Origin of the sequence: Streptomyces sp. NPDC015125 (assembly GCF_043080045.1) — a bacterium.
Lineage (GTDB): Bacteria > Actinomycetota > Actinomycetes > Streptomycetales > Streptomycetaceae > Streptomyces.
The window spans coordinates 17,321-73,758 of sequence record NZ_JBIBVF010000034.1; the positions used below are offsets into that span (position 1 = coordinate 17,321).

The 56,438-nt window shown below is 70.7% G+C and carries 52 protein-coding genes and 1 pseudogene (1 of these 53 cut by a window edge); 19 read left to right on the forward strand and 34 right to left on the reverse strand.

All coding sequences use genetic code 11. The features are described 5' to 3' along the window. A partial coding sequence (locus ACF088_RS39910; RefSeq protein ID WP_392380894.1) for an ice-binding family protein occupies positions 1 to 1,077 on the reverse strand: 1,077 nt, incomplete at its 3' end. A 1,267-nt stretch (positions 1,078 to 2,344) separates the two neighbouring features. Between ACF088_RS39910 and ACF088_RS39915 the strand changes: the two genes are divergently transcribed. The 4 genes from ACF088_RS39915 to ACF088_RS39930 all read left to right on the forward strand — a co-directional run bounded on the left by ACF088_RS39915 (position 2,345) and on the right by ACF088_RS39930 (position 5,727). Further along, the gene (locus tag ACF088_RS39915) at positions 2,345 to 2,935 is read left to right on the forward strand and encodes a DUF5994 family protein (RefSeq protein ID WP_392380895.1); all 591 of its coding nucleotides are present in this window, start codon (positions 2,345 to 2,347) and stop codon (positions 2,933 to 2,935) included. A 190-nt stretch (positions 2,936 to 3,125) separates the two neighbouring features. Beyond that, positions 3,126 to 3,773, forward strand: coding sequence for a DUF4291 domain-containing protein (locus tag ACF088_RS39920; protein WP_392380896.1), 648 nt, complete (start codon positions 3,126 to 3,128; stop codon positions 3,771 to 3,773). Between the two features lie 214 nt (positions 3,774 to 3,987). Further along, on the forward strand, positions 3,988 to 5,415 hold the full coding sequence (locus tag ACF088_RS39925; RefSeq protein WP_392380897.1) for an alkaline phosphatase family protein: 1,428 nt from the start codon (positions 3,988 to 3,990) through the stop codon (positions 5,413 to 5,415). Between the two features lie 12 nt (positions 5,416 to 5,427). Beyond that, positions 5,428 to 5,727 carry a hypothetical protein gene (locus tag ACF088_RS39930; RefSeq protein WP_392380898.1) on the forward strand — a complete coding sequence of 100 codons (300 nt, stop codon included), beginning with the start codon at positions 5,428 to 5,430 and terminating at the stop codon, positions 5,725 to 5,727. Between the two features lie 231 nt (positions 5,728 to 5,958). Here the strand turns inward: ACF088_RS39930 and ccsB are convergent, their stop codons facing one another. From ccsB to hemL, 7 genes are all read right to left on the reverse strand, one after another. Further along, a complete protein-coding gene (gene ccsB, locus ACF088_RS39935; protein WP_392380899.1) occupies positions 5,959 to 7,047 on the reverse strand; it encodes a c-type cytochrome biogenesis protein CcsB in 1,089 nt (362 codons plus the stop codon). Continuing rightward, positions 7,044 to 8,855 (reverse strand): cytochrome c biogenesis protein ResB, encoded by a 1,812-nt coding sequence (locus tag ACF088_RS39940; RefSeq protein WP_392380900.1) that lies wholly within the window; start codon positions 8,853 to 8,855, stop codon positions 7,044 to 7,046. Before ACF088_RS39940 ends, ccsB begins: the two co-directional genes overlap by 4 nt. Positions 8,856 to 8,858: 3 nt before the next feature. Then, positions 8,859 to 9,620, reverse strand: coding sequence for a cytochrome c biogenesis CcdA family protein (locus tag ACF088_RS39945; RefSeq protein ID WP_392380901.1), 762 nt, complete (start codon positions 9,618 to 9,620; stop codon positions 8,859 to 8,861). Between the two features lie 4 nt (positions 9,621 to 9,624). After that, on the reverse strand, positions 9,625 to 10,239 hold the full coding sequence (locus ACF088_RS39950; RefSeq protein ID WP_392380902.1) for a TlpA family protein disulfide reductase: 615 nt from the start codon (positions 10,237 to 10,239) through the stop codon (positions 9,625 to 9,627). 77 nt (positions 10,240 to 10,316) lie between these two features. Next, positions 10,317 to 11,546 (reverse strand): hypothetical protein, encoded by a 1,230-nt coding sequence (locus tag ACF088_RS39955; protein ID WP_392380903.1) that lies wholly within the window; start codon positions 11,544 to 11,546, stop codon positions 10,317 to 10,319. Positions 11,547 to 11,692: 146 nt separating this feature from the next. Continuing rightward, positions 11,693 to 12,373: a histidine phosphatase family protein gene (locus ACF088_RS39960; protein WP_392380904.1), complete on the reverse strand. Its 681-nt coding sequence runs from the start codon at positions 12,371 to 12,373 to the stop codon at positions 11,693 to 11,695. A gap of 58 nt (positions 12,374 to 12,431) precedes the next feature. Next, positions 12,432 to 13,757 carry a glutamate-1-semialdehyde 2,1-aminomutase gene (hemL, locus tag ACF088_RS39965; protein WP_392380905.1) on the reverse strand — a complete coding sequence of 442 codons (1,326 nt, stop codon included), beginning with the start codon at positions 13,755 to 13,757 and terminating at the stop codon, positions 12,432 to 12,434. Positions 13,758 to 14,063: 306 nt separating this feature from the next. On the opposite strand from hemL, the gene ACF088_RS39970 reads away from it, so the two are divergent. Further along, a complete protein-coding gene (locus ACF088_RS39970; protein WP_392380906.1) occupies positions 14,064 to 14,654 on the forward strand; it encodes a hypothetical protein in 591 nt (196 codons plus the stop codon). 243 nt (positions 14,655 to 14,897) lie between these two features. Here the strand turns inward: ACF088_RS39970 and ACF088_RS39975 are convergent, their stop codons facing one another. The 3 genes from ACF088_RS39975 to ACF088_RS39985 all read right to left on the reverse strand — a co-directional run bounded on the left by ACF088_RS39975 (position 14,898) and on the right by ACF088_RS39985 (position 17,131). Further along, positions 14,898 to 15,740, reverse strand: coding sequence for an SDR family NAD(P)-dependent oxidoreductase (locus tag ACF088_RS39975; protein WP_392380907.1), 843 nt, complete (start codon positions 15,738 to 15,740; stop codon positions 14,898 to 14,900). Beyond that, on the reverse strand, positions 15,737 to 16,342 hold the full coding sequence (locus ACF088_RS39980) for a cupin domain-containing protein (RefSeq protein ID WP_392380908.1): 606 nt from the start codon (positions 16,340 to 16,342) through the stop codon (positions 15,737 to 15,739). Before ACF088_RS39980 ends, ACF088_RS39975 begins: the two co-directional genes overlap by 4 nt. A 204-nt stretch (positions 16,343 to 16,546) precedes the next feature. Then, positions 16,547 to 17,131, reverse strand: coding sequence for a TIGR03086 family metal-binding protein (locus tag ACF088_RS39985; protein WP_392380909.1), 585 nt, complete (start codon positions 17,129 to 17,131; stop codon positions 16,547 to 16,549). A gap of 265 nt (positions 17,132 to 17,396) precedes the next feature. Here ACF088_RS39985 and ACF088_RS39990 point away from each other — a divergent pair, with 265 nt between their 5' ends. Next, a complete protein-coding gene (locus ACF088_RS39990; protein WP_392380910.1) occupies positions 17,397 to 18,278 on the forward strand; it encodes a DUF6597 domain-containing transcriptional factor in 882 nt (293 codons plus the stop codon). A 107-nt stretch (positions 18,279 to 18,385) separates the two neighbouring features. On the opposite strand, the gene ACF088_RS39995 is transcribed toward ACF088_RS39990, so the two are convergent. Continuing rightward, positions 18,386 to 19,099, reverse strand: a complete 714-nt coding sequence (locus ACF088_RS39995) for a TetR family transcriptional regulator (protein ID WP_392380911.1) — start codon at positions 19,097 to 19,099, stop codon at positions 18,386 to 18,388. A 236-nt stretch (positions 19,100 to 19,335) separates the two neighbouring features. On the opposite strand from ACF088_RS39995, the gene ACF088_RS40000 reads away from it, so the two are divergent. Continuing rightward, a complete protein-coding gene (locus ACF088_RS40000; protein ID WP_392380912.1) occupies positions 19,336 to 21,042 on the forward strand; it encodes an FAD-dependent monooxygenase in 1,707 nt (568 codons plus the stop codon). Here the strand turns inward: ACF088_RS40000 and ACF088_RS40005 are convergent. Further along, on the reverse strand, positions 20,999 to 21,739 hold the full coding sequence (locus tag ACF088_RS40005; protein ID WP_392380913.1) for an AAA family ATPase: 741 nt from the start codon (positions 21,737 to 21,739) through the stop codon (positions 20,999 to 21,001). The two genes, ACF088_RS40000 and ACF088_RS40005, sit on opposite strands and share 44 nt — an antisense overlap. Before the next feature lie 234 nt (positions 21,740 to 21,973). Between ACF088_RS40005 and ACF088_RS40010 the strand changes: the two genes are divergently transcribed. Together ACF088_RS40010 and ACF088_RS40015 are read left to right on the forward strand one after the other, a co-directional pair. Then, positions 21,974 to 22,309: a YnfA family protein gene (locus ACF088_RS40010; RefSeq protein WP_392380914.1), complete on the forward strand. Its 336-nt coding sequence runs from the start codon at positions 21,974 to 21,976 to the stop codon at positions 22,307 to 22,309. Positions 22,310 to 22,402: 93 nt separating this feature from the next. Beyond that, positions 22,403 to 23,161 carry an SDR family oxidoreductase gene (locus tag ACF088_RS40015; RefSeq protein WP_392380915.1) on the forward strand — a complete coding sequence of 253 codons (759 nt, stop codon included), beginning with the start codon at positions 22,403 to 22,405 and terminating at the stop codon, positions 23,159 to 23,161. Between the two features lie 210 nt (positions 23,162 to 23,371). On the opposite strand, the pseudogene ACF088_RS40020 reads toward ACF088_RS40015, so the two are convergent. Continuing rightward, a pseudogene (locus ACF088_RS40020) lies at positions 23,372 to 23,812 on the reverse strand (RtcB family protein); the annotation flags it as partial. 326 nt (positions 23,813 to 24,138) lie between these two features. On the opposite strand from ACF088_RS40020, the gene ACF088_RS40025 reads away from it, so the two are divergent. After that, on the forward strand, positions 24,139 to 25,506 hold the full coding sequence (locus ACF088_RS40025; protein ID WP_392380916.1) for a serine hydrolase domain-containing protein: 1,368 nt from the start codon (positions 24,139 to 24,141) through the stop codon (positions 25,504 to 25,506). A gap of 366 nt (positions 25,507 to 25,872) precedes the next feature. Here the strand turns inward: ACF088_RS40025 and ACF088_RS40030 are convergent, their stop codons facing one another. Beyond that, positions 25,873 to 27,066, reverse strand: a complete 1,194-nt coding sequence (locus tag ACF088_RS40030) for an RtcB family protein (protein WP_392380917.1) — start codon at positions 27,064 to 27,066, stop codon at positions 25,873 to 25,875. A 162-nt stretch (positions 27,067 to 27,228) separates the two neighbouring features. Here ACF088_RS40030 and ACF088_RS40035 point away from each other — a divergent pair, with 162 nt between their 5' ends. Then, positions 27,229 to 28,161 (forward strand): hypothetical protein, encoded by a 933-nt coding sequence (locus ACF088_RS40035; RefSeq protein WP_392380918.1) that lies wholly within the window; start codon positions 27,229 to 27,231, stop codon positions 28,159 to 28,161. A 116-nt stretch (positions 28,162 to 28,277) separates the two neighbouring features. Here the strand turns inward: ACF088_RS40035 and ACF088_RS40040 are convergent, their stop codons facing one another. Further along, entirely contained in the window at positions 28,278 to 28,412 is a 135-nt protein-coding gene (locus tag ACF088_RS40040) for a hypothetical protein (RefSeq protein WP_392380919.1), read from the reverse strand. On the opposite strand from ACF088_RS40040, the gene ACF088_RS40045 reads away from it, so the two are divergent. Both ACF088_RS40045 and ACF088_RS40050 read left to right on the forward strand, forming a co-directional pair. Further along, a complete protein-coding gene (locus tag ACF088_RS40045) occupies positions 28,411 to 29,118 on the forward strand; it encodes a DUF3558 domain-containing protein (RefSeq protein ID WP_392380920.1) in 708 nt (235 codons plus the stop codon). The two genes, ACF088_RS40040 and ACF088_RS40045, sit on opposite strands and share 2 nt — an antisense overlap. 165 nt (positions 29,119 to 29,283) lie before the next feature. Beyond that, the gene (locus tag ACF088_RS40050) at positions 29,284 to 30,624 is read left to right on the forward strand and encodes a DUF2637 domain-containing protein (protein ID WP_392380921.1); all 1,341 of its coding nucleotides are present in this window, start codon (positions 29,284 to 29,286) and stop codon (positions 30,622 to 30,624) included. A gap of 32 nt (positions 30,625 to 30,656) precedes the next feature. Here ACF088_RS40050 and ACF088_RS40055 read toward each other — a convergent pair whose 3' ends face one another. Both ACF088_RS40055 and lysS read right to left on the reverse strand, forming a co-directional pair. Continuing rightward, the gene (locus tag ACF088_RS40055) at positions 30,657 to 30,884 is read right to left on the reverse strand and encodes a hypothetical protein (RefSeq protein ID WP_392380922.1); all 228 of its coding nucleotides are present in this window, start codon (positions 30,882 to 30,884) and stop codon (positions 30,657 to 30,659) included. Positions 30,885 to 31,007: 123 nt separating this feature from the next. Further along, on the reverse strand, positions 31,008 to 32,732 hold the full coding sequence (lysS, locus tag ACF088_RS40060) for a lysine--tRNA ligase (protein ID WP_392380923.1): 1,725 nt from the start codon (positions 32,730 to 32,732) through the stop codon (positions 31,008 to 31,010). Positions 32,733 to 32,916: 184 nt separating this feature from the next. On the opposite strand from lysS, the gene argS reads away from it, so the two are divergent. After that, positions 32,917 to 34,680, forward strand: a complete 1,764-nt coding sequence (gene argS, locus ACF088_RS40065) for an arginine--tRNA ligase (RefSeq protein WP_392380924.1) — start codon at positions 32,917 to 32,919, stop codon at positions 34,678 to 34,680. A 172-nt stretch (positions 34,681 to 34,852) separates the two neighbouring features. Here argS and ACF088_RS40070 read toward each other — a convergent pair whose 3' ends face one another. The 4 genes from ACF088_RS40070 to ACF088_RS40085 all read right to left on the reverse strand — a co-directional run bounded on the left by ACF088_RS40070 (position 34,853) and on the right by ACF088_RS40085 (position 38,056). Beyond that, positions 34,853 to 35,038, reverse strand: a complete 186-nt coding sequence (locus tag ACF088_RS40070) for a CsbD family protein (RefSeq protein WP_392380925.1) — start codon at positions 35,036 to 35,038, stop codon at positions 34,853 to 34,855. Between the two features lie 161 nt (positions 35,039 to 35,199). After that, on the reverse strand, positions 35,200 to 36,189 hold the full coding sequence (hemB, locus tag ACF088_RS40075) for a porphobilinogen synthase (RefSeq protein WP_392380926.1): 990 nt from the start codon (positions 36,187 to 36,189) through the stop codon (positions 35,200 to 35,202). A 71-nt stretch (positions 36,190 to 36,260) separates the two neighbouring features. Next, complete coding sequence (locus tag ACF088_RS40080; RefSeq protein WP_392380927.1) at positions 36,261 to 37,157, reverse strand: serine hydrolase; 897 nt, start codon at positions 37,155 to 37,157, stop codon at positions 36,261 to 36,263. Then, the gene (locus ACF088_RS40085) at positions 37,154 to 38,056 is read right to left on the reverse strand and encodes a LysR family transcriptional regulator (RefSeq protein WP_392380942.1); all 903 of its coding nucleotides are present in this window, start codon (positions 38,054 to 38,056) and stop codon (positions 37,154 to 37,156) included. The genes ACF088_RS40080 and ACF088_RS40085 overlap by 4 nt, the downstream gene beginning before the upstream one ends. A 212-nt stretch (positions 38,057 to 38,268) precedes the next feature. Here ACF088_RS40085 and bla point away from each other — a divergent pair, with 212 nt between their 5' ends. After that, positions 38,269 to 39,198, forward strand: a complete 930-nt coding sequence (gene bla, locus ACF088_RS40090) for a class A beta-lactamase (RefSeq protein WP_392380928.1) — start codon at positions 38,269 to 38,271, stop codon at positions 39,196 to 39,198. Between the two features lie 78 nt (positions 39,199 to 39,276). Here bla and ACF088_RS40095 read toward each other — a convergent pair whose 3' ends face one another. The 5 genes from ACF088_RS40095 to ACF088_RS40115 all read right to left on the reverse strand — a co-directional run bounded on the left by ACF088_RS40095 (position 39,277) and on the right by ACF088_RS40115 (position 45,443). Next, positions 39,277 to 40,188, reverse strand: a complete 912-nt coding sequence (locus tag ACF088_RS40095; RefSeq protein ID WP_392380929.1) for a helix-turn-helix domain-containing protein — start codon at positions 40,186 to 40,188, stop codon at positions 39,277 to 39,279. A 437-nt stretch (positions 40,189 to 40,625) separates the two neighbouring features. Beyond that, a complete protein-coding gene (locus ACF088_RS40100; protein WP_392380930.1) occupies positions 40,626 to 42,284 on the reverse strand; it encodes a uroporphyrinogen-III synthase in 1,659 nt (552 codons plus the stop codon). Continuing rightward, positions 42,281 to 43,309, reverse strand: a complete 1,029-nt coding sequence (gene hemC, locus ACF088_RS40105; RefSeq protein ID WP_392380931.1) for a hydroxymethylbilane synthase — start codon at positions 43,307 to 43,309, stop codon at positions 42,281 to 42,283. The genes ACF088_RS40100 and hemC overlap by 4 nt, the downstream gene beginning before the upstream one ends. Beyond that, positions 43,306 to 44,673, reverse strand: coding sequence for a glutamyl-tRNA reductase (locus ACF088_RS40110; RefSeq protein WP_392380932.1), 1,368 nt, complete (start codon positions 44,671 to 44,673; stop codon positions 43,306 to 43,308). Before ACF088_RS40110 ends, hemC begins: the two co-directional genes overlap by 4 nt. Next, a complete protein-coding gene (locus ACF088_RS40115; RefSeq protein WP_392380933.1) occupies positions 44,670 to 45,443 on the reverse strand; it encodes a redox-sensing transcriptional repressor Rex in 774 nt (257 codons plus the stop codon). Before ACF088_RS40115 ends, ACF088_RS40110 begins: the two co-directional genes overlap by 4 nt. Positions 45,444 to 45,968: 525 nt before the next feature. Between ACF088_RS40115 and ACF088_RS40120 the strand changes: the two genes are divergently transcribed. The 4 genes from ACF088_RS40120 (at position 45,969) to ACF088_RS40135 (ending at position 50,280) form a co-directional block, all read left to right on the forward strand. Beyond that, a complete protein-coding gene (locus tag ACF088_RS40120) occupies positions 45,969 to 46,256 on the forward strand; it encodes a glutaredoxin family protein (protein ID WP_350251742.1) in 288 nt (95 codons plus the stop codon). Positions 46,257 to 46,693: 437 nt separating this feature from the next. Next, positions 46,694 to 47,677, forward strand: coding sequence for an HAD family phosphatase (locus ACF088_RS40125; RefSeq protein WP_129295616.1), 984 nt, complete (start codon positions 46,694 to 46,696; stop codon positions 47,675 to 47,677). A gap of 330 nt (positions 47,678 to 48,007) precedes the next feature. Further along, positions 48,008 to 48,793: an ECF subfamily RNA polymerase sigma factor, BldN family gene (locus ACF088_RS40130; RefSeq protein WP_088798525.1), complete on the forward strand. Its 786-nt coding sequence runs from the start codon at positions 48,008 to 48,010 to the stop codon at positions 48,791 to 48,793. A gap of 275 nt (positions 48,794 to 49,068) precedes the next feature. Continuing rightward, positions 49,069 to 50,280 carry a DUF5667 domain-containing protein gene (locus tag ACF088_RS40135; protein WP_392380934.1) on the forward strand — a complete coding sequence of 404 codons (1,212 nt, stop codon included), beginning with the start codon at positions 49,069 to 49,071 and terminating at the stop codon, positions 50,278 to 50,280. A 51-nt stretch (positions 50,281 to 50,331) separates the two neighbouring features. Here the strand turns inward: ACF088_RS40135 and ACF088_RS40140 are convergent, their stop codons facing one another. The 7 genes from ACF088_RS40140 to ACF088_RS40170 all read right to left on the reverse strand — a co-directional run. Beyond that, positions 50,332 to 51,327 carry a lysophospholipid acyltransferase family protein gene (locus tag ACF088_RS40140; RefSeq protein ID WP_392380935.1) on the reverse strand — a complete coding sequence of 332 codons (996 nt, stop codon included), beginning with the start codon at positions 51,325 to 51,327 and terminating at the stop codon, positions 50,332 to 50,334. 14 nt (positions 51,328 to 51,341) lie between these two features. After that, positions 51,342 to 52,391: an NAD-dependent epimerase/dehydratase family protein gene (locus ACF088_RS40145; RefSeq protein WP_392380943.1), complete on the reverse strand. Its 1,050-nt coding sequence runs from the start codon at positions 52,389 to 52,391 to the stop codon at positions 51,342 to 51,344. Positions 52,392 to 52,588: 197 nt separating this feature from the next. Beyond that, on the reverse strand, positions 52,589 to 52,687 hold the full coding sequence (locus ACF088_RS40150) for a 30S ribosomal protein bS22 (protein WP_003948845.1): 99 nt from the start codon (positions 52,685 to 52,687) through the stop codon (positions 52,589 to 52,591). Positions 52,688 to 52,806: 119 nt separating this feature from the next. Next, complete coding sequence (locus ACF088_RS40155; protein WP_006604741.1) at positions 52,807 to 53,016, reverse strand: helix-turn-helix domain-containing protein; 210 nt, start codon at positions 53,014 to 53,016, stop codon at positions 52,807 to 52,809. A gap of 128 nt (positions 53,017 to 53,144) precedes the next feature. Continuing rightward, a complete protein-coding gene (locus tag ACF088_RS40160; protein ID WP_392380936.1) occupies positions 53,145 to 53,960 on the reverse strand; it encodes a phosphatase in 816 nt (271 codons plus the stop codon). Positions 53,961 to 54,197: 237 nt separating this feature from the next. Next, positions 54,198 to 55,373 (reverse strand): acetoin utilization protein AcuC, encoded by a 1,176-nt coding sequence (locus ACF088_RS40165; protein ID WP_392380937.1) that lies wholly within the window; start codon positions 55,371 to 55,373, stop codon positions 54,198 to 54,200. Further along, a protein-coding gene (locus ACF088_RS40170; protein WP_392380938.1) for an MFS transporter crosses the window boundary here: on the reverse strand, positions 55,342 to 56,438 show its 3' portion. 142 nt of this gene lie beyond the right edge of the window; only the last 1,097 of its 1,239 coding nucleotides appear in the window; its start codon lies beyond the right edge, outside the window; it ends in the stop codon at positions 55,342 to 55,344. The genes ACF088_RS40165 and ACF088_RS40170 overlap by 32 nt, the downstream gene beginning before the upstream one ends.

The following is a 56,438-nucleotide window of genomic DNA, read 5'->3' on the forward strand; positions in this document are numbered from 1 at the left end:
ACCGGCCGCGTTGGTGGTGGCGGTCACCGGGACCGCACCACCGGTGAAGGTCACCGACCCCCCGACGACCGGCAGACCGTTGCAGGTCACCACAGCGGACACGGGCTTCGGCTGCCCGACGACCACCGGCCCGGCCACCGGCTGGACCACCACCAGGCAGGACGGCTGCGGAGTGACGGTGATGGGGAGGGGCGCGGAGACGACGCCGGTGCACGCGCACCCGCTGTCGGCCGCGGTGACGGTGGCAGTGATCGTGGCGGGCCCGGCGGTGTTGAAGGTCAGTGTTCCGGTGGCGACACCGGCCGCGTTGGTGGTGGCGGTCACCGGGACCGCACCACCGGTGAAGGTCACCGACCCCCCGACGACCGGCAGACCGTTGCAGGTCACCACAGCGCTCACGGGGGTCGGTTGCCCGGCGACCACCGGCCCGGCCACCGGCTGGACCACCACCAGGCAGGTGGACAGGGCCGGCACGGTGACCGCGTTCGAGTCCAGCGTGACGGCGGCGCCGATGGCCAGCAGCCGGCCGTCCACGATGGCCCCCGTCGTGGCGGTGATCGAGGTGAAGGCGAGGATGCTGCCCCTGATGGTGGAGCCGGCGCCGAGTGTCGCGGAGCTGCCGACCTGCCAGAAGACGTTGGCGGACTGCGCCTGGTTGACGAGGGTGACGTTGCCGGTGGCTCCCGTGATGAGCGTGGTGATCGTCTTGAAGACGAAGACGGCGTTCGGGTCACCCTGAGCGTCCAGGGTCAGTGTCCCGTTGAGGGAGAACGTGCCGGACAGGGAGTTGTACACGCCGGGGGTCAGGGTGGTCCCGCCGAGTTCCGTCGGAACCGTGGCCGTGACCGGGCGTACCAGCGCGTTGGCGTACCCGGTCAGCAGGTCGGCCTGGGCCTGCGCCGCGGCGGCGTCGTTCAGGTGGATGGTTCCGGTGACCGTTCCGGGAGGGAAGCCGGTCACCGCACCGGCGGGGCTCACTCCGAGGTCGCCGGCGACCACGGTGGGGCCGGTGTTGGTGACCGCCGTGTTGGCGAGCACCCCATAGGTGGAGGCGGTGCCCAGAGGTACGGTTGCCATCGTGGCTTTTCCTTTCCTAAGGCTTCCGGGGCAGCCCTGATGCCGCCCTGGAACGGTGGGAGAGCGGCGCGCTTGCACCGCTGCGACCGGCGCCTCGGGCACGGGGGAGCTGTGCCGTCCGCTGCGCGCCGGGTTGCATGTGAGGGCTTCGGCCGAGCGTGCTTTTCGCACTCGCCACAGCTGCCTGACCAACGCAGTCAGGCGTCAGTGGTGGCGCCGCGTGCTCGTGGGGGATGTCGCACCACAGGACGCGTGGCGCAGGACCGTCGCCGGTGGCGGATGCCGGGGGAGTCCGGCCTCAGGGCCGGAGGGAAACCGCAAAGTCGCCTGGGAAGGCGGGGTGGTCGCCCGAATCGGTCACGTGGGTGTGACGGCGGCCCGGGGAGGCCGATTGCACATGGGATCCGCCCTTAGCGGGCCGATCGGATTCAGCGGAGTCGGCACCATGAGCCGAATTCGGCTCACCCCGACTCAAAGCAGTTGATGCCTGTTCGGCTGCATACCCTTGCCCATGCCGAGCCCTCGCGATCTAGGTCTGTGTGGATCTAGGCCGGCACTCCAAGAGACTGACTGACGGTCAGTCAACAACCGGTAGGGGCAACTGACCGGCCGTCCATGGAGCACCCATCACGCACTGCCGCTGACCGTTACCGGTCGATCGGCACAAGACGAGTCACCGGGAGGGATGGGCGGCCTCCGGACTCATCATCGCCATTAAGGCGCCACCGGCGGGCCTTGGGTAGAGGGAGGACCGCATCTCACTCGAATGGCCCAGCGTGGGCTGTGGCCTCGTGACTGTCCGCTGTGCGCGGGCGCCCGCGGCCCGCGGCGTCCGGCCCCTGCCACCGCTGCCTTTCCGCAGAGCGCGTGCCACGGGAAATGAGGCGCCGGCGGCGGTAAAATGGGGCGTGGGTCGGTGCACTCTCACGTGCCACCGCCCGAAAGGGCGGCCCCGGTGTTGTCTACGCCGGGGCCGTTGGCCGGTTGCCGCTGCCGCATCCGTGGGGCGGCCACACCACAGGCTCCAGGCTTCAGGCCCCGGGGCTGGTGTCCGGGGAAAGCTCGGGAGGGATGAGCCGCGGGCCGGTCTCTCACCGCGTCACCCGGGCCGTTTCAACCGCTCGCTCCGCATCGGTCCGCCGGGCTCTTACCAGGAGTAAGCTCGAATTACCGAGAGCATTTCGCACACCGGCCTTCGAGCTCGTGTCGTTTTCGGCGATTCACGACACCGGGCCGGCTTCCTGCGGCCCGGGGCAAGGTCCGCGTCATGACCGCGACCGTTCCGTACACACCTGCCACCGAGGGCCGGACCTCTTCGCTGCCCCTCCGGGTCCAGCTGGCGCCGGCCGGCACCTCTCCGGCCCTGCTCGACGGGGCGTGGTGGCCCCGCTCCCGCGACCTCACGGCGGAACTTCCCGCGCTGACGGCCGTCCTCGACCCGTTGTGGGGACGGATCACCCATGTCACCGTGAACCCCACGTTCTGGCCGGTCATCCCACGGAAGGTGCCCGTCGAGGGGCATGTGGTGGGTGTCGGCTGGTTCGAGGAGGAGCAGGACCCGCACAAGCTGCTGCTGCTCTCCTACAACACCGGCCGTTGGGATCTGCTGGTGATCCCCCCGGAGACCGGTCCCGCCACGGCCGCCCGGCTCATGGCCGAGGCCGCCGATCCGCTGGGCACCCTTACCGCGAGCGGCCTGATGGAGGCAGCGGAGCGACGCCGGATCGCAGCGGCTGCCGACCTGGCCCTGATTGCGGCGTGGGACTCCGAAGGCGGCCATGGAGCATCCCTGCCGACCTCACGTTCCCCTGCCCGGGCGGTCGTTGCTCAGGTACCGGATCCGCCGGAAGGCAACTGAGCACCCGTATCCGAGCACCGCCGAGCGCCGGGAGCGCCGGTCCCTGTCCCTTCCACCGCTCCATGCGAAAGCCCCAGGTCGGCGGCCTGGGGCTCGGCCGTTGTCCGGCTCGTTTGGGGCCCCGGGGCCCGCTCACCCAGCCCCGCAATTCGCTGGCCCCGGGCCGCGCCCTCCACCAGAATGACCAGCCATGAGCACCACCCCCGCCACCCCCGCAGAGGCCGCGCACGCCCCCGCCCACGCCACCGAACCACCCCGCCGTATCCGCGCCCTGCACACCGAACGGACCGTCACCGTCTATCAGGCGTACTCCCCCGCGCTGGGCCTCCCGGCTGCGCGGGACGGGCGCTTCCCTGCGGCCTGGAAGCGGGAGCGGATGACATGGATCAAGCCGTCGTTCCTGTGGATGATGTACCGCTGCGGCTGGGGCGCCAAGGCCGATCAGGAGACCGTGCTCGCCGTCGAGATCGACCGGGGCGGGTTCGACTGGGCGCTGCGGCATGCCTGTCTGTCGCACTACGTGCCGGACGAGCACGCTGACCGCGCGGCCTGGCAGCGGCAGTTGAAGGGGGCGCCGGCGCGGGTGCAGTGGGATCCGGAGCGGGATCTGCGGCTGCAGGCGCTGCCGTACCGGTCGCTGCAGCTGGGGCTGGCGGGGGAGGCGTCGCGCCGGTATGCCGATGAGTGGACGGTGGCGATCACGGATGTCACGCCGCTGGCCCGGGAGGTCCATGCGCTGGTGCGTGCCGGGGAGATGGCGGCGGCCACCGCGCTGCTGCCCGAGGAGCGCCCCTACCCGGCACCCGGGGGAACTCCGGGCCTCGGCCGCGTGTCCTGATACACCTTCACAAACGCGTAATTCGGGCCGCCGCACGGTCCGCCGGGCACTGGTTCGTGTGACGTACGGAGCGTAGCGGTCCCCGGCCAACTCTCGATCGTTCACAGCCAATTGATGCGTCGTTCAGCAACCTCCCCCTGCCCGGGAAACTCGGCCGCCGCCACAGTCATGTCGGCCCACTGAGGGCTCACGCGACTCAGGGAGAGTGGCACATATGCCCGACATGACCCGACGCAGACTCCTCGGCTCGGCGGCCGGCGCGGTCGGCGGCGCCGCCGCGCTGTCGCTGCTGCCGCCCAGCGTGCAGAAGGCCGTCGCCGCCGGACCGGCACGTCACGGCTCACTGCACGACGTCGAGCACGTCGTGATGCTGATGCAGGAGAACCGTTCGTTCGACCACTACTTCGGCACCCTGCGCGGCGTCCGTGGCTTCGCCGACCCGGACGCGCTGACGCTGCCCGACGGCCGGTCGGTCTTCCATCAGCCGGATGCGGGGAACCCGGACGGCTATCTGCTGCCGTTCCGCCTCAACACGCACACCACCAGCGCCCAGGCCATTCCCTCCACCAGCCATGCCTGGTCCGTGCAGCACGAGGCGTGGAACGGCGGCAAGATGGACCGCTGGCTGCCCGCGCACCGCAAGGCCGACGGTGTCAACGGGCCGTATGTGATGGGCTATCACACGCGTGCGGACATCCCCTTCCAGTTCGCCCTGGCCGAGGCGTTCACGCTGTGCGACAACTACTTCTGCTCGGTCTTCGGGCCGACCTGGCCCAACCGGCTGTACTGGATGACCGGCACCCTCGACCCGGGCGGCACGCTGGGCGGTCCGGTGCTGAACAACACCGCGCCCAAGCCGTACCGCTGGACGACCTATGCCGAGCGGCTGCAGGCGGCCGGGATCAGCTGGAAGGTGTACCAGGAGGAGGACGACTACGGCTGCAACCTGCTGGAGCAGTTCCAGACGTTCCGGGACGCCAAGCCCGGGGAGCCGCTCTACGAGCGCGGGATGCGGGCGCAGCCGGCCGGCACCTTCGAGGACGACGCCCGGGCCGACCGGCTGCCGGCCGTCTCCTGGCTGATCCCCACGAGCCACCAGTCCGAGCATCCGGACTACCTGCCGGCCGCCGGCGCCGACTACGTCGCCCGGAAGATCGAGGCGATCGCGTCCAACCCGAGGCTGTGGGCCAAGACCGTCTTCATCCTGAACTACGACGAGAACGACGGTCTCTTCGATCATGTGCCGCCGCCGGTGCCGCCGGCCGGGACCAAGGACGAGTTCGTCCGGGGCCTGCCGATCGGCGGCGGGTTCCGGGTGCCGTGTCTGATCATCTCGCCGTGGACGGTGGGCGGCTGGGCCGCCGGCGACCCCTTCGACCACACCTCGGTGCTGCAGTTCCTGGAGCGCTGGACGGGTGTGGCAGAGCCCAACATCAGCGACTGGCGACGGGCTGCTTTCGGCGATCTGACCTCCGCGTTCGGCTTCCGCCACCGGGCGCACCGCCCGCCGCGGCTGCCCCGTGACACCGCCGAGCAGCTGGTCGAGGCGCAGTGGGAGGTGGCGAATCTGCCGAAGCCGACGCTGCCGGGCGCGGGACAGCAGCCGCCGCGCCAGGAGCGCGGCCGGCGCAGGCGGCGCTAGTACCTTGGGCGCATGTCGATATCCATTGGCCTCAGCCTCGGTGTGTCCGGTGTGCAGTCGGGAGAGGAGACCGCGCGTGTCGCCGAGGCACTGACCGCGTTCCTCACCAAGCACGATCTTGAGAAAGACGTGGCGGTGTCCGAGGACACATCGACGGGTGAGGTCTTCGCGGAGAGCGACTACCCGATCATCGTGTCCCGCTTCGGCCCCTGGTCCGACGAGATCGAGCAGGGGTCTCGCGACACCGTGCGGGCGGTTGCTCCCGCCGCACACGTGGACGTCCGGTGGAGTTTCGAGGACGAGGACGACTAGGGCGCGGGCCGGGCGTCTCTCTGGTCGCCCGGTCACCGGGCGTCTCTCTTCCCGCCCCCTGACCGGGCGGTTCCATCCGCCGTGAAACGACAGTGCCGTACGGGCCGGCCTCGCAAGAGGGCGCCCCGTACGGCACTGCGGAGTGTGCGGGTCCGAGTCTCGCGTGGCGGGTCCGAGTCTCGCGTGGCGGATCGGACTTCCGCGGGGCGGATCGGAATCCCGTGTAGCGGGTCAGACTCCCGCGTAGGAGTGCAGGCCCGTCACGAAGATGTTCACGCCGTAGTAGTTGAACAGGTAGCAGGCGAAGCCGATCAGGCCCAGGTAGGCGGCCTTGCGGCCCTTCCAGCCGGCCGTGGCGCGGGCGTGCAGGTAGCAGGCGTAGGCGACCCAGGTGATGAAGGCCCAGACCTCCTTGGGGTCCCAGCCCCAGTAGCGGCCCCACGCGGCCTCGGCCCAGATGGCGCCCGCGATGATGGTGAACGTCCACAGCGGGAAGACGGTGGCGTTGACGCGGTAGGCGAACTTGTCGAGCGAGGCGGCCGAGGGCAGCCGCTCCAGTACGGACGAGGCGAAGGCGCCGGGCTGCTTGCCCGCCGGGTCGGCGAGCTTGGACTCGTAGGCGTCGCGGAACAGGAAGAGCAGGGTGGAGACGGCGCCGAGGTAGAGCGCCGCGCCGGAGATGATCGCGCAGCTGACGTGGATCCACAGCCAGTACGAGTGCAGCGCGGGCACCAGCTGGTCACTGGCGGTGTAGAGCACCGAGACGGCCAGCCCGAGGTCGAGCAGGACGGTGGTGACCAGGGGCAGCCCGATCCAGCGGACCTTCTTCCCGAGCGCGAGCAGCAGGAGGTAGAGGCCCACGGCGACCGCGGCGAAGGTCGTGGAGAATTCGTACATGTTGCCCCAGGGGGCACGCTCCACGGACAGGGCGCGGGTGACGACGCCGCCCACGTGCAGCGCCCAGGCAAGGACGGTCAGCGAGATGGCGATCCGCCCGTAGAGGTCGCCCTTCTCGGTGTCGCCCGCGGCGCCCGGGCCGTCGGGGACGTCGCGGCTGCCGGCGACGGACTTGGTGACGACCTCGGGCCGTTCCAGTACGGCCGTTCCGCCCCCCTGCTGGGCCTTCCGGGCGGCGACCGTCACGGGTGCCGTGGACCGTGCGGTGAGGGCGGCGGCGGTGCGGCCGACCTTGCTGCGGCTGCCGAACACCCACTCGGCCATGTGCGCGAGGAAGGCGAGCGTATAGACCGCCATCGCGGAATAGACCAGCAGGTTGCTGTTGTGCGCCAGTGTCTCGTTGGCTGCGGCAGCGATGTTCACGCGCGCGCTCCTTCGGAGGGGTCAGCAGGTCCGTCAGAGTCAGTGGGCTCCGCGGGGTCTTCGGTGTCGGTGTCGGTGTCGGGGGCGTCGGCAGCGGGCGGGGCGTCGGGCCACAGTTCCCCGGCAAGCTGGGCGAGTTCCTCCGGCAGCCGGGCCGATTCGCTGCGGCCCAGGGCGGCCATCTCGACCACGGTGACGCCGTCGGCGCCCTGCTCCGCCCGGACCCACATCCGGCGCCGCTGGATGAACAGCGACCCGGCCAGGCCCAGCAGGGCGGCGACCGCGCCGGTCAGTGCCAGGCCGTTGCCGGGCTGGTGGGAGACCTTGAAGCTGGCCCAGCTCTTGACGCCCTCGAAGGTGATCGAGCCCTCGCCGTTCGGCAGCTTCATCGTGGTCTGTGCTTCGGCGGCGCGTACGGCCGCCTTGTTCTTGGAGCCCGCGTGCTGCTCCACACGGTCCTTGGGCAGCAGCATCTTCTTCAGGATGCCGCCCTTGCCGTCCTGGTACTTCTTGAGGCGCTTGGTGTCCAGCTTGTAGACGCTCTGCGGCAGGCCGGAGTCCAGGCCCAGATCACCGTGGTACGCGTTGACCGAGAGCACGGGGAAGTCCAGCGCCGGGAACTGCGAGAACATCGAGCCGGTGCCGCGGCCGCCGAACGTCGGGACGAACATGGCCTGGAAGCCGAGCTGGTTGCGCTTGCCATTCTTGGTCTGTGCGCCGGGCACCTTCACCACCCCGGTCGAGGTGAGGTTCTTCGGGTCCGCGGGCAGGAAGGCCGTGGCACCGTGGAAGACGGTCTTGCCGCGGCCGTCCTTGACGGTGACGACGGGCGAGTAGCCGTGCGAGAGCAGGTAGACCCGGTTGCCCGCGATGTCGAGGGGCTTGTTGACCTCGATGGCGGTGTGGTGCTGCTTGCCGTCCGCGCCCAGGAAGTAGGAGATCTGCGCCCGGTAGGTGCGCGGGGTGCCCCGCTGGGGTCCGGTCCGCTCGTACGTCGCGTCGAAGTGGTTGAGCTTGAAGCCGAACGGGTCCATGTCGTCGGTGTCGTAGAACGGTCCCGACTTGAACTCGTCGTACTGCGTGAGGCTGTTGGCGAAGCCGTCGCCCTCGGTGACCAGCTTGTTGCCCTCGGACTTCCACAGGCCGCCGACGGCGAACGCCACCAGCATCACGATCAGCGCGACGTGGAAGACGAGGTTGCCGACCTCGCGCAGGTAGCCCTTCTCGGCGGCGATCGCGGTGGTGTCCCGGTGGGCGCGGAAGCGCCGCTTCTTCAGCAGCCGCTGCGCCGCGCCGAGGACCTCTTCGGGGGCCGCCTCGGTGCGCCAGGTGGTGTACGCGGGCAGCCGGGTCAGCCGGCGCGGGGCGGCCGGCGGGCGGCCGCGGAGCTGTCCGACGAACTGCCAGCTGCGCGGCACGATGCAGCCGATCAGCGAGATGAACAGCAGCAGGTAGATCGCGGAGAACCACACCGAGCTGTAGACGTGGAACATCCCGAGCTTGTCGTAGATGCCCGCGAGGGTGGAGTGGTCGGCCTTGAACTGGTCGACCTTGGTCGGGTCGACGCTGGTCTGCGGGATCAGCGAGCCGGGGATGGCGCCGATCGACAGCAGGAAGAGCAGCAGCAGCGCGACCCGCATCGAGGTCAGCTGCCGCCAGAACCAGCGTGCCCAGCCGAGCGGGCCGAGCGAGGGGAAGGTGACGTCTTCCGTGGGCGCGGTGGAGAGCTGGGATCCGGCCGCGCCGAGATCACTGCCCGCGTCGGCCGCGGAGCCCGGGTCGCGGGGGGTGTCGGTCTTGGTGGACATCAATCAGATCCCAACGGTGGAGCTTTGCGTCCAGCTCTGGAGCTCGGACATCAGGCTGTCCCAGATGCCGGTGACGAGGAGGAGGCCGAGGGCGACCATCATCCCGCCGCCGATCCGCATCACCCACAGATAGTGCCGCTTGACCCAGCCGAAGGCGCCGAGCGCCCGGCGGAAGGCCAGCGCGACGACGATGAACGGCACGCCCAGGCCCAGGCAGTACGCCACGGTGAGCAGGGCGCCGCGGCCGGCGCTGGCGCCGGAGTACGCGAGGGCGCTGACGGCGGCGAAGGTGGGGCCGAGGCACGGCGTCCAACCGACGCCGAAGAGCACCCCGAGCACCGGCGCACCGGCCAGTCCCATCGCGGGCTTCATGTGGAAGCGCAGTTCGCGCTGTCCGAAGCGCTTGAGGACTCCGGCGAACGCCAGCCCGAGCAGGATCATCAGCACACCGAGGACCCGCGAGACGACGTCCTTGTACTGCTGCAGGGTCTGGCCGAAGAACCCGAAGAGCGCGCCGCCGGAGACGAAGACGGCGGTGAAGCCGAGGACGAAGAGCGCGGCGCCGGCCAGCATCCGGCCGCGCCGGGCCTCGCCGAGGTCGGTACCGGTGACGCCGGTGACGTACGACATATAGCCCGGCACCAGCGGCAGGACGCAGGGCGAGAAGAAGGAGACGAGTCCGGCGACGAGCGCGAGGGGGACGGCGGCGAGCAGGGTCCCGTTGAGGACGGTCTGGTTCTCCGCGGCGGCGGCGAGCGTGATCACGTGATCACTTCTCGGCGATCAGCGGGGTGATCATCTTGCGGAGATCGTCCTCGGCGAGCGGGCCGATCGAGCGGGCGGCGATCTTGCCGTGCCGGTCGATGGCGATCGTGGAGGGGATGGACTGCGGGTTGAGGCTGCCCTTGGGGAAGCGCAGCATCAGCCGGCCGGTCGGGTCGAACAGGCTCGGGTAGGGCATCTTGTGCTCTTCCTCGAAGCTGACGGCCTGCGACTTCTCGGAGTCGCGGGTGTTGATCCCGACGAACTGGACGCCCTTGGCCTTGGTCTCGTTCGCGACCTTGGCGAAGTTCGGCGCCTCGGCGATACAGGGCCCGCACCATGATCCCCAGACGTTGAGGACGACGACCTTGCCCTTGTAGTCGGCGACGTCCAGCTTCTTGCCGGCGGTGCTCTCACCCGAAAGATCGGGCGCCGGCTGCCGCTCGTCCTTCGTGACGGTGTCGATGCCGTTCTTGCCCTGGACGAACCGGGTCTGGGACGAGCCGCCGGAGGCGCCGTCGCCGCAGGCGCTGAGCGTCAGCGACACGGCCGCCGCCCCTGCGGCGAGCAGGGTGATGCGGCGGCGGCTCGTGAGGCGGCGTGGGGCGCGGCAAGCACTCATGTGAAAAGTTTCGCATGGGCCAATTCCGGATCTTCCGCGCCCCCCTCCGACGGCCCGTCGCCGCCCGGCGGTATCCGTCAGGCCACCGACAAATACGACTTCCAGCCGCCGTTCGGCCGGGCTCCGACGGGAAGCTGCTGGAGCTTGCTCACCACCTGCGGGTCCTGTGCGTCGAGCCAGTCGGTGAACTGCCGGAACGACACCAGGCGGACATCTTTGTTCTGCTCATTGGCAATGTGCTTGAGCGCATCCTCGACGGCATCCATGTAGATGCCGCCATTCCACTGCTCGAAGTGGTTGCCGATAAAGAACGGCGCGCGATTGGTCTCGTAGGCCCGGCGGAATCCGGAAATGTATGCGTCGGTGGCCTGCTGCCGCCAGCCCGGGTAGTTGGCCGGCGGAGCGTGCGTGGAGTTCTTCGACTGATTGAAGAGGATGTTGTAGTCCATCGAGAGCACCTCGAAACTGTGCCCCGGGAACGGAATCAGCTGGAGCGGGAAGTCCCAGAGGCCCCTCTTCTTCCCCGGCCACATCTGCATACCGCCGGGCGAGCTGGCGTCATAACGCCAGCCGAGGTCTTCAGCGATGGGCAGCAGGTTCTTCTGGCCCAGCAGGCAGGGGGTACGGCCGCCGACCAATTCCTTGCGGTAGTCGAACGGCAGCGGTTCGAGGTCGGTGAAGCCGGTGTTCGTGCGCCACTTCGTGACGAAGTCCATCGCCTGGTCGATTTCGGACTGCCACTGCCGGGGCGTCCAGTACTTGACCGAGGTCGGGGCTTCGCCGCAGAAGTGCCCGTTGAAGTGGGTGCCGACCTCGTGGCCGTCCAGCCAGGCCTCCCGCACGTACTTCAGCGTCTCCTTGATGTGGTGGTCGCTGAGGTAGGGGATGTCGGAGGCGCCCTGCCGGTTGTTCGGCGGGTAGTAGAGGTGCTTTTGGGATTCGGGCAGGAGATACAGGCCGGAGAGGAAGAAGGTCATTGCCGCGCCGTGGTCCCTGGCGAGCTGAAGGAAACGGGGGAAGAGGCCGTTGCCGACCTCTCCGGCCCCGTCCCAGGAAAAGACCACGAACTGCGGCGGGGCCTGACCGGGTTCGAGCCGTTCGGGTGCCTTGGGCTGATGGGGCTGCGCGCCGGAATATGCTGTCGAACCGTCACCGATGAGCTTCGCCCGGGCCTGGACCGATCCTTTGACCCGCTGCTTGTCCGCCCCCGCGCGATCCGAGTCCGTCGACGAGCAGCCGGCGACGCCCAGCGCAGCGGCTGCACCGACTCCCATACCCAGCAGGTTTCGCCGACTGATCGCGCGCATACCCTCGTCCCCATCCGTGCTCGCCGAACTCAATATCCATATAAACGGACAACGGAGAGGAGGGCATGTCGAGCGTCGGGGTCCCGAGTTATTCGCTTGGATATGTCATTTTGCCGTGACGTGACATTCCGCCAAGTGATGCGCCGTCAGGCCCCGAAAGCCTTGGCCTTTCCCTTGACCGGTTTGGCGCCCGCCAGAAGATGGGAGGGAACCAGGTCGCGCGCGGGCTCGCTGTACCCCACCGAAATGATCTTGTCGCCGTGGAAGGTGAACGACGTCAGCGAGGCCAGCGTGCACTGCCGCTTCCGCGGGTCGTGCCACAGCCGCCGCCGCTCCGCGAAGCTGCGCACGATCCAGATCGGCAGCTGATGGCTGACCGCCACCGCCTCGTGCCCGCGCGCCGCGTCCCGTGCCACACCCAGCGCCGCCATCATCCGCACGACCTGTTCGAGGTACGGCTCGCCCCAGGAGGGCCGGAACGGATTCGTCAGGTACTTCCAGTTCCCCGGCTTCTTCAGCGCACCGTCACCGACCCCGAAGGTCTTCCCCTCGAAGACGTTGGCCGCCTCGATCAGCCGCTCATCGGTGGCCAGCTCCAGGCCGTGCGCACCGGCGATCGGCGTCGCGGTCTCCTGCGCACGCTCCAGCGGCGAGGCGACGACATGCGTGATGTCCCGCCCCGCGAGGTGCTCCGCCACCCGGTCGGCCATCTTCCGCCCCAGCTCGGAGAGGTGATAGCCGGGCCGGCGCCCGTAGAGCACGCCGTCGGGGTTGTGCACCTCGCCGTGCCGCATCAGATGCACCACGGTGATGTCTTCGCTGCTCATGTCACCCATTCATTCAGTCGTCGGCAAGCAGTCGCCGGCCCGTGCGCCGGAGGTGTCCTCAGGCCGTCGCCGCGGCCGCGGCCCGCGCGGCGGCCGGCAGTGCGGCGGCGATGCGCTCGACGGCCGCCGTGTCGTGCGCGGTCGAGAGGAACCACGACTCGAAGGCGGACGGCGGGAGGTAGACGCCCTGCGACAGCATCGAGTGGAAGAAGGCGGTGAAACGGAACGACTCCTGCGCCTTGGCGGCGTCGTAGTCGGTCACCTCGGCCTCCGTGAAGAAGACCGTGAACATGTTCCCGGCGGCCTGGACCCGGTGCGCCACGCCCTCCTTCGCCAGCGCGGCGGTGACCAGGCCCCGCACCTCCGCCGAGACCGCGTCGACTTTCTCGTACGCGGCGTCGTCCAGCAGCCGCAGCTGCGCGACGCCCGCGGCGGTGGCGATCGGGTTCCCGGACAGGGTGCCCGCCTGGTAGACCGGGCCGGCCGGGGCGAGATGCGCCATGACGTCCGCGCGGCCACCGAAGGCCGCGGCCGGGAAGCCGCCGCCCATGACCTTGCCGAACGTCATCAGATCCGGACGTACCCCGTCAATTCCATACCAACCGGCCTTGCTGACGCGGAAGCCGGTCATCACCTCGTCGGAGATGTAGAGCGCCCCGTTGCCGGCGCACAGGTCCTTCAGGCCCTGGTTGAAGCCCGGCAGCGGCGGCACCACGCCCATGTTGCCCGGCGCCGCCTCCGTGATCACACAGGCGATCTCGCCCGGGTGCGCGGCGAACGCGGCCCGCACCGCCTCGATGTCGTTGTACGGCAGCACGATCGTGTCGCCGGCCTGCGCCCCCGTCACCCCCGGCGTGTCGGGCAGCCCCAAGGTCGCCACGCCCGAACCGGCCGCGGCCAGCAGCGCGTCCACGTGCCCGTGGTAGCAGCCCGCGAACTTGATCACCTTCGGCCGGCCGGTGAACCCGCGCGCCAGCCGGATCGCCGACATCGTCGCCTCGGTGCCGCTGGAGACCAGCCGCACCTGCTCGACCGGCTCGATCCGGGCCACGATTTCCTCGGCCAGCTCGACCTCGCCCGCGCCGGGCGTGCCGAAGGACGTACCGCGGGCGACCGCCTCCTGGACCGCGGCGATCACCTCGGGGTGCGAGTGGCCGAGGATCATCGGCCCCCAGGAGCACACGAGGTCGACATACTCACGGCCATCGGCGTCGGTGAGGTACGGACCGGTACCGGACACCATGAACCGGGGCGTACCGCCCACGGCCTGGAAGGCCCGCACCGGAGAGTTGACGCCGCCCGGCGTCACGGCGGACGCACGGTCGAAGAGCGACTGCGAAACAGGGGCTTCATACGGAAAAGACACTGTGATCCTGACCTGCATAAACGGCGGGTGGGCGGCGCTCGGACGCGGCCCTGCTGACTAGGGAGGCGGGAAGCTGCCTCGCGATACGCCTACGGGCGCCGCGCGGTTCACCCTCGCTCCTTTTTTGATTCCTCTCGCTTTCGACCGGGCGTCAGCCCCCACTCGTCTGCGAAACTGGGCCGACGTACGAGTAAGTCACGCAAGCAATGGTCTCAGAGGCGCACGGGGGCGCGTGGCCGGGCGTTTCACGCGCCGGTGACGGGGGAGGTCTCTGAGACGATGATCGGGTTGCGCGGCTGGGGCTGCGAGTGGTCGGGTGGAGATATGCATCGCGGTGGCGAACTGGGCGAGGGAACCAATGACCGGGGTCCCGACCGCGCCCAGCGCGGCCGTCACCGGCGCGAGGACGCCACGGGCGAGACCACGCGCGCGGACACCACGGGCGAGACCACGGGCGGGGAAATCAGAGGCGGCCGCATGGGGGTGACCTACAGGTACTTCGGTGCGCCCAACGGTGCGACCGCGGCCCGGGTTCCGGTCTCCATGCGTCCCGAGGAGCTCGGCGGTGACGAGCTCGGCATGGGCGGCATGTTCAGCAAGATCAAGCCGGAGACGATGGCCGCCATGGTCCTCACCGGCATAGAGGGCATACCCCTCCATAAGGTTCCGCCGCTCGAACTGGTCGTCCTCCACCCCGACTACGCCGTCGTCAAGCTCCCGATGACCGTGGTCGACCCGCTGCGAGGCGTCGGTGAGGAGTCGGTCGGCGCGGCCGCCTTCATCTGGTCCACCGTCCCCGACCGCGGCGGCCCGCGCGACGCCTTCACCGTCTACCAGCTGCTCCACGAGTGGCAGGACTTCAGCCACCGACTGCACGAGGCGGGGCACCAGGCGTACTGCCTGGTCTGGCCGTAACGGTTCCGCCTGCTTGGGCCGTAACGGTTCAGCGCGGGCGCGAGGGCAGTTCCGCGAGGGCAGTGGCGTGGGTGCAGTGGCGTGGGTGCCGCCGCTCGCCGCCCCGGGCGCGGCGGCCCCGGGTAGGCGGCCTCCCCGGTCAGGCGGCCCCGGGCGCGGCGCGCCGCCTGGCCGGGCCTGGTCGGACCTGGTCGGGCCTGGCCGGGGCGCTCCCGACAGGGGGGCCGCAGGGGGCCGCGCCGGTCACCACGTGGGGCGGGCCGACACACCGCCGTCCACGACCAGATCGTGCCCGGTGAGCCAGGACGCCATCGGCGAGGCGAGGAAGACACAGGCATCGCCCACGTCCTCCGGCGTGCCCAACCGCCCTGCGGGTGCCGCCGCCTGCCAGCGGCGCACCCCCTCGGGCCAGTCCTCGGCCAGGCCGGGCCGGTCGATCAGGCCGGGCGAGACGCTGTTGACGCGGATGCCGTACGCCCCGTACTCCAGCGCCGCCGTGCGCGCATGCATCACCACCGCCGCCTTCGACGCGCAGTAGTGGGCATGCTGCGGCGCCGGCCGGTCCGCCTCGATGGAGGCGATATGGGTCACCGACCCTCCGGCGCCCGCCCGCATCACGGCCGCCGCGGCCTGGGTGCAGGCGAAGACGCTGTGCACATTCACCTCCGTCACCGCCCGCCAGTCGGCGAGCGACATCCCCGCCAGCTCCTGCGTCGGCTGCACCCCTGCGTTGTTCACCAGCGCGGTCAGCCGCCCGCGCCAGCCGGCCGCCTCGGTCACCAGGCGGTGACACTCCTCCTCCACGGCCAGATCGGCGGACAGCGCCAGCGCGCTCCCGCCGTCCGCCTCGATCCGCTCGACCAGGTCCCGCGCCGCCTCCGCGCCCGTCCGGTAATGCGCCACGACGGCGGCCCCCGCGGCGGCGAACCGCAGCGCGATACCGCGGCCGAGGCCGCCGGCGGCGCCGGTGACGAGGACGACCTGCCCGCGGAGGTCGGGGAGATCGGGGAGCGGGGAACGGCCGGGGAGCGGGGAACGGCCGGGGAGCGGGGAGCGGCCGGGGCCGTCGGACACGGTCTCGGTCATGGCCGGCTCAGGGCGGCGATCCGCGCTGCCTCCCGGGGGAAGCGCGCGGCCAGTTCGGCGGCGTCCCCGTGCTCGTAGTCCTCGAAGGTGAAACCGGGCGCCGTCGTACAGCCGAAGAGCGTCCAGGAGCCGCCGTCGGCGACCTCGGCGGCCATCCACGTACCGGCCGGCACCGTGAACTGGACGTGCTGTCCGCCGAGCACGTCCGGCCCGAGGACGACCGTACGGGCCGGGCCGGCGCCCTCCGGCGGACCGCCGGCGGCCTGGACGCCCCCGGCCGGGGCACCGCCCGCCGGGGGACCGCCGCCCGAAGCGCCGCCGCCGGATGCGCCACCGTCTTCCGGGAGAAGGAACAGGGCGAGCGGATCACCGCGGTAGAAGTGCCAGATCTCGTCGGTGGGCAGCCGGTGCAGGGCGGAGAAATCGCCCGGCTCGGCGGTCAGCAGCATCACGATCGCCGAGCCCTCGGGCCGTCCGTCGGCACGCTCGGGGCCCGCCCAGGTACGCCGGAACCGTCCGCCTTCACGGGGCAGCGGCGCCAGCCCGTAGAAATCGATCAGCGCCTCGGGGAGCCGGTCACGGGACATCCGCTGCTCGTCCATCCGCGGGCTGCCTCCTCTCGGTCTGCAGGCTGCCGGGCTGACTGCCGGGCCGTGATCCAGGCTAGGGGTGACGGCAGTTCGGTGTGGGCCCATTCGAGCCAGGTGGCCGAGCCCGGGCCGAGGCGCTGCCGGGACGGAAGAACTGGGCCCGGGCGGAGGGGTACTGCCGGGCGGAGGGGCACTGCCCGGGCGGCCGACGGCCCGTCAGCCGGCCGTCCAATACGGGTCGCGGCCGGTCTCCGCCAGCAGCACATTGAGGCCGGAGGCGCCGGGCGGGACGGGGAGCGGCTCGGCGAAGACCTTCATCTTCCGGGCCGTCGGGGCCAGCTGTGCGACCAGTGTCCGCAGCTCGGCCACGCACCCGGCGGCCGGCGCGTACGGCCGGCCGGTCGCCCGCGCCGCGTCCCAGGCGTGCACCGTCAGATCCAGCAGCACCATCGCCCCGACGGTCCGTGCCGGCAGGTTCATTCCGCCGGTCAGGCCGTCCTCCGCGCCCGGCGCCGCCCACGCCTCGACCAGCCGCGCCGTCTCCTCCGCGAACCGGTCGGGCCACCGTGCGCCGTACTCGCCGAGCCGGTCGGGGGTGGTGCTGAAGTCCACGTCCTTCTTGGCGGCGAGTGCCTGAAAGGCGACGACCACCTGGAAGAGGTGGTTGAGCAGCGCCCGCAGGTCGTACTCGGCGCACGGCGTCGGCAGTTCCAGCTGCTCGTCGCGCACCCCGCGCAGTACGGGGAGCGCCGCGTCGGCCGCCGCTTCGAGCAGCGCGCTGATCGGCGGGGGCGCGGGCACCGGTCCCGTTCCCTTCGCGGGCGCTTCATCCGGAATATCTTGAATGTCTTGCATGTCTTGCATGTCGGTCATAGCGATGACGCTATGGGCCGCAGCCGGGGGCGGCTTGAAAAAATGCGACAGGGCGCGCGCTCGGTATGGCGACCGGCCGCGCGACCGCTGCGGCTCGCCCTCGCGGGCCGGGCCGGGCCGGGGCGAGAGGGGCCGGGCCGGTGCGGACGGGCCGAGACGGGCGGGACGGCGCGGGCACCCCTAAAATCCAGGCATGGCCGCTCCACGGCGCGATACCCGGGGCATCGTCGACGCCCCCGGACTCTTCACGCGGGTGCAGTTCCGCCGCCGCACCCCCGCCGCGCCACTGCGCCCCTATGTCGAGCATTACTGGCTGATCGACTGGGAGCTGTCCGAGCCGTATGCCACGCATGTCGTTCCGCACCCGTGCGTGAACCTCGTTTTCCAGCGGTACGCCGACCGGCCCGGCTTCGGCGAGGTCGCGGGCGTCGGGCTGGAGCTGTTCGCACAGAAGCTGACGGGGCGCGGGCGGGTGTGCGGGGTGCAGTTCCGGCCCGGCGGGTTCCGGCCGTTCGCCCCGGAGCGACCCGCCACGGACTGGACGGACCGCCGGTTGCCGCTGGCGACGGTGTTCGGGGCCACCGACACCGCGGCCACCGACAGCGCGGCTCCCGACACCGCGACCCCTGACATCACAGCCCCTGACGTCACGGCCCCTGATGCCGCCGCCACCGTGCTGGAGCCGGACGACGAGGACGCGCGGGTGGCCGCGCTCGACGCCTTTCTGATCCCCCACCTGCGGGCCGCGCCCCGGATTCTTGCCCAGGCCGACCTCGCCATGGGGCTGGCCGACCGGATCCGCACGGACCGTACGATCCGCCGGGTCGCGGACTTCGCGCAGGCCGAGGGCATGTCCGTACGGGCCCTGCAGCGATTGTTCGCCGGATACGTCGGGGTCAGCCCCAAGTGGGTACTGCTGCGCTACCGGGTGCACGAGGCCCTGGAGCGCGCCGCGTCCGACGCGGAGGTCGACTGGGCCGCGCTCGCCGCCGAGCTGGGCTACAGCGACCAGGCACATCTGATCCGCGAGGTCAGCGCCACCGTCGGGGTCCCGCCCACCGCCTACGCACGCTGACTCCAGCCGCTACCGGGGAGCCCCCGGAGCTGTTCGGCAATCAGGGCTGTTCGGCCGTCATAGCCGTCCGGGCATCAGGACTGTCGGACGTCATAGCCGTTCGAACATCAGGGCTGTTCGGCCGTCAGATAGCGCTGGACGGTGGGGGCCAGCCAGGCGACGACCTCGTCGTGGCTGAGGTTCACGGCCGGCGGGATGTGCAGCACATAGCGGCACAGCGCCATCCCGAGTATCTGGGACGCGATCAGCGCGGCACGGGTCGGCGCCTCGTCGGGCACCGGGCAGACCGCGGCCAGGACCGGCTTGATCTGTTCGGCGAACACGCCTCGCATCCGCTGCGCGCCCGCCTCGTTGGTGACGCCGACGCGCATCATGCCGGTCAGCGTCTCGTCGCACTCCCAGCGCTCCAGGAAGTGGCGTACGAGCCGGGCGCCGGCCTCGTCGCGCGGTACGTGGCTGAGGTCCGGGGCGTGTACCTCGATCTCGGAGGCGGCCGCGAAGAGACCGGCCTTGTTGCCGTAGTAGCGCATCACCATCGACGGGTCGATGTCCGCATCCCTGGCGATGGCACGGATGGTGGCGCGCTCATAGCCGTCCGCGGCGAAGCGGTCCCGGGCTGCGGCCAGGATCGCGGCGCGGGTCGCGGCGGAGCGGCGAGGGCGGGCGAGGTCCGCCGGACCGCCGGACGCGGCGTCCGAGGCGTCCGAGGCGACCTCGGGCGGCACGGCGGAGGCGGCGGAAGCGGCGGAAGCGGCGGGCGCAGAGGCCGCGGACGACGCGGCAGGCACGGCACCGGCGGCGGGGGGAACATGTTCGGCCATGTCAACAACTGTAGGCCAACACCTGTTGACACACCAGATCCGCCCGCCTTACGCTTGCCAACAAGCGTTGACCAACATGCGTTGGCATTGCTGCAGGCGTAGGCATAGACGCCAGCAGGCACGGACACCGTGCAGCCACAGAAACAGACACAGAAACCGACACAGGAACGGCGCAGACACCAACAACAACACCGGCACAGAGACCGGCACAGACACCGGCACAGGAGGCGGAAGCCATGGACGCCATGAACCACACGCCCGGCCACGACGGCCACGACGGCCCCAACGGTCACGGCGACCACGGCGACCACGGCGGCCACAACGGCCACGACTCCCCCGCGACGGACGAGGCGCAGGCGGCCCACGCTCGGGGGACCCGCGATACGGACGTCATCGTCGTAGGCGCAGGTCCGACCGGTCTGCTGCTCGCCGGAGACCTCGCCGAGGCGGGCCTGGGTGTCACGCTCCTGGAGCGCCGGCCCGCCACGATCAGCAATCTCACCCGGGCCCTGGCCGTCCATGCCCGCACCCTTGAGCAACTGGACGCCCGGGGCCTCGCCGACGAGCTGGTCGCCGGCGGCTACCAGGTCCCCGCCATCCGCCTGTTCGGGGACGCCACCTTCGATGCGACCCGGCTCCGCTCCCGCTTCCCGTTCGTGCTGATCACCCCGCAGTTCGAGGTGGAGCGGCTGCTGGAGCGGCGGGCCCGCCGGGCCGGGGTCGTCTTCCGCTACGACTCCGAGGTGCTCGGCCTCGATCAGGACACCGACGGCGTGACCGTGCGCTTCCGTACCGCCGAGGGCCTCGGCAGCATCCGCGCCGCCTACGCCGTCGGCACCGATGGCGTCCGCAGCACCGTCCGCGAGGCCCTCGGCCTGCCGTTCCCCGGCAAGTCCGTGATCCGCTCCCTGGTGCTCGCCGATGTCCGGCTCACCCGGGAGCCCGAGTCCCCCTTCACCGTCACCGCCAACGGCGACACCTTCGCCCTGGTCGGCTCGTTCGGCGACGGCTGGTACCGCGTCATCGGCTGGAACCGCCACCACCAGGCCGACGACGACGCGCCCGTCGGTCTCGACGAGGTCCGCGAGTTCGCCCGGCTCGCCCTCGGCAGTGAATACGGCGTCTCTGACGTCCGCTGGGTCTCCCGCTTCCACAGCGACGAGCGCCAGGTCTCCCGGTACCGCGTGGGCCGCGTGTTCCTCGCCGGCGACGCCGCGCATGTGCACTCCCCCGCCGGCGGCCAGGGCATGAACACCGGTCTCCAGGACGCCGCCAACCTCAGCTGGAAGCTCGCCGCGGTGCTCCGGGGCCACTCCCCCGACAGCCTGCTGGACAGCTACCAGACCGAGCGCCACCCGGTGGGCAGGCAGGTGCTGCGCAGCAGCGGCGCCCTCATCCGGCTCGCCCTGCTGCACACCGCCCCCGGACGCGCCGTCCGCACGCTCGCCGCCCGGCTCGTCAACCGTCTGCGGCCGCTGTCCGGCCGCGCGATCCGTACCATCTCCGGCATCGGCATCGCCTATGCGGCCGGGCCCGGCGCCCACCCCCTCGCCGGCCGGCGCGCCCCCGACATCCAACTGGCCGACGGCGGCCGCCTCTACGCACTCCTGCGCCAGGGGACGTTCGTCCTCCTGACCCCCGCCGGCGAGCCCGGCGTCCCCCGCACTCTGCCGGGCAAGGAGGACTCCCCCCGGCCCGCCGCGGACCGTGTCGTGACCGCCTCCTGGCGCAGCGGCCGCCGCACTGCGCTTCTCGTCCGCCCCGACGGCTATATCGCCTGGGCCACCGATGCCACGGCCCCTGCCGAGCGCGCCGCGGCGCTACGCTCCGCCCTCCTCCACTGGACCGGCGCCGCACCCGAGGACGGCGACTCCATAGGCACCGCCCGCCCCGCCTCCCTCACCCCTCCAGCACATGCCGCAGATACGCCCGGGGATCGTTGAGATAGCGCCGCCAGTGGTCGACCAGCCCCAGCTCCGCCCACTCCACGCTCCGCATCCCGTGCTCGCCGACCTCCACGATCGCCGCGCCGGGCAGCGCCGTCAGCAGCGGTGAGTGGGTGGCGCAGATGATCTGTGCGCCACCGCTCCCCAACTCGTCCATCAACCCGACCAGTTCCAGACAGGAGGTGAAGGACAGGGCCGCCTCGGGCTCGTCCATCACATACAGGCCCTGCTGCGAGAACCGCTCCCGGAAGGCCATCAGAAAGCCCTCCCCGTGGCTCATCTCGTCCGGGGACCGGGACAGCCGGTTCGACCTCTGCTCCCCGTTCAGCGCCTCCAGCGCCGTTTCGGCCCGCAGGAAGAACCCCCGCCGGCGGACCCGCGGCCCGCGCACCATCCGGCGTCCCTCCCGCGTCGGATCGAACCGCATCAGACCGCCGAGCAGCGACGCTTCCCGCGAACTCGCGTACTTGTAACCCGCCGAGCCGCCGTACGAATCCAGCCCGAAGCCCTCCGCCAGCGCCTCGGCCAGCGTCGATTTGCCCGAACCGTTCTCCCCCACCAGAAAGGTGACCGGAGCGCGGAAGGCCAGCCCCTCGTCGGCCAGTTGGCGCACACACGGCACCGTCCAGGGCCAGCCGTCCCCGGCCGTTCCCTCCCCCTCCGGAACGTCCACGTAAGCCCGTTCGATCAGCATGCCCCCGAAGTTCTCACACCCCACTGACAGCCGTCCGCCGGCCAACCGCTCACAGCACCCTGACGAAATCCCCCGCCGGGCCCTGGAGACCCCCCGCCCGGCGCTGACGCCCCCCGCCCGACCCTGAAGGATCCCTGCCCAGCCTTCAAAGATCCCTCCGCCCGGCCCCGACGAATCCCCTGCCCGGCAGCCCGCCCCCGCCGGAACGGGACCCTGGTTCCGTAGGCTTCACACATGCTGTTCGCCCGCTCCGCCGCCCTCTTCGTCGTCGCCGCCCTCTTCGAAATCGGCGGCGCCTGGCTGGTCTGGCAGGGCGTCCGCGAACACAAGGGCTGGGCCTGGATCGGCGCCGGAGTGATCGCGCTCGGGGTGTACGGCTGGGTCGCCACACTCCAGCCGGACGCCGCATTCGGCCGTATCCTCGCCGCGTACGGCGGTGTCTTCGTCGCCGGATCGCTGGCGTGGGGCGCGATCGCCGACGGCTACCGCCCCGACCGCTGGGATGTGACCGGCGCCCTGATCTGCCTGGCCGGAATGGCAGTGATCATGTATGCCCCCAGGGGTCGCTGAGGCCACTGAGGCCTCCTGCATATCCTGGCCGTAGACCACCCCTCCCCCGATCCCTGAGGAGCAGGGGGACCGCATAACCCCGAGGAGAGTCCCATGACCGCTGAGCTCCGTACCGCCGTCGTCACCGGAGCGAGCAGCGGCATCGGCGCCGCCACCGCGCGGGCCCTGGCCGCTGCCGGCTACCGCGTGGTGCTCACGGCCCGCCGCAAGGACCGCATCGAGGAGCTCGCCGCCGAGCTGCCGGACGCCGAGGCCTACGCCCTCGACGTCACCGACCGCGCCGCCGTCGACGCCTTCGCAGCCACCCTCGACCGCTACCCCTCCATCGACGTCCTGGTCAACAACGCCGGCGGGGCCTACGGCGCGGAGCCGGTCGCCACCGGTGACCCCGCCGACTGGCGCGCGATGTACGAGGTCAATGTGCTGGGCGTGCTCCACATGACCCAGGCGCTGCTGCCCGCGCTCACCGCCTCCGGCGAGGGCACCGTCGTCGTGCTCTCCTCCACCGCCGGCCACGGCACCTACGAGGGCGGCGGCGGTTACGTCGCCGCCAAGCACGGCGCCCATGTCATCGCCGAAACGCTCCGTCTGGAGCTGTGCGGCGAGCCGGTGCGCGTCATCGAGGTCGCCCCGGGCATGGTCAAGACCGACGAGTTCGCCACCACCCGCTTCCGTGGCGACACCGCCAAGGCAGCCAAGGTCTACGAGGGCGTCGACCAGCCGCTCAGCGCGGACGATGTCGCCGACACCATCGCCTGGGCGATCACCCGCCCCGCCCACGTCAACATCGACCTGCTGGTGGTCCGCCCCCGCGCCCAGGCCTCCAACTCCAAGGTCCACCGCACCACCTGAGACTCGCCCCACCCCGGGCATGTCCCACGTAAGACACGCCCCACCTGGACACGGGCGGCCCGGCGACATGCGAAGGGCGGTCCGGCGCACACCACGCCGGACCGCCCCGGGGCTGAGCCCTCTCAGTCCACTCAGCCCTTCTCGTCCACTCAACCCTTCTCGTCCACTCGACCCTCTTCGTCCACTCGACCCTCTTCGTCCACTCAGCGTTCAGCCCGTTCGGCCCTTCACACACACCACCTGCTTGAGCTTGGCGACGAACTCGACCAGGTCCCGCTGCTGCTCCCACACCTGACCGATCGGCTGGTGGGCGCCCGGGATCTCCTCCACAACGCCGGAGTCCTCGCGGCACTGCACACCCCGCGTCCGCTCCTCCAGGTCCCGCGTCGAGAACTGCCGCTTGGCGGCGTTCCGGCTCGTCCTTCGGCCGGCACCGTGCGAGGCCGCGTTGAACGACTTCGGGTTGCCTGGGCCACGGACGACGTACGGCTCCGTGCCCATGGAACCGGGGAGGATCCCCCACTCCCCCACTCCCGCCACTCCCGCGCCCGCGCCCGCGCCCGCGTGGATGGCTCCCCGGCGGGCAACCAGCAGGGGAGCCATCCCCTCGTACCGCTCTTCACCGAGATGGTTGTGGTGCCGGCTGATGACACCAGGGCGGTACTCGACGGTCCTCATATGACCTTCGGCATCTACCTGCTGCCGCCACATCATGCGGACCGGGCACGGCTCGGCACCACGCACACTCCGGACACGCGCCATTCCTGAACACTCGGTCCGGCAGTCACGGTTCCGGCAATTGCGCTTCAGGCATGCACACTTCGGGCTCGTAGGCGCCTGACAAATGTCATCGGTGTTGATGAGACGGGTCGTTCTGCGGGAGGACTGTGGGGACGGCGGCCGGTCGAGAGAATCGAGACGACCAAGATCACATGCGTGATCGACCGCAGTAGCAGGAAGTTGTAACGGGAGAAGACATGTCCCTGCCCCGCCCGGCCCTCCGCCGCCGTACACGGATCGCCGGCACCACCACGGCCGTGATGCTCTCACTGGTGGCAGCGGCGGTACCGGCCCAGGCCGCAACGGCCCCCGCGCCCGGCGCCCACGCCACCGCAGGAACGACGACCCACCCGGGCCATCTCGACCACAAGGCACTGGACGAGAAGCTGGCAGCACTCCACAGAGCGGGTATGTACGGTACCTACGCGGCCGTCCGGGAGGGCCGGGACGAATGGCGGGGCGCGGCCGGTGTCGCCGACATCGCCACCAACCGCCCGGTCGGGCCGCAGATGCAGCAGCGCGTGGGCAGCCTCACCAAGGCGTTCACCTCCGTCGCCGTGCTGCAACAGGTCGGCGCGGGCCGGATCGATCTGGACGCCCCCATCGCCCGCTACCTCCCCGACCTCGTCCCCGGTGAACGCGGCCGGAAGATCACCGTCCGTATGCTGCTCAACCACACCAGCGGCATCGCCGACTACATCCCCGGTGCCTTCCCCTCCCTCCTCAAGGGGAGTACCGAGAGCCTCGACGCCAACCGTTACCGCCACTTCGCCCCTGAGGAGCTCGCACGCTTGGGCCTGCAGGCGGAACCGACGGGCAAGCCCGGCGAGAAATGGTCCTACGCCAACACCAATTACGTCATCGCGGGAATGCTGCTGCAGAAGGTCACCGGCGAGGATCCGCAGGAGTACATCACCCGCAATGTCATCCGCAAGGCCGGGCTGAAGCACACCTACTTCCCGACGTCCACACGGATATCCGGGCCGCATTCCAAGATGTACGAATCCTTCTTCGGACTGATCAGCCCGGCCCGTGACTACAGCACGTACGACATGTCCTGGGCCGGTACCGCCGGGGCACTGGTCTCGACGATGGAGGACGTGAACGACTTCTACCGGGCGCTGCTGACCGGCGAACTGCTCGCCCCCGCCGAACTCCGCCAGATGCAGACCACCGTCGACGCCAAGGACGGAGCGGGCAATCTGCTGACGCGTTACGGCCTCGGCATCGAGGCGATCGACACTGTGTGCGGGCGCTTCTGGGGACACACCGGCTCGGTGTGGGGCGCCGAGACGGTGACGTACTCGACGCCCGACGGCAAGCGCCAGATGACGGTCGGGCTCAACCAGGCCAAGTACCAGCAGCTCGACGCGACGGGTCACATCAAGCCGGGCCCGATCGACGCCGCGATCGGGGCCTTCGAGGCGAAGGCGATGTGCGACAACGATGCGCCCGCCGAGCCGCGACGGTTCGCGCACCCGGCCGCGCCGAAGGCTCTCGAAGGGCCGTCCGTCCCGCTCACCCGTCCGCTGGCTCCGCTGACTCCGCTGTCGCCGGGCCGCTGACCCGGGACATCCGCCGACTTCCGTATTCCACCGGCGGTTTGCGGGTCATGGTGGCGATGGCGCAGGCGGGCGAGGGTCCGGGGTGTGCCCGTGCGCAGTCAGACGCGCTCCGGTACGCGCGCCGCACCGCGGAACACCTGCGCCGTGTGCCACCGGATGTGCACGAGGGGCGATCCGCGCACTGCCGTTCTGCGGTCCGATGAGGGCCCTCCCCACCCCACACAACGACACGAACCCACCCCGATCACGACGATGGCCTGCACCACCCCAACAGAGTCGTACAGGCCATCGTCACGAAGGCCCGCGCGGTCCGCCAACAGTGTCCGCGTCCGGTCCGGGGCCTGCCGATCGCGTGGACTGCTGCGCTCAGCCCTTGACGCAGACGACCTGCTTGAGCTTGGCGACGACCTCGACCAGGTCCCGCTGCTGATCGATGACCTTCTCGATCGGCTTGTAGGCACCCGGGATCTCGTCCACCACACCGGAGTCCTTACGGCACTCCACGCCCCGCGTCTGGTCCTCCAGGTCCCTCGTCGAGAACCGCTTCTTCGCGGCGTTCCGGCTCATCTTGCGGCCGGCGCCGTGCGAGGCGGAGTTGAAGGACGCGGCGTTGCCCAGTCCCTTGACGATGTACGAGCCGGTGCCCATCGAGCCCGGGATGATGCCGTACTCGCCGCTGCCCGCCCGGATCGCGCCCTTACGGGTCACCAGCAGATCCATGCCGTCGTACCGCTCCTCCGCCACATAGTTGTGGTGGCAGGAGATCACCGGCTCGAACGTCGGCTTGGCCTTCTTGAACTCCTTGCGGACGACGTCCTGGAAGAGTGCCATCATCACGGCCCGGTTGTGCTTGGCGTACTCCTGCGCCCAGAACAGATCGTTGCGGTACGCCGCCATCTGCGGGGTGTCCGCGATGAAGACGGCGAGATCGCGGTCGACCAGGCCCTGGTTGTGCGGCAGCTTCTGCGCCTGCCCCATGTGGAACTCGGCGAGCTCCTTGCCGATGTTCCGGGAGCCGGAGTGCAGCATCAGCCACACCGCACCGGTGTCGTCGAGACAGAACTCGATGAAGTGGTTGCCACTTCCCAGCGAGCCCATCTGCTTCGTGGCGCGTTCCTGACGGAACTTGACCGCGTCGGCCACCCCGTCGAAGCGCGACCAGAAGTCTCCCCATCCCGCCGTCGGGTAGCCGTGCAGCCGCCCGGGGTCGACCGGGTCCTCGTGCATCCCGCGCCCCACCGGAATCGCCTGCTCGATCTTCGAGCGGAGCCGGGAGAGATCACCGGGCAGGTCATTGGCGGTGAGCGAGGTCTTCACCGCGCTCATCCCGCAGCCGATGTCCACACCGACCGCCGCCGGGCAGACCGCGCCGTGCATGGCGATCACCGAGCCGACGGTGGCGCCCTTGCCGTAATGGACATCCGGCATCACGGCCAGGCCCTTGATCCACGGCAGGGTGGCGACATTGCGCAGCTGCTGCATCGCGACATCCTCGACCGCTGCCGGATCCGTCCACATCCGGATCGGTACCTGGGCACCGGGCACCTCGACGTACGACATAACTTCCCCATTCCCCCGAATTTATGAAAAACGCAAAAGCCGGACAATTTATCCGATCTTGGACGGCGGACCGGCGTTTGCGGCAAGACGTGCGATAGACATTGTGTCCATCGGCCGCCGACCGGCGGCAACCGCATTTCGTAGGGGAAGGAGCCGCGAGCGATGCCACGAAAGCCGTTCGTACCCGGTGCCGCAGTGGTAGTGGCCGCGGCGCTGGCCGCGGGCCTCACCGGCTGTACCGGCAGCTCCAGCCCCGACGGCGGCGCTGCCGACGCCAAGAGCGGCGACGCCGCCACCTCCAGCCAGGCCGCCGAGCCGGGCCGCTACCAGACCCTCCCGGAGGCCTGCGGGCTGCCCTCACGCAAGGCCATCCGCGGCATGCTCCCCGGCGACGGCCAGTCCCTGTCGGACGCCGAGGCCCGGAAGGTCTACGGCGGCGTGGCCGACATCACCTATGACACCGACCGCCGCGTCGGCTGCCGCTGGACCCGCGAGACCACCGCGGGCACCCGCCATCTGGGCCTGGACATCCAGCGTGTGGTGTCGTACGACTCCGCCACCAGCGATGAGGACAAGGCGCAGGGGATCTACGACAAGAAGAAGCTGGCCGCGCAGATACCGTCCGGCGGCGCCGGCTCCCCCTCGCCCGCCGCCCCGTCCCCGTCCGCCTCGAAGGGCAAGGGCAAGGGCGACGAAACCGTCACGAACGGCTCGAAGGACAAGAGCGCCACGGACAAGAGCGCCGCAGAGAAGAGCGCCACGGAGAAGGCGGGCAAGGCCCCGTCCCAAAGCTCCTCGCAGACCTCCGACCCGAGCGCGGACCCGAGCGCGGACCCGAGTACAGACCCCAGCGGCTCCACCGCCCCGCGCGTCCTGGGCGACCTCGGGGACGCGGCCTTCCTCAATGACAAATTGGTCACAGCGGACTCCGGCGTGCACCGCGATGTCACTGTGGTCTTTCGCACGTCGAACGTCATCGTGCAGCTCACTTACGACCAGTGGTCCACGGACAAGGCGATGTTGCCGGACAGCCAGGAACTGCAGGACAAGGCCCGTTCCCTGGCCACCGAGCTCTCCGACAACCTCAGCGAATAGTCCGGATCAGGCGCATTGACCGAATCACCGGACAAGAAGCAGAAACGCCCGATATAAGCGTTGCGCTCATCGACATGAATCGGTCACCCACCTCGCCGCGCCGCGTACCGTGCCGTCTAGCCCTGCCCCGTACGCGAGGCGGGGCGGGCCCCACGGTCACCACCACCACGGCCGTGCCCCACGGCCACCACCACGGCCGTGCCCGCCGACCCGGCGACCGACCCGACGACGACGAACAGCGAAGGAACCATGCACCGTTCAGCCAAGCGCCTCGCCAGCCTCCTCACCTGCGCAGCAGTACCGGTGCTGCTCGTCGCCGGCTGCTCCGGCTCGGACAGCGACAGCTCCGGTGACGCCTCCTCCTCCGCCTCCAGCAGCGCGGCCAAGCCCTCGCCGACCGTCGCGCCCGCCAAGTTCAAGAAGCTGCCGAACCCGTGCGAGGTGTTCTCCAAGGACACCGTCAAGAAGATGCTGCCCAAGGCGAAGGACGCCTCCGGGGACCAGGGCAAGTCCACGGACAACGCCTCCCACGGCACCTGCTCCTGGACCAGCGCGGATGAGAAGGGCGTCGACGGCACCCAGTGGCGCTGGCTGGACACCGGCCTGCAGCGCTACGACTCCGACCCGGGCGTCGGCAGCGGCGAAAAGCGCGCCACGGACTTCTTCACCAAGCAGATATCCGAGGCGAAGGCCACCAAGGGCGCCACGAAGCTCGCGACCGTCCAGACCTCCGGTACCGGCGACGAGGCCACCGCGATCACCTACGACGTGAAGCGGGACGGCACCAACTTCAAGAACACCACCATCGTCGCCCGGACCTCCAACATCGTCGTGACGATCAACTACAACGGCGCGGGCCTGGCCGGCGCGGACGCCCCCAAGACCGCCGACCTGCTCAAGCAGACACAGGCCGCCGCCAAGGAGGCGGTCACCTCCGCCACCAAGGCCAACGGCTGACCCCACCCAGCCCACCGACCCCACCGACGCCGCCCGGGTCCTCCGCCCGGGCGGAGGACCCGGGCCGGAGGCGCCTCCCAGCACTCCGTCCGTACCGGCACACGCCCGCCCGTAGGCATGTGCCAGGCTGTCGCCCGCAACAGACCGACTGGGAGGGGTCCTCGGGTGGCCGCGCCACTGAAGCTGACACGCACGCACCGGATACTCATCGGCGTGGTCATCGCCGGCGCGGTGGTGATCGCCGGCATCGGCTTCGCCGGCTCCTACGCGGCCGTGCGTGCACTGGCCCTCAAGAAGGGCTTCGGCGACTTCGCCTACTTCTTCCCTATCGGCATCGACGCGGGAATCTGCGTCCTGCTCGCGCTGGATCTGCTGCTGACCTGGATCCGCATGCCCTTCCCGCTGTTGCGACAGGCGGCGTGGCTGCTGACGGTCGCAACGGTGGCGTTCAATGCCGCGGCGGCGTCCGACCCCCTGGGCATGGGCATGCACGCCGTCATCCCGGTGCTGTTCGTCGTCACCGTCGAGGCCGCCCGGCATGCCGTCGGGCGGATCGCCGACATCACGGCGGACAAGCACATGGAGGGTGTGCGCATCACGCGCTGGCTGCTGGCCCCCCTCCCGACGTTCCTGTTGTGGCGGCGGATGAAGCTGTGGGAGCTGCGGTCGTACGACGCGGTGATCAAGCTGGAGCAGGAACGGCTCGTGTATCAGGCACGTCTGCGTTCGCGGTTCGGGCGCAGCTGGCGCCGTAAGGCTCCCGTGGAGTCCCTGATGCCACTGCGGCTCGCCCGGTACGGAGTGCCGCTGGCGGAGACCGCTCCCGCGGGGCTTGCCGCCGCGGGCATCGAACCGCAGTTGCTGCCGGCGCCACACCGGTCCGTGACGCCCGCCGTGGAACGGAAGGCCCACGAGCCGGCCGGGGCCCCGGAGTCGGCCGAGGCCGAGGCCGAGGAGATGCCGAGCCAGTGGTTCGCGGCGCCGCAGCAGGTGACGTACCAGGGCGACTACGACCCGGCGTACGTCCCGGAGCAGGAGCCCCAGCCCTCGTACGACGCGCCTCAGCCCCCGTACAACGCGCCTCAGGCCGCGTACGACGCGCATCGGCCCGCGTACAACGAACATCGGCAGGAACCGGCACGCGAGCAGGCACCGGCGCGCGGACAAGCCGCGGTACCCCCACCACGCACGCCGGAGCCCGACCCCCAGGTCCCGGTGCCGAACGGTGCCGGCGGAACGCGCCCGCTCGGCATGGGCACCCCGGAAGCACCCCCGCAGCCCACTCCGGCACCGGCACCGGCACCGGCCGCCGCACCGACCGACGAGGACCTGTACCAGGTGTTCCGCCACTCGATAGAGGGCGAAGGCATGCCCACACCGGGCGCGTTCGCGGCCAACCTGGATGCCCAGTACGGAATCCGCCTGCGGTCACGGGAGTTGAACCGCTACATGGATCAGTTCAGCGACCGCCTCAACGCGGAAATGATGGACGATCACATCGCCTGACCCACAGGCCGGATCCGTACGGCAACGGGCCCCTAAACCGCCCCGGCCCCCGTCTGATCCCTCAGCTGCTTCGCCTTGCGCTTCTTGTCCGCGTCCCCCCAGACGGCCAGCGCCGCACCGGCCGCGAAGAGGCCGACATAGGCGGCCGACGGCAGATCGAACCAGTGAGGCAGCAACCCCCAGGCGCGGTCGAAGAAGACCTGCCCGACGAAGCCCATAACGCCCTGGATCATGATGATGAAACCTAAGATTCCCCTCATGGCCCCAGCGTGAAGGGTCCGGCCCCGGGAATCCTCGTCCCCGGGGCCGAACCCTTCTCATCCCTCGGTCGGAGAGCACGCCGAGGTGTCTACGACCCCCGGCAACGGCGCTCCGACAGCTCGTCAGCCCCCCAGCAGCTTGCGCACCCGGTCCGCGCCCACGGCCAGCAGCAGAGTGGGCAGCCGCGGCCCGGTGTCCCGCCCGACCAGCAGGTTGTAGAGCAGGGCGAAGAAGGCACGCTGGGCGACCTTCAGCTCCGGCGTCGGCTTGGCGTCCGGCTCCAGGCCCGCCTGCACCTTCGGAACGCCGTAGACCAGGGTGGTCAGGCCGTCCAGCGACCAGTGCTCGTCCAGGCCGTCGAGCAGCAGCCGCAGCGAGCCCCGGGACTGCTCGTCGAGGGTGCCGAGCAGCTCCTCGTCGGGCTCGTCGCGGACGATGGTGCGCTGCTCGGCCGGGACCTGGGTGTTGATCCAGTACTCGGCCTTGGCGAGCCGCGGCCGGGTCTCGTCCAGCGAGGTCACCGGGTTGTCCGGGTCCAGTTCGCCGAGGATCCGGAGCGTCTGCTCGTCGTGGCCCGCGGTGATGTCCGCGACCGAGGCGAGGGTGCGGTACGGCAGCGGCCGCGGCGTCCGGGGCAGCTCACCGGCGGCGGTACGGGCCGCCCGGGCGTACGCGGCGGCGTCGGCCGGCAGCGCACTGCCGTCGGCGACCTTGGCCTCCAGCTTGTCCCACTCGTCGTAGAGCCGCTGGATCTCCTGGTCGAAGGCGATCTTGAAGGACTGGTTGGGCTTGCGGCGCGCGTACAGCCAGCGCAGCAGCGGCGCCTCCATGATCTTCAGCGCGTCGCCCGGCGTCGGCACCCCGCCCCGCGACGACGACATCTTGGCCATGCCGCTGATGCCGACGAAGGCGTACATGGGGCCGATGGGCTGGTCGCCGTCGAAGATCTGCCGGACGATCTGGCCGCCGACGACGAAGGACGAGCCCGGCGAGGAGTGGTCGACACCGGACGGCTCGAAGATCACGCCCTCGTAGGCCCACCGCATCGGCCAGTCGACCTTCCAGACCAGCTTGCCGCGGTTGAACTCGCTCAGCCGGACCGTCTCACCGAAGCCGCACTCCGTGCAGGTGTAGACCAGCTCGGTGGTCTCGTCGTCGTACGAGGTGACCGTGGTCAGGTCCTTCTCGCACTGCCCGCAGTAGGGCTTGTACGGGAAGTAGCCGGCCGACCCGCCGCTGCCGTCGTCCTCGGCGGCCGCGCCCGAGCCCTCGGCGGCCTCCAGCTCGGCCTCGTCGACCGGCTTCTGCGACTTCTTGGCCGGGGCCTTCTTCGTGCGGTACTGGCCGAGGATCGCGTCGATGTCCGCGCGGTGCTTCATCGCGTGCAGGATCTGCTCGCGGTAGACACCGGCGGTGTACTGCTCGGTCTGGCTGATGCCGTCGTACTCGACGCCCAGCTCGGCCAGCGCCTCGCTCATGGCGGCCTTGAAGTGCTCCGCCCAGTTCGGGTACGCCGACCCGGCCGGGGCCGGCACCGCGGTCAGCGGCTTGCCGATGTGCTCGGCCCAGGAGCCGTCGACACCCGGCACGCCGTCCGGAACCTTGCGGTAGCGGTCGTAGTCGTCCCAGGAGATGAGGTGGCGGACCTCGTACCCGCGGCGGCGGATCTCGTCGGCGACGAGGTGCGGGGTCATGACCTCGCGGAGGTTGCCGAGGTGGATCGGGCCGGACGGGCTCAGGCCCGAGGCGCAGACGACTGGTTTGCCGGGGGCGCGGCGCTCCGCCTCGGCAATGACCTCGTCCGCGAACCTGGAGACCCAGTCGGTCTCGGTGCTCTGCTGAGCCACGATCGGCCCTTCCTCTTCCTGGTGCTTCCTGATTGCGCCGTCTTGCGCGTGCGACGCACAAATGCCTGACGGTGCCCATTGTCCCAGACGGAAAATCAGTGGTACTGCCGTGGGATACTCGTTGGCAAACCCTTTCCGCTCCGACGACACCTCCTTACCTCCCTCTGGAAGAGAGCTCTTCTCCATGGCCTCGGTCACTTCCCTCGCAGCTTCGGTTCACCAGCGCGTCGCGGACGCCCTCTCGGCAGCCCTGCCGGAGGCCGGCGCCGCGGACCCGCTGCTGCGCCGAAGCGACCGGGCGGACTTCCAGGCCAACGGCATGCTGGCGCTGGCCAAGAAGCTCAAGGGCAACCCGCGGGAGCTGGCGACCAAGGTCGTCGCGGAGATCGGCGAGAACCCCCTCTTCAAGGAGGTCGAGGTCTCCGGCCCCGGCTTCCTCAACATCACGATCACCGACCGGGCGATCATCCAGACGCTGGCCGCGCGCGCCGCCGACGACCGGCTCGGCGTCCCGCTGAAGGAGCAGCCCGGCGTCACGGTCATCGACTACGCCCAGCCGAACGTCGCCAAGGAGATGCACGTCGGGCACCTGCGCTCGGCGGTCATCGGCGACGCCCTGCGCCACATCCTGGACTTCACCGGTGAGCAGACGATCGGCCGGCACCACATCGGCGACTGGGGCACCCAGTTCGGCATGCTCATCCAGTACCTGATCGAGAACCCCGGCGAGCTGGCCCCGGCGGCCGACGTCGACGGCGAGCAGGCCATGAGCAACCTCAACCGCGTCTACAAGGCCTCGCGCGCCGTCTTCGACTCCGACGAGCAGTTCAAGGAGCGGGCCCGGAAGCGGGTCGTGGCGCTCCAGTCCGGCGACGCGGAGACCCTCGACCTGTGGCAGCGGTTCGTCGACGAGTCGAAGGTCTACTTCTACTCGGTCTTCGAGAAGCTGGACATGGAGATCCGCGACGACGAGATCGTCGGCGAGTCCGCGTACAACGACATGATGGCCGAGACGGCGCGGCTGCTGGAGGAGTCGGGCGTCGCCGTCCGCTCCGAGGGCGCGCTGGTGGTCTTCTTCGACGAGATCCGCGGCAAGGACGACCAGCCGGTGCCGCTGATCGTGCAGAAGGCGGACGGCGGCTTCGGCTACGCGGCCTCCGATCTCTCCGCGATCCGCAACCGCGTCTGCGACCTGAAGGCGACGACGCTCCTGTACGTCGTCGACGTCCGCCAGTCGCTGCACTTCCGGATGGTCTTCGAGACGGCCCGCCGGGCGGGCTGGCTGAGCGACGACATCACCGCGCACAACATGGGCTACGGCACGGTCCTCGGCGCGGACGGCAAGCCGTTCAAGACGCGTGCGGGCGAGACCGTACGCCTGGAGGACCTGCTCGACGAGGCGGCCGAGCGGGCGACCACGGTGGTGCGCGAGAAGGGCGCGGCGGTCGGCCTGACCGAGCAGGAGATCACCGAGAACGGTGCGCAGGTGGGCATCGGTGCCGTGAAGTACGCGGACCTGTCGACGTCGCCGAGCCGGGACTACAAGTTCGACCTGGACCAGATGGTCTCGCTCAACGGCGACACCTCGGTGTACCTCCAGTACGCCTACGCCCGGATCCGGTCGATCTTCCGCAAGGCCGGTGACGCGGCCCCCGCGGCGCATCCGGAGCTGCCGCTGGCCCCGGCCGAGCGGGCGCTGGGCCTGCACCTCGACCAGTTCGGCGAGACCGTCGCCGAGGCCGCCGCCGCGTACGAGCCGCACAAGCTCGCCGCGTACCTCTACAGCCTCGCCTCGCTCTTCACGACCTTCTACGACCAGTGCCCGGTCCTGAAGGCCGAGGGCGGGCCGGACCAGCTGGCCAACCGGCTGTTCCTCTGCGACCTGACCGCCCGCACCCTCCACCAGGGCATGGCGCTGCTCGGCATCCGGACGCCCGAGCGGCTCTGACCGGGCCCGTCCGACCGGGTGCCGCTGACCCGGTCGCCTCGTCCCGGCCGCCCGCGCGGCCTGCCGTCGCCCACGCTCCTGCCGCAACGGCCCCGTACTGCACAGGTGTTGTACGGGGCCGCTCGGGTCTCAAGGGCCGGGCGACGCGGCATCCAGGCCGCGAGCGGGGCCGTCAGTGCTGCCAGGGCCTGCGTACCGCGTCCTTGATCTTCTCGCTGGCGTCCAGCCCGTGCCCGGCGGTCTTCTCGGCCTTGCCCTCGGCCTCCAGCTTGCGGTTGTGCGTGGCCCGGCCGACGACTTCCTTCATGGCGCCGATGACCTGCGCGCCCTTGGCCTGCATCTTGCGCTTGGCAGTCATGGTTACCCGCTCCTCGGTCGGTCGGGGTCTTCCTTGACAACCGGTCCCGTGCCCGGCGAGCGGCAGACAAAACGTCGTACCTACGACAAACGACGCTCCCGCCCCCGGAACCCGGGGACGGGAGCTTGGGATGCGGCAGCGGCACAACCGGCCGGGGCGGCTCACAGCCCCCGCGCGACCTCCGTCGCCCAATACGTCAGGATCATGTCGGCACCGGCCCGCTTGATGCCGGTGAGCGCCTCCAGGATCGCCTTGTCCCGGTCGATCCAGCCCTTCTCGGCGGCCGCTTCGATCATCGCGTACTCACCGGAGATCTGGTACGCGGCGACGGGTACGTCCACCGCGTCCGCGACCTTCGCCAGCACGTCCAGGTACGGCAGCGCCGGCTTGACCATCACCATGTCGGCGCCCTCCTCCAGGTCCAGCGCCAGCTCGCGCATCGACTCACGGAGGTTGGCCGGGTCCTGCTGGTAGGTCTTGCGGTCGCCCTGGAGCGACGAGCCGATGGCCTCCCGGAAGGGACCGTAGAAGGCCGAGGAGTACTTCGCCGTGTAGGCGAGGACCGACACGTCCTCGTGGCCGGTCTGGTCGAGTGCGTCGCGGATGACGCCGACCTGGCCGTCCATCATGCCGCTGGGGGCCACGACATGGACGCCCGCGTCGGCCTGCACCTGCGCCATCTCGGCGTACCGCTCCAGCGTCGCGTCGTTGTCGACCCGGCCCTCGGCATCCAGGACACCGCAGTGCCCGTGATCGGTGTACTCGTCCAGGCACAGGTCCGACATGATGACGAGGTCGTCGCCGACCTCGGCCTTCACCTCACGGATGGCGACCTGCAGGATCCCGTCGGGGTCGGTGCCCGCCGTACCGGCGGCGTCCTTCTTCGCGTCCTCGGGCACCCCGAACAGCATGATCCCGGCGACCCCGGCGTCGACCGCCTCGACGGCGGCCTTCCGCAGCGTGTCGCGGGTGTGCTGGACGACGCCCGGCATCGCGGAGATCGGCGCCGGCTCGCCGATCCCCTCCCGTACGAACGCGGGAAGGATCAGGTCAGCAGGGTGCAGCCGGTGTTCGGCCACCATCCGCCGCATGGCGGGGGTGGTACGCAGCCGCCGGGGCCGCGCACCGGGGAAGCTTCCGTACTTCGTCATACCGCCCACGCTACGCCCGCGCCGTACCCGCCTTTGCCGACGCAACGTCGGCCGGTCGGGGCGCGGATCCGTCACAGCTGCCGCAGGTGATCACGGAGTGCGCGGGCGACCTGTCCCATCAGGGCGTCGGCGCCGGGCTGCTTGCTGGCGGGCACGAGCGACTCGGTGAGGACGGCGACGGCGAACGCCTGGCCGTCGGTGTGCTCGACGACTCCGATCTCGTGGCGGAGGTTGAGGAGGGTGCCGGTCTTGGCGGACCAGGTGGTGGCGTCGGAGCTGAAGTCCGGCGTCAGCCGGTGCCGCATCACGTTGTGGGCCATGAGGCCGCGGACCCGCTCGGCGGTATCCGGGGGGATCGACGACGGTGTCCACAGGGCCTGGAGCAGTTCGACGTAGGCGCGTGCGCTGCCGCTGTTGGCGCGGGTGACGTCCAGCTGCGGCACCCGGTGTCCGTGGGCGCCCGCGCTGATGGCGAGGGCGTGGGCAAGGTGGGCCTGTGTGGGATCGAGGCGTTCCTCGGGGGTGTCGGCCAGCTCCTGCAAGGTGTGCCGGACGGTGATGCCGCGCAGGCCGAACTCGTTCAGGAGGGCGGTGACCTGGGCGGGCGGGGTGAGGCCGAACAGTACGTCGCCGGCGGTGCTGTCGCTGACGCAGGTGCTCAGATAGAGCAGGTCGTCGAGGGCGATCCGGGCGGGATGGCGGAATCGGCTCAGCCCGGTGGGCCCGGGGGTGGTGATGCGCCCCGGCTGCACGTCGAGCGCGGTGGCTCCGTCGAGTTCGCCCCTCCGGATGCGTTCGATCGTCGCGAGGGCGAGGGGGACCTTGACCAGGGAGGCGGTGGGCAGCTCGGCGTCCGGCTCGATCCCGACTTCCTGCCCGGTGTGCAGGTCCCGCACGAGCAGACAGGCGCGCAGGCCCCCGTCGTGAAGGTGGCGGCGCATGTCGCGCAGCAGTGCCTCGGTGTTCACGCGACCTCCGCGTGGCCGGCGCACGGTGGTCCGGATACCCCGAGACAGTCGGCGATCGCCTCGCCCAGGCGCGTCCGGATGAGCTGTGGATCGCCGGGCGCGGTGGCGGTCAGGGCGTACCCGCGGACGAAGGCGGCCTCGCCGATGGGACGCCAGCTCAGGGCGAACGCGCGGGCCTGTGCGGGGGAACAGAGCAACAGGTCTCGGGTGCACAGGACTTCGGCCGCGGCCGCCGTGAGGTCGGCCGCCTCGGCGAGCTGCGCGGGCTGCAGGCCGATGGCATCGCGCAATCGCGTCAGCGGGTCGCGGATGTGCGCCACGTCGTCCTCCGGCTGGACCCAGATGCGACGGGCCGGGCCGGTGGTGGTCCGGCCACGGCGCAACGTGTCGAGGTAGAGGCGCTTCACCCCGGGGTCCTCGGCGGCGGCCAGCCCCAGTGGCACCGACCAGGTCGCCTGGTCCGGCGCGACCGCGAGCAGCGCCGCCCGCACCTGCTGGGAACGGATGAGCTCCGTCCGCTGTGCGGGCGCCGCGACCCGCAGGTCGAGCGTCATGCCCTGCCTCCGAGCGCCGGCGACGAGCCGTGCCAGGCCCGCGCCGGAGCACACGTCGGGCATGGCCAGCCGCCACGGTTTGCGCTTGGCGGCCACCGCCTCGTGCTCCAACACATCGGCGGTCAGGAGCAGTTGACGGGCCGCGGGCAACATGTCCCGGCCGAAGGGGGTGAGCACGGCCTGCCGTGAGGTGCGCTCGAACAGCCGCTCCCCGAAGCGCTCTTCCAGGGCCGCGACGCGGCGGCTCGCCACCGACTGGGACATCCGGGCGGCAGCCGCTCCGACGGTGAAACTGCCGTACTCACTCACGCTGACGAACGCACGACACGCTCCCACCAGATCCACCGCGCACCCCTCCCCGCCCCACGGCATGCCCCCGACCCCCATGCCGAATCAGCATGGAAACACGCATAAGCGTATTGGACCGCATAGCTGCCGGGCGGCGAAGGTGGCCCTGCCCGCCACGGCCGGCTCCCGGAGGGAGCCCGGCCGGCCATTCCCCGTGCTGTGCGCATGCCCGTGCGGTGCGCGCCGGGGCAGGACCGGAGGTTCAGACCATGCGGCACACCCGTGCCACCCGCTGTGCTCTCAGTGCGCTCGTCGCCCTCACCCTCATTCCGCTCACCGCCTGCGGCGAGGGCGGTGCCCAGGCCCAGTCGCCCTCGTCTGCGACTGCTTCCGCTTCCGCTTCCGCGGCGAAGAAGCCCTACGTCCACGCCCTGCAGAAGCTGGAGCGCCAGTACGACGCCCGCCTCGGCGTCTACGCCGTCGACACCGGCACCGGACGCGCGGTGACCTACCGCGACAACGAGCGGTTCGCCTACAACTCCACGTTCAAGGCCTTCGCGGCCGGCACCGTGCTGCGCAAGCGCTCCCTGAGCGGGATGGACAAGGTGATCAAGTACAGCAAGAAGGACCTGGTCGACAACTCTCCCGTGACCGAGAAGCACGTCACGTCGGGGATGACCCTGCGCGAAGTGTGCGACGCCGCCGTCCGCTACAGCGACAACACCGCAGCCAACCTGCTCCTCAAGGAACTCGGCGGCCCCAAGGCGCTGAACGCCGCACTCAAGGACATCGGCGACCACGACACGCACATGGAGCGCTACGAGCCGGACCTGAGCACGTGGGAGCCGGGCTCGACACGCGACACGACCACCCCGCGGGCCTTCGCCAAGAACCTGCGCACCTTCGTGCTCGGGGATGTCCTCGGCAAAGGGGAACGCGCCCAGCTCACCAAGTGGCTGCGGACCAACACCACCGGCGACGAGCTCATCAGGGCCGGCGTACCCAAGGGCTGGACGGTCGGCGACAAGACCGGAATGGGCAGCAACTACGGCGGCCGGGACGACATCGCAGTGGTCTGGCGCCCCCACGCCGCGCCCCTCGTCGTAGCGATCCTCACGAACCGCACCGAGAAGGACGCGAAACCTGTCAACAAGTTGATCGCGGAGGCGACCTCCGCGGCCGTCGACTCGCTGACGTAGCGGAGCGCCGGGCCGTCCCGCCTCGCGCGCGTCGACAACCACCCCGCAGCCGCGTCCCCGGCCCCCTCGGCAAGACACCTAGGCCGCGACGGCGCCACCGGCTCTTGCCGGCCCGGACCGGCAGTCGCGGCACCGCCCCGGCTCCCGGGCGCGGAAGGCGCGGTCGCAGCCGTCGCAGGTCTGGAACGGGTCGGGCGGCGAGGGCCGACGACGATCGCCCGCTCCTGAACCCGATGGGGCTTCGGGGCCCGCCGGAAGCGGCGGCGGCAACAGCTCCCGGAGACGGTGGTCGAGCAACCCGGCCGGGTTCTTCAGGTCGCACGGGAGGTCCGCGGTCAGGGTCCGGTGAACGGCCGCGGCGGTGGCACCGTTCTCGAACCACGCGGCGACGGCGGGGGCGAGGCGGCGTACGTCCCGCTGGGACAGCGTGAGCCGGTCATCGGTCCGGCGCAGCGCCGCGAGCAGGACAGGAGCCGCGGCGTGGTGCTCGCCGCGGGGCGCCTCTGCGGCGGGGGCCGGGGCCTGCGGCGCGGGCAGGGCGGCCGGCGCGGCCGGGGCAGGTGACGTCGGAGCGTCGTCCCCCTCCTCCGGGGCTGCGGCGGCAGATGCCCCGGTGGCCCCGGTGGCCCCGGGAGCATTGTGGGCGTAGGTACGGGTGATCACCCGGCCGTCAGCCGTACGCTCCCGTACCCGCTCGACATAGCCGTGGGCCTCCAGCTCCCGCAGCGCGAAGGCGATCCGGTCGCGCCCCTCGGGAAAGCGGGCGGCGAGGGTGCGGATATCGACGGAGGCGCCCTCGGGCAGCGACAGGATGTGGGTGCCCACCCCGATCGCGGTCAGGGAGAGTTCGCGGTGCTGCGCGAGGTGATTGCCGATGATCGTGTACCGGTCCGGCTGGTACTGCCGGATATGCGTCACCCCACTATGGGTGGCACTTCGCCGAACGCGGTTATACGGGCGCACGGCGGCGCTAGGCTTCTGTTCAGCCATCGGGAAGGTCTGTTCTTCCTCTGGTGGTCAGGCCCTCGCACTGGGATTGCCGTCCCGGCGGGGGCCGTCGCATGTCTGCGGTGGTCAGGCCCGAGCCTGCCCACCCAAGTCGCCCGCGCGCCAGCCGAGTTGAGCTGATTCACCCCCACGAGTGACGTACGCGGGGTTTGGTTGGTTTGGAGGGTTCTCTCCCAGGGTTCTTAGCTCTTGACCGCCCGCCACACCGCCGCCCGGCCCACCGGGTCCCGCCATCCCGGGCTCCGGTTCAGCCCTCAGCCCTCAGCCCTCAGCCCTCAGCATCAAGAGCAGCTACAGCACAGACGAGGGCCCCGACTGCGCCCTGGGCCGACTTCCTGCCGTACGCCACCGAACAGCAGTAACGCAGAAGGGCGCCCCAGAGAGAGGCGCCCTTCAAAGCCGTTCTACTGCCGCTCCGCTCAGCTACGAGCCCGCCGCCGCGACCCGGGCCGCCGCTCGCTCGGCCGGGTGACCGGGTCCCCGGCCCCGACCGCGGCATCGCGCCGCGCCGCCCCGAAGTCCGCGAGCGCCTCGGCCAGCTTGTGCACCGACGGCTCGGGCGACATGACGTCCACCCGCAGGCCGTGCTCCTCGGCGGTCTTGGCGGTGGCCGGGCCGATACAGGCAATGACCGTCACGTTGTGCGGCTTGCCCGCGATACCGACCAGGTTCCGCACGGTGCTCGACGACGTGAAGAGCACGGCGTCGAACCCGCCGCCCTTGATGGCTTCCCGCGTCTCGGCCGGCGGCGGCGACGCGCGCACGGTCCGGTACGCGGTGACATCGTCGACCTCCCAGCCCAGCTCGATGAGCCCGGCCACGAGAGTCTCCGTGGCGATGTCGGCGCGCGGCAGGAAGACCCGGTCGATCGGGTCGAAGACCGCGTCGTAGGGCGGCCAGTCCTCCAGCAGACCGGCGGCCGACTGCTCCCCGCTCGGCACCAGGTCGGGCTTCACACCGAAGGCGACCAGCGCCTTGGCGGTCTGCTCGCCGACCGCGGCGACCTTGATCCCGGCGAAGGCGCGGGCGTCCAGGCCGTACTCCTCGAACTTCTCCCGGACGGCCTTGACGGCGTTGACCGAGGTGAAGGCGATCCACTCGTAGCGGCCGGTGACCAAGCCCTTGACCGCGCGCTCCATCTGCTGCGGGGTGCGCGGCGGCTCGACGGCGATGGTCGGGACCTCGTGCGGCACCGCGCCGTACGAGACGAGCTGGTCGGAGAGCGAAGCGGCCTGCTCCTTCGTCCGCGGCACGAGCACCCGCCAGCCGAAGAGCGGCTTGGACTCGAACCACGACAGACGGTCGCGCTGGGCTGCGGAGCTGCGCTCACCGACCACGGCTATGACCGGCTGGCCGCCATCCGCCGAGGGCAGCACCTTGGCGGCCTTGAGGACCTGGGCGACCGACCCGAGGGTGGCGGTCCAGGTGCGCTGGCGGGTGGTGGTGCCGGCGACGGTGACGGTCATCGGGGTGTCCGGCTTGCGGCCCCCGGACACCAGCTCACCGGCGGCCGCGGCCACCGAGTCGAGGGTGGTGGAGACGACGGCGGTGGCGTCACTGGCACCCACTTCGGACCAGCAGCGCGCGTCGGCGCTGCGGGCGTCGATGAAGCGCACGTCGGTGCCCTCGGCATCGCGCAACGGAACACCGGCGTACGCGGGCACGCCGACGGCCGCGGCGATACCGGGCACCACCTCGAAGACAATGCCCTCGGCGGCGCACGCCAGCATCTCCTCGGCGACATCGCCGTCGAGACCGGGGTCCCCGGTGACGGCACGTACGACCCGCTTGCCCGCACGGGCGGCCGCCATGACAAGATTGGCAGTGTCCCGAAGGGTGGAAACGCCGTTGGGGGTGACGGGGATTGACGCCTCGTCAGCTGATGCCTGTAGTGGTGTGTCCACTTGTGCGCGGGCATGCACGCGCACGACGTCCAGCACCTGCGGGTCGGCAATGAGTACGTCCGCGGAGGCCAGCGCCTCCACGGCACGCAGCGTCAGCAGACCCGGGTCACCCGGCCCGGCACCCAAGAAGGTGACCTGACCGGAGGCGGAGTGGTTTGGGGCGGTGGGGTTCAAAGTGCTCGCTCCCCCATAAGACCGGCCGCACCCTTTGCGAGCATCTCGGCGGCGAGTTCACGACCCATGTTCAGCGGGGTCGACACGTCGTCGGGAGAGGCGGGTACGTGCCCGGTGGTGGACAGTTGCACCAGCGTGCTGCCGTCGGTCGTGCCGACGACACCACGCAGCTGCAATTCGGTGACAACCTGCTCGTCAGCCTTGGGGCCTCCCCTGCTCGAACGAAGTCGAGAGCTTGGGGAAAGGTCGGCCAGCGCTCCGACGGGTGCGGAGCAGCCGGCCTCCAGGGCGGCGAGCAGGGAACGCTCGGCGGTCACGGCGGCCCGGGTTTCCGGGTCGTCGAGCTCGGTGAGCAGGGCGATGAGATCCACGTTGACCGCAGCGCACTCGATCGCCAGTGCCCCCTGGCCGGGGGCGGGCAAAACCATGTCGGGCGACAGCAGCTGCGTCGCCTCGTCGATCCGGCCGATCCGGGTGAGTCCGGCGGCGGCCAGTACGACCGCGTCCAGTTCCCCCTTCTCGACGAAGCCGATGCGGGTGTCTATGTTCCCGCGTATCGGCACGGTCTCCACACGCCGGCCCAGCGACCTGGCCCAGGCGTTGAGCTGCGCCATCCGCCGGGGCGAGCCGGTGCCGATACGGGCCACCCGGTCCTCGTCGGCGGTCAGCTGCTCGAAGGTGAGCCCGTCCCTGGCGATCAGCGCGTCCCGGGGGTCTTCCCGTACGGGTATCGCGGCCAGGGTGAGGGTCTCGGGCTGCGTGGTGGGCAGGTCCTTGAGGGAGTGGACGGCGAAGTCGATCTCCCCGGCGAGCAGCGCGTCACGCAGTGCGGAGACGAAGACGCCGGTGCCGCCGATCTGCGCGAGGTGCTCCCGGGAGGTGTCGCCGTAGGTGGTGATCTCCACCAGCTCGACGGGCCGGCCCGTCAGCTCGCGGACCGCCTCGGCGATCTGCCCGGACTGGGCCATGGCGAGCTTGCTGCGCCGCGTGCCCAGCCGCAGTGCTCTCGTAGTGCTGTCGGTCATGCCCGCTCCCGTGCATCGTGCCTGTCGGCGCGCGTGTCGGCCCGGCTGACGGCGGCGACCGTCTGGGGGTCGAGGTCGAAGAGTTCCCGCAGGGCGTCCGCGTACCCGGCGCCGCCGGGCTCGCTGGCCAGCTGCTTGACCCGGACGGTGGGCGCGTGCAGGAGTTTGTCGACGACGCGGCGCACGGTCTGGGTGATCTCGGCGCGCTGCTTGTCGTCCAGGTCGGGGAGGCGGCCGTCGAGCCGGGCGATCTCACCGGCGACGACGTCCGCCGCCATGGTGCGCAGGGCGACCACGGTGGGGGTGATGTGCGCGGCCCGCTGGGCGGCGCCGAACGCGGCCACCTCGTCGGAGACGATGCCGCGCACCTTGTCCACGTCGGCCGCCATCGGCGCGTCCGCGGACGCGTCGGCCAGCGACTCGATGTCGACGAGATGCGCGCCCTCGATCCGGTGGACCGCGGCATCTATGTCCCGCGGCATCGCGAGGTCGAGCAGCGCCAGCGGCGCCGTGTTCCCCTCGCGCGCGGCCGCGACCATCTCGCCGGCCAGGACCAGGCCGGTCGCGCCGGTACAGGAGACCACGATGTCGGCGAGCGCCAGCTCGTCCGGGACGGAGGTCATGGCGGCCGCGCGGGCGGCGAGCCCGTGCGCGGCGCCGGGCCCGCCCGGCTCGGTGAGGATCTGCACGAGCCGCTCGGCGCGCTCGACGGTGCGGTTGGCGACCGCCAGCTCCCCGACACCGGCCCGTACGAGGGTGGTGGCGGCCAGCGACGACATCGATCCGGCGCCGATGACCAGCGCCCGCTTGCCGCGCGCCCAGGTCTCGACGTCCTGGCCGCCCGCGAGCTGCTCCAGCCCGAAGGTGACCAGCGACTGTCCTGCCTTGTCGATACCGGTCTCGCTGTGGGCGCGCTTGCCGACCCGCAGGGCCTGCTGGAACAGGTCGTTCAGCAGCCGGCCCGCGGTGTGCAGCTCCTGGGCGACGGCCAGCGCGTCCTTGATCTGCCCGAGGATCTGGCCCTCGCCGACGACCATCGAGTCCAGGCCGCAGGCCACCGAGAAGAGGTGGTGGACGGCGCGGTCCTCGTAGTGGACGTAGAGATAAGGGGTGAGCTCCTCCAGGCCGGCGCCGCTGTGGCGGGCCAGGAGGGTGGAGAGCTCGGCGACCCCGGCGTGGAACTTGTCCACGTCGGCGTAGAGCTCGATGCGGTTGCAGGTGGAGAGCACCGCGGACTCGGTGACCGGCTCGGCCGACACCGTGTCCTGCAGCAGCTTGCCGCGCGCCTCGGGGGCGAGCGCGGCCCGCTCCAGCACGCTCACCGGCGCGCTGCGGTGGCTCAGTCCGACGACCAGGAGAGTCATGCCGGCATCACGGCGGGCATGTCCCCGTCAGGTCCCTTGCGGTCGCCGGCCACGGCGGCAGCGGCACGGGCGGCGGTGGCCGGGGGGCCGCTCTCGGGCCCGGCCTCCTCGCCGGCCTTGCGCTGCTCGTGGAAGGCGAGGATCTGCAGCTCTATCGACAGGTCGACCTTGCGCACGTCCACCCCGTCGGGGACGGTCAGCACGGTCGGCGCGAAGTTGAGGATCGAGGTGACGCCGGCGGCGACCAGCCGGTCACAGACCTGCTGGGCGGCCCCGGCCGGCGTGGCGATGACACCGATCGACACGCCGTTGCTCTCGATGATGTGCTCCAGCTCGTCCGTGTGCTGGACCCCGATACCCGCGACGGGCTTGCCGGCCATGGCCGGATCGGCGTCGATCAGCGCGGCGACCCGGAAGCCACGGGAGGCGAAGCCGCCGTAGTTGGCGAGCGCGGCGCCGAGGTTACCGATACCGACGATCACAACCGGCCAATCCTGCGTCAGCCCCAGCTCGCGCGAGATCTGGTAGACGAGGTACTCCACGTCGTAGCCGACGCCGCGGGTCCCGTAGGAGCCGAGGTAGGAGAAGTCCTTGCGCAGCTTGGCGGAGTTGACCCCGGCCGCGGCCGCGAGTTCCTCGGAGGAGACCGTGGGGACCGAGCGCTCGGAGAGCGCGGTCAGCGCACGCAGATACAGCGGAAGCCGGGCGACGGTGGCCTCGGGAATGCCTCGGCTGCGGGTCGCCGGTCGGTGAGTTCGGCCAGTTGCCACGGTGCTCCTGCGGGTAGAGCGGGGCTGCGGGCGACCGCATGGAACCCGACCGCCCTGTCTTCTGCAGGCTATGTCTTTGTGAACGCGTGCACAAAGATGGTGTCCGGTTTGTCCGCCCAAAGTGACCGGGGTCACGCGCCTATTACAAGCCGCCCCGGAACCAACTCCCACGTCACACCGTTCACTCGCGCCACCCGTGAAACACGGCAGCACCCACGGGAGCACGCGCCCTCACTCCTCACCGCTATACCCCCGGAAACCTACAAATCGCCCATCGATGGTAATCGACCCGGACGGCCGGGGGCGCACCTCGATCCCGGGCCCCGGCGACCGGGGCCGGGCAACCGGGGCCGGGCAACCGGGGTCGGGCAACCGGCGGGCCCGCCCCGTACGGCACGCCCGCCCAGCGGTAAGAACCCGGCCCCGACTGCCACAGCCCCCCCCCACCCCCCGGCCCGGCGGTACGCCCCAGGCCCGGCCGGTACGACCCGCCCGTCCGCCACCCCCACCCGGCACAATGACTCCATGGCCCCCTTGTTCAGCTCGTTCAGCCGCAGCCCCCGCAAGAACCCCGCCGACCGGATGGTCACCCTCGTCGGCAAGCCGGGCTGCCACCTCTGCGACGACGCCCAGGCCGTGATCGAGAAGGTGTGCGCGGAGACCGGCGCGTCCTGGGAGAAGAAGGACATCACCGAGGACGCCGAGCTGCACCGCAAGTACTGGGAGCAGATTCCGGTCATCCTCGTCGACGGCGCCCAGCACGACTTCTGGCGGGTCGACCCGAAGCGGCTGCGTACAGCCCTGGGCGCCTGACCCCGAACCACCACCCCACCCCCGGCCCCCTCTCCTCCCCACCACGCCGGAGCCGGCCCCCGGAATACCCCTCCCCCACCACGCCGGAGCCCGCCCCGGGAATTCCCCCTCCCCGCGCCACGTCGGAGCCGGCCCCCCGAATACCCCTCCCCGCGCCACGTCGGAGCCGGCCCCCGGAATGCCTCCTCCCCGCGTCACGTCGGAGCCCGCCCGGGGAACACCCCCTCCCCCGCGCCACGCCGGAGCCCCGCCCCCGGAATACCCCCTCCCCGCACCACGTTGTGGCCCGCAGGGGGCTCCTCCTCCCCTTACGGGAAGTGTTCGCCCGCCCCCTAAGGCCCCGCAGAGGTGGCCGTAATGCACACTTCCCCCTCTCCAGGCCCTCCTGACACGCGCCCGTAACCGGCTGCACCGAACAAACTGGCTACGCTAGCGCCATGGCCCGCCCGTCGCCCGCTCACCGCCCCCGCTGGAGCCCCACCGGGGCACTCTTCTCCCTGGGCTGGCTCACCCGCCGCAGACGGCCCGCCACGGCCCGCAGCGTGCTGGCCGGCGAGGCCGCCGCCGAGGCCGCCCGCAAGTCCTCCCAGGAAGCGCCGCCCGCCGAGGAGACCGAGACCCCGGCGGAGCCCGATTTCCCGGTCGTCGGGGACACGGCCGCCGCCGCCTTCTTCGACCTGGACAACACCGTCATGCAGGGCGCCGCGCTGTTCCACTTCGGCCGCGGCCTGTACAAGCGGCACTTCTTCCACAAGCGCGATCTGGCCCGCTTCGCCTGGCAGCAGATCTACTTCCGGCTGGCCGGCTCGGAGAACCCCGAGCACATGGCGGACGTCCGCAACAGCGCGCTGTCCATCGTCCAGGGCCACCGCGTCGCCGAATTGATGTCCATCGGCGAGGAGATCTACGACGAGTACATGGCCGAGCGGGTCTGGCCCGGCACCCGCGCCCTCGCCCAGGCCCACCTCGACGCAGGTCAGAAGGTATGGCTGGTGACCGCGGCCCCGGTCGAGACGGCCACGATCATCGCCCGCCGGCTCGGGCTGACCGGCGCACTGGGCACCGTCGCCGAATCCGTCGGCGGGGTCTACACGGGCAAACTGGTCGGCGAGCCGCTGCACGGCCCGGCCAAGGCCGAGGCCGTCCGCGCCCTGGCCTCCGCGGAGGGCCTGGACCTCTCGCACTGCGCGGCCTACAGCGACTCCGCCAACGACATCCCGATGCTCTCGCTCGTCGGGCACCCCTATGCGATCAACCCTGACAGCCGGCTGCGCAAGCACGCCCGGGAACAGGGGTGGCGCCTGCGCGACTACCGGACCGGACGCAAAGCCGCCAAGATCGGCATCCCCGCGGCGGCCGGCGTGGGCGCCCTGGCGGGCGGTGCCGCGGCAGCGGTCGCGCTGCAGCGCCGACGCCGCTGACCAGGCCTGATCGCCCTAAGGGACGGCGGACCATCCCAGCTTCCTACCCCCTCCGCCGTCCCCTCAGTCACCTTGCTGCCGGTTAACCACAACACGCCCTCCAACCAGGCAGATTGCGTTTCCTTCCGATCAAAAGTTGCTCAGTATTCGATACTTGATCTGCCACCAACCCGGCACGGACCGTAACTAATCGATGATTTGAGCAACTGGGTGTAGCGCTGCCTGTACGAAGCGTTATTCTCCTCAGACGCAATCCGGAACCCACACGTCCCTACGACGAGTGAACGGTCCCGCACTGCACGTGATGGAAGCTCTGCCTCTGGGAGTCCCGTGTACCCACACGTCGGGGTTGACGCCTCGGGCCTGGCTACGCTGCGTACGACACTCGTCGACCACCTGCGCAGTTTTGTCCCCACCGCGTACGCCGTCCCCGCATTCGCCTCAGCCGTCCCCGCTGCCGGACCCTGCTACGCCCTGGCCGACGGGAGTGCTGCGGTCGGCAAGGCCGCCGGCAGAACCCGCCGCTCCGGCACCGGCACGACCACCGCCCGTCGCCCGGCCGACAGCGACAGCCGTCGCATGATGGACCTCGTCGAACGAGCCCAGGCGGGCGAGGCCGACGCCTTCGGCCGCCTCTACGACCAGTACGCCGACACCGTCTACCGGTACATCTACTACCGCGTGGGCGGCCGCGCCACGGCCGAGGACCTCACCAGCGAGACCTTTCTGCGCGCCCTGCGCCGCATCGGCACCTTCACCTGGCAGGGCCGCGACTTCGGCGCCTGGCTCGTGACCATCGCCCGCAACCTCGTCGCCGACCACTTCAAGTCCTCCCGCTTCCGCCTGGAAGTCACCACCGGAGAGATGCTCGACGCCAACGAGGTCGAGCGCAGCCCCGAGGACTCGGTCCTCGAATCCCTCTCCAACGCCGCCCTGCTGGAGGCGGTACGCAAGCTCAACCCCCAACAGCAGGAGTGCGTCACGCTGCGCTTCCTGCAGGGCCTCTCGGTCGCCGAGACCGCCCGCGTCATGGGCAAGAACGAGGGCGCGATCAAGACCCTCCAGTACCGCGCCGTGCGCACCCTGGCGCGGCTGCTCCCCGAAGACGCCCGCTGACCCGCCCCCTGTCCGCAGATTTCGATGACCGGTCCCATGCCGTATCTGCTCACTCTTGGTGACCTTCCTTACCCGGTCGGTCAGATCATCGTGAGTGCGTAACCCGAGTGCCGCGCCGCTCGTTGTGCGGGATGCAGGCTCCATGCGGTCATGCCTTGCCCGCTGCCTCTCACTCGATCGAGTGGCGCGGACAACGGCTTGCAACCGTCCGGTCCGTCTGGACAGTCAAAGCCAGTCCGGGGAGTCGAGCGGGATGACGAGAGGAGGTGCCGCCCGTGATCGCGAATGTCTCGGTGCACCGGCGGGCCAACGCCTTCGCCCAGACCCTTGAGGAGCAGGTCCTCGAGGGCACGGCGACCGAGGACCAGGTCGAAGGTCCGGCCCAAGCGCCGGGCGAAGCACGGCTGTTGGCGGTCGCCGACGGCCTCGGGAAACTCCCGAGGCCGGAGATGGCAGCCGAGGTCAAGACTGTCCAGCGCGCCCAGCTCATCGCCGCGATGGAGGCCGCCTTCGCCGAAGGCGCTCCGTCCGACGGTGCCAGGGTGCCCGAGCAGCGCGAACACCGTGGCGCGCACCGCGCCACGAAATCCATCGGCAGGCTGCGTCCGCGCTCCCGCCTCACCAAGGGACTGGCGGCCGGCGGGCTGACGGTCGGCGTCGCCGCCGGGGCATTCACCGGCGTCGCCGCGGCCAGCTCCGACGCCCTGCCCGGCGACTCCCTCTACGGCCTCAAGCGCGGCATGGAGGACCTGAAGCTCGGCATGGCCGACGACGACTCCGACCGCGGCCGGCTCTACCTCGACCAGGCCGCCATCCGCATGATGGAGGCGCGCCGCCTGATGGAGCGCGCCCGGGTCGCCGACCTCGACCACGAAGCGCTCGGCGAGGTCCGCAAGGCGCTCGCCGGCGTCACCCACGATGCGGGCGAGGGCCACCGCCTGCTGCACCAGGCGTATGAACGCGACGGCTCGCTCGACCCCATCCAGGCGCTGAACTCCTTCACCAAGTCCCACCGCCGCACCTGGTCGCAGTTGCGCGACAGGCTCCCGGTGCAGCTCATGGACGTCCGGGACAAGGTCAGTTCGGTCTTCGACGCCATAGACAAAGAGGTCGGTCCGCTCCGCCCGCTGCTGCCGCCCACCCCGGACAGCCGTGGCCGCCACCGCAACACGCCCGCCTCCGCGGGCACCGGCTCCCGATCCGACGGGCACCCGGCCCCGTCCGGCAGCAGGTCCGCCCCCGGCAAACACGCCGGTGGCTCGCACGCCCCCCGCCCGTCGGCCTCACCGTCCCAGGAGGACGGCCTGCTCGGCGGCAATACGGGCGGCCTGCTCGACCCGCCGTCCAAGAGCGGCAGCGCGTCTCCGCACGACCGCGGCCACCACCGCGGCCGGGACACCGGCGGCCAGCCCGACGTCACCCTCCCGCCGCTGATCCCGGGGCTGCTTCCCGGCCTGGGCATCGACGGCGAGGACCTCCCGAAGTAGCGAAGCAGCGAAGCAGTTCCTCCGGCGCTCGGTGTTCTTCCGGTCCTTCCCTCAGAAGAACACCGAGCGTCGCTGCACCAGCAGCTTGTACAGGGTGTGCTGAATCGTCTCCCGCACCTGATCGGTCAGGTTGAACATCAGCATCGGATCGTCCGCCGCCTCCGGCGGATAGCCGGACGTGGGGATCGGCTCGCCGAACTGGATCGTCCACTTCGTCGGCAGCGGCATCCCTCCCAGCGGCCCCAGCCAGGGGAAGGTCGGCGTGAGGGGGAAATACGGCAGCCCCAGCACCCGCGCCAGCGTCTTGGCGTTCCCGATCATCGGGTAGATCTCCTCCGCGCCCACGATCGAGCACGGCACGATCGGCGCCCCGGCCTTCAGCGCCGTCGAGACAAAGCCGCCACGCCCGAACCGCTGCAGCTTGTACCGGTCCGCGAAGGGCTTGCCGATGCCCTTGAAGCCCTCCGGCATCACCCCGACGATCTCGCCGCGCTCCAGCAGCCGCTGGGCGTCCTCCGCACAGGCGAGGGTGTGCCCGGCCTTGCGCGCCAGCTCGTTTATCACCGGCAGGACGAACACCAAATCGGCCGCCAACAGCCGCAGATGACGCTGCGCCGGGTGGTTGTCGTGCACCCCGACCTGCAGCATCAGACCGTCCAGCGGCAGCGTCCCGGAGTGATTGGCCACGATCAGTGCCCCGCCGTCGGAGGGGATGTTCTCGACACCCTTCACCTCGACCCGGAAGTACTTCTCGTAGAAGGGCCGCAGCAGCGACATCAGGACCTGGTCGGTCAGCTCCTCGTCGTACCCGAAGTCGTCGACCTCGTAGTCGCCGGTGATCCGCCGGCGCAGAAAGGCCAGCCCGCCCGCGATCCGCTCGTCCAGGGACCGCCCGGGGTTCGCCCGCGGCGGCACCGCCGGAGGGTGCTCGGTCCGTGCCTCGGGTACGGGTGCCAGCGCCGTACCGCGCCCCGTGCGCCCGGCCCTCCGGGCCTTCCTGCGAGCCCGGGGCTCCTCGCCGAAGGGGATGACCTTGGCGTCCGCCATCGTGGGTGAACTCCTCACTGGGTCGGGCCGCCGCGGGCCGGCAGCGCGTCGGCGAGCCGGTCGACGGTGCGGGCGAGGGACTCGGGCGGCAGGAGCCCGGGTCCACGGCTGCGGGCGAATTCCGCGAAGGTCTCCGCCGTCGTGTACTTCGGATGGAACCCCAGTGTCTCGCGCATCTGTGTCGTTTCCACGACCCTGCCGTGCGTGAGCAGCCGGATCTGTTCCGGCGAGAAGTCCGAGATGCCGATGGACCGCAGCGCCGTACCGGCCCAGGTCACGGTCGGCAGCAGGAGCGGCACGGTGGGCCGCCCCAGCCGCCGGGAGGTCTGCGACAGCAGCAGTACGCCGTCCCCGGCGATATTGAAGGTGCCGCTGTTGAGCGTGCCGCGGCGCGGCGCGGCGGCGGCGATCCGCAGCACCTCGATGGCGTCGCCCTCGTGGACGAACTGCAGCCGCGGGTCATAGCCGAGGACGGTGGGCAGCACGGGCAGCGAGAAGTACTCGGCGAGCGGGGAATCCGCACACGGCCCGAGGATGTTGGCGAAGCGCAGCACGCACACCGCCACATCGGGCCGGCGCCGGGCGAAGCCGCGGACATACCCCTCGACCTCGACGACGTCCTTGGCGAAGCCGCCACTGGGCAGCGACTTCGGCGTGGTGGTCTCGGTGAAGACGGCGGGGTCGCGGGGCGCGGAGCCATAGACGCTGGTGCTGGACTTGATCACCAGGCGCTGCACATTCGGGGCCTTCTGGCAGGCGCCGAGCAGCTGCATCGTCCCGATGACGTTGGTTTCCTTCACCGAGGCGCGGCCACCGCGCTTGCTCAACGGCGTGCCGTTGATATCCATATGGACGACCGTGTCGACGCCCGTCTCGGCCAGGACCCTGGCAATGGCCGGATGCCGGATATCTGCCTTGAGGAATTCGGCGCCGCCCAGATGGTGTTCCGGTGCCACGGCGTCGACCCCGATCACCCGGTCGACGTCGGGATCGCGCTGGATACGGCGGACGTACCGGCCGCCCAGCTGCCGTGCGACTCCCGTGACGAGCACGACCTTGCCCAAGATCAGCCCTTCCTTACCGCCGCGACCGCCGTGGCCGAGCTGTGCAGGCCACGCTATCGGGTAGGTGTTGCGCGGTGATGTCCGCAGGATGCCCGTGGCCACATTTCCGTCCGACCACCGTCCATACGGCCCACAACGCACCGCAGCCCCCGATCGCACCAAGGCGATGGGGGCTGCGAATTCGCGATCAGCGTCGCTTACTTCTTGTTACGACGCTGAACACGGGTGCGCTTGAGCAGCTTGCGGTGCTTCTTCTTCGCCATCCGCTTGCGCCGCTTCTTGATAACAGAGCCCACGACTACCCTCGCTTACTTCGAATCACTCGGTGCGGGGCGTCCGAGCCCACACTACCTACATCGGGCCAGCCTACCCGGCGACGGGCGAACGGCGTAATCCGAGGGTCGGCGAGGTCTCGTCAGGCCGATTCCACCCCCACAAAGGACTCCCGGAGATAGTCGTGAACCGCTTGCTCCGGAACCCGGAAAGACCTCCCCACCCGAATCGCGGGCAGATGGCCACTGTGCACCAAGCGGTACACGGTCATCTTCGACACCCGCATCACCGTGGCGACCTCCGCCACTGTCAGGAACACGACCTCGTTCAGAGGCCTCTGGTCTGCAGCCATGCCACACCTGCACCTTCCGCATAAGACGGTCACCGGCTTCCCCTCCGGTGACTCTTCGTCGCTATGCGCTCACTCCCCAGATTAGGGGCGGGTGATGCGAGTGGGGAAGAGGAGCAGCGAACAGCCCTCTATCGGGACAGATATGCACGATTGAGCACATAGCGCGCCAGGGGCTGGTAGTGCGCACTCGGCACGCCATCGTCGAGCGGCACCGCCACCGACACCCGCCCCTCGGCCTCGCCGACGAACAGCGCAGGATCGTCCGCATCCGCCAGCCCGATCGCCTCGACACCCAGCTGACCTGCCCCGCAGACCCATCCGTGGTCCCCGATCACCAGGGCCGGCAGCGGCCCTGTACAGTCCCCCACGGCCGCCAGAGCGGTCCGCACCGGGAGCGGTGAATGGGTGTGTACGCCCCCCGTCCCGGGCGCGCCCCGCACGCCGGTTTCTCGCATCACCGCGACTCCCCGTACGTAGTCGAGTGTGCAGGTACGTACGCCGAACCGGGTCGCTATGTCGACACGGGCGCCATACGCCGGGGTGAGAACGGGGCAGCCCGCCGACGAGAGAGCGTCTGCGAGGGCGGCGTAGAACCCCACCAACCGGTGCGGATGGCCGGTACCGATCAGCACCGGCGCCCGGCGGCCGGCCGCTTCTCCGACCCGTTCGGCGAACCGGTCCAGCGCCGCGAGGGTGCGGTCGGGATCGATCTCATCCCGGCCGGAAATATGTGCGAGATCGACCGAAACCCCGCACTTCCGCCCCATCAGTCGCAGTACTTCGTCGACCGGCCAGCCTCCTTCGGGATCCAGCCCCAGCAGCGCCCGGGGATCGCGCGCCGCGAAGAGCCGGTAGCGCGCCAGACTCTTCTCCCGCATGGTCGCGATCGTCCCCGCGAGCCGCGCCTCGATCAGGTGCGCCCGCAGCGCCCCGGTGCCCAACACGTGCCCCATACTGTCCGGTTGGTCGGCCCACGGCTGCCCCGACCGACGGGTAGTCACACCTTTGGGGGCACGGTGCCGGGTACGGCCGTACGGGGACGGGGCAGCGGGGCGACGGGCACCACCGCGGAGACACGGCACGGCTGTACGGCACCCCGCCCCGCTCCCCGGAGCCCGCAACGGCGCGGCACGGGAGGCTGCGCGACAAGGGCGGCTGCGGGACCCCGCCCCTACAAAGACCTACGGAAGCAGCCCATGCGCCGGGAACACCGCCCGGCGGGTGGCCAGCACCGCCTGGTCCAGCCGGTCGGCCGGGTCATAGCCGTCGTCGATGAAATCCCGCCACTGCGGCGTACGGCCATCCGTCATCCGCAGCGGCGCCAACTGCCGCGTCCTGCGGAACACTTCGTGCCGCCACGCCTCCGGAACCATGGAGGTCGGCTCGATGGGCCGGCCCCCCGCGATCGCGGCCAGATGCGTCCAGCTGCGCGGCACCACGTCCACCACCGCATAGCCGCCTCCCCCGAGCGCGACCCAGCGGCCGTCCGCGTGCTGGTGCGCCAGGTCGTGGCAGGCCTCCGCCACCGCACGCTGAGCGTCCAGGCTCACCGCAAGGTGCGCCAGCGGATCCTCGAAGTGGGTGTCCGCACCGTGCTGCGTCACGATCACCTGTGGCCGGAAAGCTCCCAGCAGCTCCGGCACCACCGCATGAAAGGCCCGCAGCCACCCCTCGTCCCCGGTCCCGGCCGGCAGCGCCACGTTCACCGCGCTGCCCTCCGCGCCCTCACCGCCGGTCTCCTCCGGCCAGCCGGTCTGCGGGAAGAGCGTCCGCGGATGCTCATGCAGCGAGATCGTCAGTACCCGCGGGTCCTCCCAGAAGGCCGCCTGCACCCCGTCGCCGTGGTGCACATCCACATCGACGTACGCGACCCGCTCGGCACCCAGCTCCAGCAGCCGGGCGACCGCCAGCGACGCGTCGTTGTAGATACAGAATCCGGCCGCCCCGCCCGGCATCGCATGGTGCAGCCCGCCGGCGAAGTTCACCGCATGCGCGGCATCGCCGCGCCAGACGGCCTCCGCCGCACCCACCGACTGACCGGCGATCAGCGCGGACGCCTCGTGCATCCCCACGAACGCCGGATCGTCCGCCGTCCCCAGCCCGTACGAGAGATCCGCGGCAGCGGGATCCGCCGAGGCTCTGCGGACCGCTCCGATGTAGTCCGCGCGATGCACCAGCCGCAGGGTGGAGTCCCCGGCAGGCTTGGCCGCGACCACCTCCAGCGGCCCGCGGTCAAGCTCGTACGCCTCCACCAAACGCATGGTCAGCGCGAGCCGGACCGGGTCCATCGGATGCCCGGACCCGAAGTCGTAGCCCGTTACTGCCTCATCCCACATCAGCTGTGCGCGGCCGCTCATATCCGTCACCGTATCGGGCCTTCGGCGCCCCGAACGATCGGGCATACACCAACGTCACCAGCACCAGAGCCATCGGTACGAGCATCGCCCCCCGGTAGCTCCAGGAATCACCGAGCGCCCCGACCAGCGGAGAGCCGATCAAAAAGCCCACATAGTTGAAAATATTCAGCCGCGCGACGGCCATGTCCGAGGCCCCGGGACCGTGGTGCTCACCGGCGTACCGCCCCGCCGCCGCGAACGTCTGGGGCACGATCACACACAGCCCGAACCCCAGCAGCGTGAACCCCGCCATTCCGGCCCAGGCCCCCGGAGCCGCCGCCACCACCGCGAAACCGCCCGCCGCGACCACCGTCCCGGTCCGCACCACCGCGACCGCCCCGAACCGCCGCACGCCCAGATCCCCGACCGCCCGCCCGAGCAGCGTGGTGGCCATATAGACGTTGTACGGGACGGTGGCGAGCTGCTCCGAGCTCCCCAGGACGTCCTGCAAATACTTGGCGCTCCAATTGGAGACGGTCGAGTCCCCGATATAGGCAAACGCCATCACCAGACACAGCGGCAACAACACCCGCATCGCGAGGGGCGCAACGGCCCCCGCGGCCCCCGCCTCGCCCTCCACCGGATCCCGGCGGTCCCGGTCCATGAACCAACGGCCCACGATCAGCGCCAGCGGCACCAGGACCGCCACCACCGGCCCGTACAGCAGCGCAAGCGACAGCTTCCAGTGCGCACCCGCCCACGCCAGCGAGGCGCCCACAATGCCGCCCAGGCTGTACGCCGCATGGAACCCGAGCATGATGCTCCGCCCGTACGCCCGCTGCAGACTCACCCCGAGCATGTTCATCGAGGCGTCCAGGGCCCCCACGGACAACCCGAAGACCGCCAGCGCCACGGCGGCCTGCGCCATCGACCCCACCGACCCGACCGCCAGCAGCGCCAGACACACCACGGGCTGCACGCACCTCAGGACCCGGCCGGCCCGCACCCGCTTCACCACCTGCTCGGTAGCGAAGCTGCCGACCCCCGCGAGGACCGGAACCGCCGCGAGGAAGGCCGGCAGCAGTC

Bases quoted from the DNA above. Each gene is read 5' to 3' on its own strand.
- ACF088_RS39915 (WP_392380895.1), top strand. From the start codon at position 2,345: ATGACCGCGACCGTTCCGTACACACCTGCCACCGAGGGCCGGACCTCT.
- ACF088_RS39920 (WP_392380896.1), top strand. From the start codon at position 3,126: ATGAGCACCACCCCCGCCACCCCCGCAGAGGCCGCGCACGCCCCCGCC.
- ACF088_RS39925 (WP_392380897.1), top strand. From the start codon at position 3,988: ATGCCCGACATGACCCGACGCAGACTCCTCGGCTCGGCGGCCGGCGCG.
- ACF088_RS39930 (WP_392380898.1), top strand. From the start codon at position 5,428: ATGTCGATATCCATTGGCCTCAGCCTCGGTGTGTCCGGTGTGCAGTCG.
- ACF088_RS39940 (WP_392380900.1), bottom strand. From the start codon at position 8,855: ATGTCCACCAAGACCGACACCCCCCGCGACCCGGGCTCCGCGGCCGAC.
- ACF088_RS39950 (WP_392380902.1), bottom strand. From the start codon at position 10,239: ATGAGTGCTTGCCGCGCCCCACGCCGCCTCACGAGCCGCCGCCGCATC.
- ACF088_RS39955 (WP_392380903.1), bottom strand. From the start codon at position 11,546: ATGCGCGCGATCAGTCGGCGAAACCTGCTGGGTATGGGAGTCGGTGCA.
- ACF088_RS39960 (WP_392380904.1), bottom strand. From the start codon at position 12,373: ATGAGCAGCGAAGACATCACCGTGGTGCATCTGATGCGGCACGGCGAG.
- hemL (WP_392380905.1), bottom strand. From the start codon at position 13,757: ATGCAGGTCAGGATCACAGTGTCTTTTCCGTATGAAGCCCCTGTTTCG.
- ACF088_RS39970 (WP_392380906.1), top strand. From the start codon at position 14,064: ATGCATCGCGGTGGCGAACTGGGCGAGGGAACCAATGACCGGGGTCCC.
- ACF088_RS39975 (WP_392380907.1), bottom strand. From the start codon at position 15,740: ATGACCGAGACCGTGTCCGACGGCCCCGGCCGCTCCCCGCTCCCCGGC.
- ACF088_RS39980 (WP_392380908.1), bottom strand. From the start codon at position 16,342: ATGGACGAGCAGCGGATGTCCCGTGACCGGCTCCCCGAGGCGCTGATC.
- ACF088_RS39990 (WP_392380910.1), top strand. From the start codon at position 17,397: ATGGCCGCTCCACGGCGCGATACCCGGGGCATCGTCGACGCCCCCGGA.
- ACF088_RS39995 (WP_392380911.1), bottom strand. From the start codon at position 19,099: ATGGCCGAACATGTTCCCCCCGCCGCCGGTGCCGTGCCTGCCGCGTCG.
- ACF088_RS40000 (WP_392380912.1), top strand. From the start codon at position 19,336: ATGGACGCCATGAACCACACGCCCGGCCACGACGGCCACGACGGCCCC.
- ACF088_RS40005 (WP_392380913.1), bottom strand. From the start codon at position 21,739: ATGCTGATCGAACGGGCTTACGTGGACGTTCCGGAGGGGGAGGGAACG.
- ACF088_RS40010 (WP_392380914.1), top strand. From the start codon at position 21,974: ATGCTGTTCGCCCGCTCCGCCGCCCTCTTCGTCGTCGCCGCCCTCTTC.
- ACF088_RS40015 (WP_392380915.1), top strand. From the start codon at position 22,403: ATGACCGCTGAGCTCCGTACCGCCGTCGTCACCGGAGCGAGCAGCGGC.
- ACF088_RS40025 (WP_392380916.1), top strand. From the start codon at position 24,139: ATGTCCCTGCCCCGCCCGGCCCTCCGCCGCCGTACACGGATCGCCGGC.
- ACF088_RS40030 (WP_392380917.1), bottom strand. From the start codon at position 27,066: ATGTCGTACGTCGAGGTGCCCGGTGCCCAGGTACCGATCCGGATGTGG.
- ACF088_RS40035 (WP_392380918.1), top strand. From the start codon at position 27,229: ATGCCACGAAAGCCGTTCGTACCCGGTGCCGCAGTGGTAGTGGCCGCG.
- ACF088_RS40045 (WP_392380920.1), top strand. From the start codon at position 28,411: ATGCACCGTTCAGCCAAGCGCCTCGCCAGCCTCCTCACCTGCGCAGCA.
- ACF088_RS40040 (WP_392380919.1), bottom strand. From the start codon at position 28,412: ATGGTTCCTTCGCTGTTCGTCGTCGTCGGGTCGGTCGCCGGGTCGGCG.
- ACF088_RS40055 (WP_392380922.1), bottom strand. From the start codon at position 30,884: ATGAGGGGAATCTTAGGTTTCATCATCATGATCCAGGGCGTTATGGGC.
- argS (WP_392380924.1), top strand. From the start codon at position 32,917: ATGGCCTCGGTCACTTCCCTCGCAGCTTCGGTTCACCAGCGCGTCGCG.
- ACF088_RS40070 (WP_392380925.1), bottom strand. From the start codon at position 35,038: ATGACTGCCAAGCGCAAGATGCAGGCCAAGGGCGCGCAGGTCATCGGC.
- hemB (WP_392380926.1), bottom strand. From the start codon at position 36,189: ATGACGAAGTACGGAAGCTTCCCCGGTGCGCGGCCCCGGCGGCTGCGT.
- bla (WP_392380928.1), top strand. From the start codon at position 38,269: ATGCGGCACACCCGTGCCACCCGCTGTGCTCTCAGTGCGCTCGTCGCC.
- ACF088_RS40095 (WP_392380929.1), bottom strand. From the start codon at position 40,188: ATGGCTGAACAGAAGCCTAGCGCCGCCGTGCGCCCGTATAACCGCGTT.
- hemC (WP_392380931.1), bottom strand. From the start codon at position 43,309: ATGACCGACAGCACTACGAGAGCACTGCGGCTGGGCACGCGGCGCAGC.
- ACF088_RS40110 (WP_392380932.1), bottom strand. From the start codon at position 44,673: ATGACTCTCCTGGTCGTCGGACTGAGCCACCGCAGCGCGCCGGTGAGC.
- ACF088_RS40120 (WP_350251742.1), top strand. From the start codon at position 45,969: ATGGCCCCCTTGTTCAGCTCGTTCAGCCGCAGCCCCCGCAAGAACCCC.
- ACF088_RS40125 (WP_129295616.1), top strand. From the start codon at position 46,694: ATGGCCCGCCCGTCGCCCGCTCACCGCCCCCGCTGGAGCCCCACCGGG.
- ACF088_RS40140 (WP_392380935.1), bottom strand. From the start codon at position 51,327: ATGGCGGACGCCAAGGTCATCCCCTTCGGCGAGGAGCCCCGGGCTCGC.
- ACF088_RS40155 (WP_006604741.1), bottom strand. From the start codon at position 53,016: ATGGCTGCAGACCAGAGGCCTCTGAACGAGGTCGTGTTCCTGACAGTG.
- ACF088_RS40165 (WP_392380937.1), bottom strand. From the start codon at position 55,373: ATGAGCGGCCGCGCACAGCTGATGTGGGATGAGGCAGTAACGGGCTAC.